This is a genomic window from Rhodoferax bucti, assembly GCF_005876985.1.
Taxonomy (GTDB): Bacteria; Pseudomonadota; Gammaproteobacteria; order Burkholderiales; family Burkholderiaceae_C; genus Allorhodoferax; species Allorhodoferax bucti.
Genome location: NZ_VAHD01000001.1, coordinates 1,291,395 through 1,337,500, shown reverse-complemented (window position 1 = coordinate 1,337,500; position 46,106 = coordinate 1,291,395). Strand labels below are relative to the sequence as shown.

Annotated in this window: 51 protein-coding genes (2 of these 51 cut by a window edge); 17 read left to right on the top strand and 34 right to left on the bottom strand. The window is 56.9% G+C overall.

The window, feature by feature from the left end:
* The 6 genes in view from cheD to FDM28_RS06430 are tightly spaced (at most 47 nt apart) and all read right to left on the bottom strand, a layout consistent with a single transcriptional unit that may run on beyond the window.
* Positions 1 to 507, bottom strand: the 5' portion of a protein-coding gene (gene cheD, locus FDM28_RS06455) for a chemoreceptor glutamine deamidase CheD (protein ID WP_138514135.1). 204 nt of this gene lie to the left of the window's left edge; the window shows 507 of its 711 coding nt (coding positions 1–507); it begins with the start codon at positions 505 to 507; its stop codon lies beyond the left edge, outside the window.
* Positions 508 to 530: 23 nt separating this feature from the next.
* A complete protein-coding gene (locus tag FDM28_RS06450) occupies positions 531 to 1,370 on the bottom strand; it encodes a CheR family methyltransferase (protein WP_240791906.1) in 840 nt (279 codons plus the stop codon).
* A gap of 47 nt (positions 1,371 to 1,417) precedes the next feature.
* Complete coding sequence (locus FDM28_RS06445) at positions 1,418 to 1,912, bottom strand: chemotaxis protein CheW (protein WP_138514133.1); 495 nt, start codon at positions 1,910 to 1,912, stop codon at positions 1,418 to 1,420.
* A gap of 24 nt (positions 1,913 to 1,936) precedes the next feature.
* Entirely contained in the window at positions 1,937 to 4,090 is a 2,154-nt protein-coding gene (locus FDM28_RS06440; RefSeq protein ID WP_138514131.1) for a chemotaxis protein CheW, read from the bottom strand.
* Between the two features lie 43 nt (positions 4,091 to 4,133).
* Positions 4,134 to 4,496, bottom strand: a complete 363-nt coding sequence (locus FDM28_RS06435; protein WP_087495195.1) for a response regulator — start codon at positions 4,494 to 4,496, stop codon at positions 4,134 to 4,136.
* A 39-nt stretch (positions 4,497 to 4,535) separates the two neighbouring features.
* Entirely contained in the window at positions 4,536 to 4,979 is a 444-nt protein-coding gene (locus FDM28_RS06430; RefSeq protein WP_138514129.1) for a hypothetical protein, read from the bottom strand.
* A gap of 167 nt (positions 4,980 to 5,146) precedes the next feature.
* On the opposite strand from FDM28_RS06430, the gene FDM28_RS06425 reads away from it, so the two are divergent.
* Both FDM28_RS06425 and FDM28_RS06420 read left to right on the top strand, forming a co-directional pair.
* Entirely contained in the window at positions 5,147 to 6,274 is a 1,128-nt protein-coding gene (locus tag FDM28_RS06425; protein WP_138514127.1) for a hybrid sensor histidine kinase/response regulator, read from the top strand.
* Positions 6,271 to 6,900 (top strand): response regulator, encoded by a 630-nt coding sequence (locus FDM28_RS06420; RefSeq protein ID WP_138514125.1) that lies wholly within the window; start codon positions 6,271 to 6,273, stop codon positions 6,898 to 6,900. The genes FDM28_RS06425 and FDM28_RS06420 overlap by 4 nt, the downstream gene beginning before the upstream one ends.
* A gap of 9 nt (positions 6,901 to 6,909) precedes the next feature.
* Here the strand turns inward: FDM28_RS06420 and fliR are convergent, their stop codons facing one another.
* From fliR to fliF, 13 genes are all read right to left on the bottom strand, one after another.
* Positions 6,910 to 7,677, bottom strand: a complete 768-nt coding sequence (gene fliR, locus FDM28_RS06415) for a flagellar biosynthetic protein FliR (RefSeq protein WP_138514123.1) — start codon at positions 7,675 to 7,677, stop codon at positions 6,910 to 6,912.
* Between the two features lie 9 nt (positions 7,678 to 7,686).
* Entirely contained in the window at positions 7,687 to 7,956 is a 270-nt protein-coding gene (gene fliQ / locus FDM28_RS06410) for a flagellar biosynthesis protein FliQ (RefSeq protein WP_138514121.1), read from the bottom strand.
* Between the two features lie 10 nt (positions 7,957 to 7,966).
* Positions 7,967 to 8,737 carry a flagellar type III secretion system pore protein FliP gene (gene fliP, locus FDM28_RS06405; protein WP_138514119.1) on the bottom strand — a complete coding sequence of 257 codons (771 nt, stop codon included), beginning with the start codon at positions 8,735 to 8,737 and terminating at the stop codon, positions 7,967 to 7,969.
* A gap of 7 nt (positions 8,738 to 8,744) precedes the next feature.
* The gene (locus tag FDM28_RS06400; RefSeq protein WP_240791925.1) at positions 8,745 to 8,999 is read right to left on the bottom strand and encodes a flagellar biosynthetic protein FliO; all 255 of its coding nucleotides are present in this window, start codon (positions 8,997 to 8,999) and stop codon (positions 8,745 to 8,747) included.
* Positions 9,000 to 9,065: 66 nt separating this feature from the next.
* Complete coding sequence (gene fliN, locus FDM28_RS06395; RefSeq protein WP_138514115.1) at positions 9,066 to 9,506, bottom strand: flagellar motor switch protein FliN; 441 nt, start codon at positions 9,504 to 9,506, stop codon at positions 9,066 to 9,068.
* The gene (fliM, locus tag FDM28_RS06390; protein ID WP_138514113.1) at positions 9,496 to 10,500 is read right to left on the bottom strand and encodes a flagellar motor switch protein FliM; all 1,005 of its coding nucleotides are present in this window, start codon (positions 10,498 to 10,500) and stop codon (positions 9,496 to 9,498) included. Before fliM ends, fliN begins: the two co-directional genes overlap by 11 nt.
* An 18-nt stretch (positions 10,501 to 10,518) precedes the next feature.
* Positions 10,519 to 11,091: a flagellar basal body-associated FliL family protein gene (locus FDM28_RS06385; protein WP_240791905.1), complete on the bottom strand. Its 573-nt coding sequence runs from the start codon at positions 11,089 to 11,091 to the stop codon at positions 10,519 to 10,521.
* A 109-nt stretch (positions 11,092 to 11,200) separates the two neighbouring features.
* Positions 11,201 to 12,406, bottom strand: coding sequence for a flagellar hook-length control protein FliK (locus FDM28_RS06380; protein ID WP_138514109.1), 1,206 nt, complete (start codon positions 12,404 to 12,406; stop codon positions 11,201 to 11,203).
* Positions 12,406 to 12,870, bottom strand: coding sequence for a flagellar export protein FliJ (gene fliJ / locus FDM28_RS06375; RefSeq protein WP_138514107.1), 465 nt, complete (start codon positions 12,868 to 12,870; stop codon positions 12,406 to 12,408). The genes FDM28_RS06380 and fliJ overlap by 1 nt, the downstream gene beginning before the upstream one ends.
* A gap of 24 nt (positions 12,871 to 12,894) precedes the next feature.
* Entirely contained in the window at positions 12,895 to 14,325 is a 1,431-nt protein-coding gene (gene fliI, locus FDM28_RS06370) for a flagellar protein export ATPase FliI (protein WP_138514105.1), read from the bottom strand.
* Positions 14,312 to 15,022 carry a FliH/SctL family protein gene (locus FDM28_RS06365; protein ID WP_138514104.1) on the bottom strand — a complete coding sequence of 237 codons (711 nt, stop codon included), beginning with the start codon at positions 15,020 to 15,022 and terminating at the stop codon, positions 14,312 to 14,314. Before FDM28_RS06365 ends, fliI begins: the two co-directional genes overlap by 14 nt.
* Positions 15,022 to 16,023 carry a flagellar motor switch protein FliG gene (fliG, locus tag FDM28_RS06360; RefSeq protein ID WP_138514102.1) on the bottom strand — a complete coding sequence of 334 codons (1,002 nt, stop codon included), beginning with the start codon at positions 16,021 to 16,023 and terminating at the stop codon, positions 15,022 to 15,024. Before fliG ends, FDM28_RS06365 begins: the two co-directional genes overlap by 1 nt.
* A 21-nt stretch (positions 16,024 to 16,044) precedes the next feature.
* Positions 16,045 to 17,736: a flagellar basal-body MS-ring/collar protein FliF gene (gene fliF, locus FDM28_RS06355; RefSeq protein ID WP_138514100.1), complete on the bottom strand. Its 1,692-nt coding sequence runs from the start codon at positions 17,734 to 17,736 to the stop codon at positions 16,045 to 16,047.
* 174 nt (positions 17,737 to 17,910) lie between these two features.
* Between fliF and fliE the strand changes: the two genes are divergently transcribed.
* The gene (gene fliE, locus FDM28_RS06350; RefSeq protein WP_138514098.1) at positions 17,911 to 18,231 is read left to right on the top strand and encodes a flagellar hook-basal body complex protein FliE; all 321 of its coding nucleotides are present in this window, start codon (positions 17,911 to 17,913) and stop codon (positions 18,229 to 18,231) included.
* A 6-nt stretch (positions 18,232 to 18,237) separates the two neighbouring features.
* On the opposite strand, the gene FDM28_RS06345 is transcribed toward fliE, so the two are convergent.
* The 4 genes from FDM28_RS06345 to FDM28_RS06330 form a co-directional block, all read right to left on the bottom strand.
* Positions 18,238 to 18,534: a flagellar protein FliT gene (locus FDM28_RS06345; protein ID WP_138514096.1), complete on the bottom strand. Its 297-nt coding sequence runs from the start codon at positions 18,532 to 18,534 to the stop codon at positions 18,238 to 18,240.
* Between the two features lie 29 nt (positions 18,535 to 18,563).
* A complete protein-coding gene (gene fliS / locus FDM28_RS06340) occupies positions 18,564 to 18,992 on the bottom strand; it encodes a flagellar export chaperone FliS (RefSeq protein ID WP_138514094.1) in 429 nt (142 codons plus the stop codon).
* A gap of 65 nt (positions 18,993 to 19,057) precedes the next feature.
* Positions 19,058 to 20,494 (bottom strand): flagellar filament capping protein FliD, encoded by a 1,437-nt coding sequence (gene fliD / locus FDM28_RS06335; protein ID WP_138514092.1) that lies wholly within the window; start codon positions 20,492 to 20,494, stop codon positions 19,058 to 19,060.
* Positions 20,495 to 20,667: 173 nt separating this feature from the next.
* On the bottom strand, positions 20,668 to 22,149 hold the full coding sequence (locus tag FDM28_RS06330) for a flagellin N-terminal helical domain-containing protein (protein WP_138514090.1): 1,482 nt from the start codon (positions 22,147 to 22,149) through the stop codon (positions 20,668 to 20,670).
* A gap of 332 nt (positions 22,150 to 22,481) precedes the next feature.
* Here FDM28_RS06330 and FDM28_RS06325 point away from each other — a divergent pair, with 332 nt between their 5' ends.
* On the top strand, positions 22,482 to 23,960 hold the full coding sequence (locus FDM28_RS06325) for a flagellin N-terminal helical domain-containing protein (protein ID WP_138514088.1): 1,479 nt from the start codon (positions 22,482 to 22,484) through the stop codon (positions 23,958 to 23,960).
* A 58-nt stretch (positions 23,961 to 24,018) separates the two neighbouring features.
* Here FDM28_RS06325 and FDM28_RS06320 read toward each other — a convergent pair whose 3' ends face one another.
* The 8 genes from FDM28_RS06320 to FDM28_RS06285 form a co-directional block, all read right to left on the bottom strand.
* Positions 24,019 to 24,675, bottom strand: a complete 657-nt coding sequence (locus tag FDM28_RS06320) for an LbetaH domain-containing protein (RefSeq protein WP_240791904.1) — start codon at positions 24,673 to 24,675, stop codon at positions 24,019 to 24,021.
* Between the two features lie 2 nt (positions 24,676 to 24,677).
* On the bottom strand, positions 24,678 to 25,574 hold the full coding sequence (locus tag FDM28_RS06315) for an NAD-dependent epimerase/dehydratase family protein (RefSeq protein WP_138514086.1): 897 nt from the start codon (positions 25,572 to 25,574) through the stop codon (positions 24,678 to 24,680).
* A gap of 15 nt (positions 25,575 to 25,589) precedes the next feature.
* Entirely contained in the window at positions 25,590 to 26,678 is a 1,089-nt protein-coding gene (locus tag FDM28_RS06310; RefSeq protein ID WP_138514084.1) for an FkbM family methyltransferase, read from the bottom strand.
* A 36-nt stretch (positions 26,679 to 26,714) separates the two neighbouring features.
* The gene (locus FDM28_RS06305; RefSeq protein ID WP_138514081.1) at positions 26,715 to 27,956 is read right to left on the bottom strand and encodes a class I SAM-dependent methyltransferase; all 1,242 of its coding nucleotides are present in this window, start codon (positions 27,954 to 27,956) and stop codon (positions 26,715 to 26,717) included.
* Positions 27,953 to 28,516: a dTDP-4-dehydrorhamnose 3,5-epimerase family protein gene (locus FDM28_RS06300; protein WP_138514079.1), complete on the bottom strand. Its 564-nt coding sequence runs from the start codon at positions 28,514 to 28,516 to the stop codon at positions 27,953 to 27,955. The genes FDM28_RS06305 and FDM28_RS06300 overlap by 4 nt, the downstream gene beginning before the upstream one ends.
* A complete protein-coding gene (gene rfbG / locus FDM28_RS06295) occupies positions 28,513 to 29,586 on the bottom strand; it encodes a CDP-glucose 4,6-dehydratase (protein WP_138514302.1) in 1,074 nt (357 codons plus the stop codon). Before rfbG ends, FDM28_RS06300 begins: the two co-directional genes overlap by 4 nt.
* Positions 29,586 to 30,356, bottom strand: a complete 771-nt coding sequence (gene rfbF / locus FDM28_RS06290) for a glucose-1-phosphate cytidylyltransferase (protein WP_138514077.1) — start codon at positions 30,354 to 30,356, stop codon at positions 29,586 to 29,588. Before rfbF ends, rfbG begins: the two co-directional genes overlap by 1 nt.
* A gap of 122 nt (positions 30,357 to 30,478) precedes the next feature.
* Positions 30,479 to 32,713, bottom strand: coding sequence for a tetratricopeptide repeat protein (locus FDM28_RS06285; RefSeq protein WP_240791922.1), 2,235 nt, complete (start codon positions 32,711 to 32,713; stop codon positions 30,479 to 30,481).
* A 397-nt stretch (positions 32,714 to 33,110) separates the two neighbouring features.
* Between FDM28_RS06285 and flhD the strand changes: the two genes are divergently transcribed.
* The 11 genes from flhD to FDM28_RS06230 all read left to right on the top strand — a co-directional run bounded on the left by flhD (position 33,111) and on the right by FDM28_RS06230 (position 43,376).
* Entirely contained in the window at positions 33,111 to 33,437 is a 327-nt protein-coding gene (gene flhD, locus FDM28_RS06280; RefSeq protein ID WP_138514073.1) for a flagellar transcriptional regulator FlhD, read from the top strand.
* A 51-nt stretch (positions 33,438 to 33,488) separates the two neighbouring features.
* Positions 33,489 to 34,028: a flagellar transcriptional regulator FlhC gene (gene flhC, locus FDM28_RS06275; RefSeq protein ID WP_138514071.1), complete on the top strand. Its 540-nt coding sequence runs from the start codon at positions 33,489 to 33,491 to the stop codon at positions 34,026 to 34,028.
* 165 nt (positions 34,029 to 34,193) lie between these two features.
* A complete protein-coding gene (gene motA / locus FDM28_RS06270) occupies positions 34,194 to 35,051 on the top strand; it encodes a flagellar motor stator protein MotA (protein WP_138514069.1) in 858 nt (285 codons plus the stop codon).
* Positions 35,052 to 35,069: 18 nt separating this feature from the next.
* The gene (gene motB / locus FDM28_RS06265) at positions 35,070 to 36,011 is read left to right on the top strand and encodes a flagellar motor protein MotB (protein ID WP_138514067.1); all 942 of its coding nucleotides are present in this window, start codon (positions 35,070 to 35,072) and stop codon (positions 36,009 to 36,011) included.
* Between the two features lie 59 nt (positions 36,012 to 36,070).
* A complete protein-coding gene (gene cheY, locus FDM28_RS06260; RefSeq protein ID WP_138514064.1) occupies positions 36,071 to 36,460 on the top strand; it encodes a chemotaxis response regulator CheY in 390 nt (129 codons plus the stop codon).
* Positions 36,461 to 36,462: 2 nt separating this feature from the next.
* Positions 36,463 to 37,101, top strand: a complete 639-nt coding sequence (locus FDM28_RS06255; protein WP_138514062.1) for a protein phosphatase CheZ — start codon at positions 36,463 to 36,465, stop codon at positions 37,099 to 37,101.
* Positions 37,102 to 37,195: 94 nt separating this feature from the next.
* A complete protein-coding gene (locus FDM28_RS06250; protein ID WP_138514060.1) occupies positions 37,196 to 38,350 on the top strand; it encodes an EscU/YscU/HrcU family type III secretion system export apparatus switch protein in 1,155 nt (384 codons plus the stop codon).
* Positions 38,347 to 40,428 (top strand): flagellar biosynthesis protein FlhA, encoded by a 2,082-nt coding sequence (flhA, locus tag FDM28_RS06245; RefSeq protein ID WP_138514058.1) that lies wholly within the window; start codon positions 38,347 to 38,349, stop codon positions 40,426 to 40,428. The genes FDM28_RS06250 and flhA overlap by 4 nt, the downstream gene beginning before the upstream one ends.
* Positions 40,425 to 41,876 (top strand): flagellar biosynthesis GTPase FlhF, encoded by a 1,452-nt coding sequence (gene flhF / locus FDM28_RS06240; protein ID WP_138514056.1) that lies wholly within the window; start codon positions 40,425 to 40,427, stop codon positions 41,874 to 41,876. The genes flhA and flhF overlap by 4 nt, the downstream gene beginning before the upstream one ends.
* The gene (locus FDM28_RS06235; protein ID WP_138514054.1) at positions 41,869 to 42,660 is read left to right on the top strand and encodes a hypothetical protein; all 792 of its coding nucleotides are present in this window, start codon (positions 41,869 to 41,871) and stop codon (positions 42,658 to 42,660) included. The genes flhF and FDM28_RS06235 overlap by 8 nt, the downstream gene beginning before the upstream one ends.
* Entirely contained in the window at positions 42,660 to 43,376 is a 717-nt protein-coding gene (locus tag FDM28_RS06230; RefSeq protein ID WP_138514052.1) for an RNA polymerase sigma factor FliA, read from the top strand. The genes FDM28_RS06235 and FDM28_RS06230 overlap by 1 nt, the downstream gene beginning before the upstream one ends.
* Positions 43,377 to 43,478: 102 nt before the next feature.
* On the opposite strand, the gene FDM28_RS06225 is transcribed toward FDM28_RS06230, so the two are convergent.
* The 3 genes from FDM28_RS06225 to flgA form a co-directional block, all read right to left on the bottom strand.
* The gene (locus tag FDM28_RS06225) at positions 43,479 to 43,856 is read right to left on the bottom strand and encodes a hypothetical protein (RefSeq protein ID WP_138514050.1); all 378 of its coding nucleotides are present in this window, start codon (positions 43,854 to 43,856) and stop codon (positions 43,479 to 43,481) included.
* 43 nt (positions 43,857 to 43,899) lie between these two features.
* A complete protein-coding gene (flgM, locus tag FDM28_RS06220) occupies positions 43,900 to 44,232 on the bottom strand; it encodes a flagellar biosynthesis anti-sigma factor FlgM (protein ID WP_138514048.1) in 333 nt (110 codons plus the stop codon).
* Positions 44,233 to 44,326: 94 nt separating this feature from the next.
* A complete protein-coding gene (flgA, locus tag FDM28_RS06215) occupies positions 44,327 to 45,067 on the bottom strand; it encodes a flagellar basal body P-ring formation chaperone FlgA (protein ID WP_138514046.1) in 741 nt (246 codons plus the stop codon).
* Between the two features lie 174 nt (positions 45,068 to 45,241).
* Between flgA and flgB the strand changes: the two genes are divergently transcribed.
* Both flgB and flgC read left to right on the top strand, forming a co-directional pair.
* Positions 45,242 to 45,682, top strand: coding sequence for a flagellar basal body rod protein FlgB (gene flgB / locus FDM28_RS06210; protein ID WP_138514044.1), 441 nt, complete (start codon positions 45,242 to 45,244; stop codon positions 45,680 to 45,682).
* 28 nt (positions 45,683 to 45,710) lie between these two features.
* Positions 45,711 to 46,106: the 5' portion of a flagellar basal body rod protein FlgC gene (flgC, locus tag FDM28_RS06205; protein WP_138514042.1), read on the top strand. 9 nt of this gene lie beyond the right edge of the window; the window shows 396 of its 405 coding nt (coding positions 1–396); its start codon is at positions 45,711 to 45,713; the stop codon falls past the right edge of the window.

Sequence of the window (46,106 nt, the reverse complement as noted above, 5' to 3'; positions counted from 1 at the left end):
GTAGTCAATAACGAATTGCGTATTTCGCTCACCCACGTTCATTGTGGTAAATCCGGCCATCACTTGCGCACCACCAAATATTTTGGCTTGCATAGTTTCACGCCGCGCACCGAGTTTCAACATTTCATTAATCAGCAACTCCATGGCAAACGAGCCATATCGCCCTGAGCCATCACCACCCTCGCCGTCGGGCAGCATGAAATGGTTCATCCCTCCGACTCGTGCCTTCCCGTCCCAAATACAAGCGGCAATGCACGAACCCAAAACCGTCATGATGACAATGTCTTCATTCGATACGAAATATTCGCCCGGCAAAACTTTCACGGCATCGTATTGAAAATGGTGATCTGCATAAAAAAAGGAGGCCTCTCCAGGCTTGCGTGGTTGAGACTTCAATTGATCAACACGCGAAACTCGTCCACTCGCTAGAACTTTAGGAGCAAGACTGCCAGATGCTGCGGCACCTTTAATCAAAGTCGAGTTTTGGGAGAAGGAGTTTATGGCCATTTTCGATCTCGATTAATGCGCCATTACACGCGCTCGTAAACAGTCTTCCCTTTAAGGGCAAACAAATCTCTCGAATCACTGAAATTTTCAGCATGTCCTACAAACAGGAGTCCGCCCGGCTTCATGACTTTGTGAATACGCTCAAGCACTTGACGTTGCGTCGACGCGTCAAAGTAAATCATGACATTACGGCAAAAAACAACGTCAAAGGCTTCTTTAAAGGGCCAATCATTGCGAATCAAGTTAACCATTAAAAAATCGATCTTCGATCTTAATTCGGTTTTAACCCTTGCCATTCCGCCATTCTCACCCTTACCACGCAAGAAGAAACGTTGTAAACGCGCTTGATCTAACCCTTTTAACGACTCCAAACGATAAACACCTTGAGATGCTGTTCGCAAGACTTTGGAATCTATATCACTCGCTGCTATAGAGAAAGCGCCGTTCAAGCCTAACGCTTCTGCAGCAGTGATTGCTATGGAATAAGGCTCTTCGCCCGTTGAGGCCGCGCTACACCATATCTTGCAACCACCAGGCGTTTTACCAGATTTCAAATACTCATTAAGTATGTGAAAGTGATGCGCCTCCCGAAAAAATGAAGTCAGGTTAGTCGTAAGTGCATTAACGAACTCTTGCCATTCAACCCCATCCGCAGCTGACTCGAGCCACTGCAGGTAGTCTTTGAAGCTTTGGTGGCCTGTCTCCCGTAGCCGACGGGAAAGTCGGCTGTAAACCATGGCATGTTTACCGTCATGCAAACTGATGCCGGCACGTTGATAAATCAGCTTTTGAACATGATCAAAGTCTGCATTTGTCCAATGAAACTCTCGACCTTGCATTCCCTCGGCTGAACTTATCGCCATTAGCTTCTTTCAAAGACTTTAAATAGGTCTATCGTGTACCAATCTGCTTAGAGCTGATCGGTAGTTGACACCAACCCCATTTCCGGAGCCGACATCAGTTTTTCAATATCTAAAAGTATCAACATACGCTCTCCAACGGAGCCCAAACCCAACACTGCAGAACTATCTATCACTGACTCAATATCAGGAGCAACCTTCAAACTTTCAGGAGGCAACTCCATGACATCGCTCACAGAGTCGACCACGATACCCACGATCCGATTCCGCAAGTTCAAGACAATGACAACAGTAAAAGAGTTGTACTCTGACTTGGAGCAGTTAAATTTGAGTCGCATATCCACGATAGGAACAATTGTCCCGCGCAAATTCACTACGCCTTTAATGAAGGATGGCGCATTGGCCACTCTAGTCGGGGGCTCATAGCCTCTGATTTCTTGTACCTTCAATATATCAATGCCATATTCCTCCTGATCCAATCGGAAGGTCAGATACTCACGTGCGCCACTCGTAGTGAGTTCATTTAGTTTTTCCATCATTCCCATGAGAGTCTCCTAGGTCTACGCGATTTAGTGGCGAGATCTGCGCACCAATGCACCGGTGTCAAGAATCAAAGCCACTTTTCCATCACCAAGAATCGTGGCACCCGAGACATTCGGCACCTTCCGGTAGTTCGACTCCAAGTTCTTCACGACGACTTGTTGTTGCCCCAGTAGCTCATCTACTAGCAGAGCAACCCTATTGCCATCCGCTTCGACAACAACCATGATGTCGCTGGACTTTTCAAAATCAAATCGAGGAATCTGGAACACTTTCTCCAGCTCAATGACAGGCATATATTCGTCTCGAACCTTGACCAACTGTGACCCTTGCCCCACGGTACTAACCGCGTCTGCTTTCACCTGGAAAGACTCAATGACAGAGGAAAGTGGCAAGATATAAACCTCTTCGCCAACACCCACTGACATGCCATCCATAATGGCCAGAGTAAGAGGCAGCCGAACGGAAACCTTCATTCCGTAGCCTTCAGCAGAGTCGATGTCTACAGTACCGTTCAGTGCAGTGATATTTTTCTTGACCACATCCATACCGACACCACGTCCCGATACGTCAGTAACTACAGCTGCCGTTGAGAAGCCTGGGGCAAAAATAAGCTGCCACACATCCGCATCCGACATCTGATCCGATACATCCAAGCCCCGCTCACGCGCCTTATTGAGGATCTTGGTACGGGACAGCCCCCTACCATCGTCACGAACTTCGATGACGATCGAGCCGCCTTGATGGGATGCAGAGAGGGTGATCGTGCCGGACTCCGACTTTCCAGCAGCAACACGCTCTGAAGGCAGCTCGATGCCGTGATCACAACTATTGCGAACCAAGTGCGTCAAAGGATCGGTGATTTTTTCCACCAGACCCTTGTCCAATTCAGTTGCCTCGCCTTGGGTGACAAATTCAACCTTCTTGCCCAACTTGCCCGCCAAGTCGCGCAACATTCTAGGGAAGCGGCTAAATACGATAGACATCGGGATCATTCGGATCGACATCACAGACTCTTGCAAGTCTCGCGTATTGCGATCCAAATCGGCCAACCCAGTTAACAACTGTTGGTAAACAGCAGGGTCCAACGCTCGACTATTTTGGGCGAGCATTGCTTGGGTAATCACGAGCTCACCCACCAAGTTAATCAGCTGATCAACCTTGCTTATTGCCACGCGGATAGTGGCGGCCTCTGGCTGAGCCGCGCTGGCAGGATTCTGCTTAACAGCCGCTTTAACCATGGGAGCAACCTCATGAGAGGAAGCTGCCGGCGCAGCAATCACATCCGGCTGCTCGGACGGAACACCGGGCGCTCCATCAAAAAACCCGAACCCTGCCTCAGGCACAGGCTTGGAATCAACGGGAGCCGCCACCTGACCAGGAGAACCAGCCGCACCCTCAAAAAAGCCGAAGCCCTCGTCTTTAGCGGGGGAAGCTACAACCCGAGCAGATATCTTGACTCGTTCGCGCGACACATGAAAGGCAAACAAATCGAGCAAATCATCATCTGTTGACGAGGTTTCAGCATGAAAAATCTTCAGTGAGGACTGAGTAGAAACAACTGGAGAAATTGTCCCAAGCCCCGGAATATCTCTAAACAGTTCTTGGATCGCATCCGCTTGTTCAGGCTTCTCCAAGGGCCCAATCACAATTTCAAGCTGCCGCAGGCCCTGAGCAGTAGCGACGGGTTGCGACATCGCAACCGGCTTGGGGGCAGGTGCAACCACCGTGGCAGCGACGGCCTTAGGAACATCCAAGGTCCCACCTGCGGCCAATACACTGATTCGCTTGACCAAATCTGCGGTGGGCATTGCCTCACCCTCATCACCCGCCTGGTGCCTCGCAAGCAGACTACGCGACGCATCAGCCGACTCCAGAAGCACATCCACCATGGATGCATTCGGCTGGAGTTCGTGGCGTCGCAAGCGGTCCAATAAAGACTCCATCTGATGCGTCAATTCCGCTACATCTGCAAACCCAAATGTCGCGGCTCCGCCCTTCACAGAGTGGGCACATCGGAATATCCCGTTCAGCTCTTCGTCGTCCGCAGTCTCCAGATTCAAATTCAGCAGCATCTGCTCCATCTGATCCAAATTCTCCCCCGCTTCCTCGAAGAAAATTTGGTAAAACTGGCTGAGGTCAAAGTCCCCACCTGCGCCACCCTCTTGATGCGTTTCGGCCATACCGAGCTCCTTTTATGTGCGATCCAGCGACGTCCGCCGCAGCTTAGCGAATGACTTTTTTAATGACGTCCAATAACTTGGCTGGGTCGAACGGCTTTACCAGCCAACCCGTTGCACCGGCTGCACGTCCCGCTTGCTTCATCAAGTCGCTGGACTCGGTAGTCAGCATCAAAATAGGGGTGGTCTTGAACTGAGGATGTTCCCTCAGCTTCCGAGTCAGGCCCAAACCATCCAATCGCGGCATATTTTGGTCTGTCAAAACCAAATCGAACGTTTGTGTTTGCGCTTTCTCGTAGGCATCTTGCCCGTCCACAGCTTCGACGACTTGGTATCCCGCACCCGTCAAGGTGAAAGAAACCATTTTTCGCATAGAAGGAGAATCATCAACAGCAAGGATTAAAGGCATGAGTGGCTCCGAAAGAAATCGCTATAAATTTTTTGAAGTTTAGAAAAGCTCAATGGAACCTGCGTCCATTTCGTCTTGCGTAACAGGATTGGGGCGCTCAGGCACCTCTTCTACGAAGGGCACCGCTTCGCCGTCTTCGCTGCCCATAGACTCAGAGGCCAAGCGATATGCACAACCCTGCAATATTTTCGAGGTGTGTACGATCAATTGAGAGGCCATGTCTTGGAACTGGAGCTCCGTCACGGCTGCGCGCAAAGCACTACGGACTAACTCAAGCTCAGCAGAGCTACCAAGGCTTGGGGATGCGAGGTTGGCGCTTGCGGTCGTGAAGCGTTCCATCAAATTTTCCATGGTGTGCGCAAGGAGACCGTCCAAACGGGTTAAGTCATGGACCACAACCAAAAGGGAGTCTTGCACCTCAGCGACCAACATCACGGGCAGCTGTACAGCCGGAGCAGCAGGTGGCGTCAACGATGGTTCCATTGTCATTCTTCCTCGGTGCCAGTCTTGTTAGCTATCCTACGCCGTATCGGTACGCTTTAAATCCCAACCGACGCTAGGTTAGCAGAAATAACGAATTTTTGGGAAAAATCAATTACTTTGACAGAACAAAAATTTAAATTCCGCACTGACAACACATAATTCAACGCATGATAGCCCCGAAATACGAACCGAATCCATGGGAGAACCCCATAAAAGTGCTGCACTTGGAGGATTCGGACGCGGACCATCACCTGCTCAAGCGGGCTATCCGTGACTCTGGCCTGGACTCCACGGTTCTAAGGGCGGAAACGAAAGACGAGTTGCTGGCGCTGCTAGAGCGCCATGCGTTCGACATCGTTCTCATGGACTACCGATTGCTCGGATTTACAGCGCTGGATGCATGGGATGCCATCTCTGAACGCGCAGATCCGCCACCATGCGTCATCGTCTCAGGGGCTATCGGCGAGTCCGCGGCTGTTTCCGCCATCCAAATGGGCATCAGCGACTATCTTCACAAAGATAATTTGCAGGAAATCGGGCGTGTCGTCCTCCGAGCGCTGCGTTTGCATGAAGCCAACCGACAGCGCGAACAAGCCCTTGCCGATTTACTCGTGTCCGAAAGAAAAATAACGGCTCTCGCACACCACTTGCAAACGTCTCTAGAGCAAGAGCGCGCCGAAATTTCAAGAGAAATACACGATGACATAGGAGGCGCCCTAGCAGCCATACGGCTGGATGTTGCATGGCTCGCCAGACATGCGGATTCCGAAGCCCAACGATCGCATGCAACAGCAGCCCAAGAAATGGTCGGGCAGGCGCTCATCGCTACCCAGCGCATCATGCAAAACACCCGCCCGGCCATTTTGGATCAGGGCTTGGGGCCCAGCATCCACTGGCTTGTCTGCGCGCATAGGCGTCGCACCGGGCAAAAAGTAACGCTGGATTGCAGACTTGACCTTATGCCCTTGCCAGACACCGTGCGCTTGACTGCGTACCGTATCGTGCAGGAGTCTCTGACCAACATCAGCAAGTACGCCCCCGCCGCCGAGGTGAAGATAGACATTTCTAACGAAGGCGGTGTTTTGACTGCCGAAATCACCGACAGTGGCCCGGGGTTTGACGTAAAAACTCTTTCCCAAGCGACTGGCTTCGGCCTGAAGGGACTTAGCGAACGAGCGAGAAGCATAGGCGGCTGGTTGGACATCAGCAGCACACCGGATCGGGGCACGTCCATCAACATGACAGCGCCCTTGGCAAACACAGCCACAACCCCACAACATGAGGAACATCCATGATTCATGTCGTACTGTGCGATGACCACGCCATGATTCGGCGGGGCATACGGGATACGTTGACGGATGCAGGCGATATCGTTGTAACAGGCGAGGCGGGCTCCTACAACGAACTACGCGAGTTGCTGCGCACTGTGGCCTGCGAGGTGCTGGTTCTAGACCTCAACCTGCCCGGGCGGAGTGGATTGGAAATCCTAGCGGCTGTCAAAGAAACGCACCCTCATATCAAAACACTCATTGTTTCAATGTTTGCGGAGGACCAATACGCCATTCGCTGCCTTCGCGCCGGGGCCTCGGGCTACTTGAATAAGGCCGGCGACCCAGCAGACCTTGCCAAAGCCGTTGCAAGCATTCACAGCGGGCGTAAGTATGTCACTCCGGCAGTTTCCGAAATGTTGGTAGACCACCTTGCTGCGCCCAGCAATGAAGCGCTTCACGAACGGCTCTCTGAAAGGGAGCTCCAAACGCTGATCAAAATTGCGTCTGGTAGAAAACTCTCGGATATTGCGGAGGAACTCATGCTCAGCCCGAAAACAGTGAGCGTGTACCGGGCTCGCCTATTAGAAAAATTGGCCCTGAGCAACAACGCAGAGCTTACGGTTTACGCCATCCGGAACGAGCTGGTTTAAGCAGCCACGTCATCCGGACGCAAACAGCGTCAAAATTTTTCCCATTAACGCAGTGAATGGTTGATCCAACATCGGCAGGGTGACCGCAATTCCGACAATTCCAACGACCAGCGTAATCGGGAAACCGATTGCAAAAATATTCATTTGAGGCGCAACCCTGGAAATGATCCCGAGCGCCATATTGGTAAAAATCAGGATGCCCACCATGGGGAGGGCGATCCACAAAGCGCTGGCAAACAGCTCGGCGCCCAGCCGCTGCAACTGCATAGCGGCCAACGCGTCCAAGAAATGCGGAGATACGGGAAAAGCCTCGAAGCTTCGGGTCACCGCCATTAGCACCAGCAAATGGCCATTCATGACCACAAACAACAGCGAAGCCATTTGCGAAAAGAACCGGGCTACCGCACTGGACTGCGTATTCATAGAGGGGTCAAAAAATGCGGCAAAGTTCAAGCCCATCTGAAAGCCGACCACCTCGCCCGCTAGTTCTACGGCGGAAAACACCACGCGAACCGCGAAGCCAATGCTTAAGCCAATCAGCACTTGCTGCACCACCACCGCCAGAGCTTGCGGGTCATTGAATGAAATAACGGATGCATCGGGCAAACTGGCTTGCATGGCCAAAGCCACCAGCAGCGAGAGACCTATTTTCGCCCGGGTAGGAAATGCACGCGAAGACAATACGGGAGCCGCCGTGAACACGGCCAAAACGCGCAAAAATGGCCAAATAATCGGTGATAACCATTGCGCGATCTGCGCTTCGTCAAAAGTAATCACTGGCACCCGTTAGACAACCGAGGCAGGAATAGCCTCCAACATGCGGCGGATGTACTCCACCAACATCGTCAACATCCACGGTCCTGCAATCGCAAAAACGGCAATTACTGCCAATAGTTTGGGAACAAACGCCAAAGTGGCTTCGTGAATCTGCGTAACCGCTTGAAAAAGACTCACCAACAAGCCCACTATGAGTGCGGCACCAAGCACGGGCGCAGACACCATCAGCAGCATCAGCAAGGCTTCCTGCCCCATGGTCAATACGGTCTGTGCATTCATGTGGAGTCCCCTAGGTCACAAAGCTGGCGGCCAACGAGCCGATCAGCAGATTCCAGCCATCCGCCAAAACAAACAGCATCAGCTTGAACGGCAAAGCCACCAAAACGGGCGAAAGCATCATCATGCCCAAAGACATCAGTACACTGGCCACCACGATGTCGATCACCAAAAAGGGGATAAAAATCATAAAACCGATCTGAAAAGCAGACTTCAGCTCACTGATCACAAAAGCGGGCACCAACACCCGAATCGGCGCCGTCTCGGCAGTCACATCGGGGGGCAACTTGGCCAGCTTGGCAAACAACGAAAAGTCAGACTGCCTCGTTTGCTTCACCATGAAGCCACGCACCGGTGCTTCTGCTTTGCGCAAGGCCTCATCAAAAGTCATGGTACCCTGAGAGTAGGGCTCGTAAGCATCGGCGTAAACACGGTCAAACGTAGGGCCCATGACAAACAAGGTCAAAAACAAAGACAAGCCGACAATGACCTGATTTGGTGGCGCAGACTGCGTACCCAGTGCCTGCCGCAACAAAGACAACACAATCACAATGCGGGTGAAGCCCGTCATCATGAGCAAAATGGCCGGGATAAAAGACAACGCCGTGAAAAACAGCAGCGTCTGAATCGGTACCGAGTAATTCACGCCACTCGGCCCAGCCCCTACCAACAGGGGCAACTGCCCAGGCGTTTGTGCAAACACACCGCTCACGCACAGCGACAGCGCGATCCCCCACCCCACACGCCCTGCCAAATGGGCCGCTAACTGATACACACGACGCATATACACCCTAAACCCCAGGGACCGTAGAAGGGCCATCGTAGTCATGCACGACAGTCGGAGCCGCAGCAGTATGCAAACAGGTAATGCCGTTACTACCGACCCCCAAAGTGAGCCACACCCGCGCGCTCTCAGGCCCGACTTCAACAGTCACTACTTTTTGATGCGGCCCAACGGCAACAGCCGAAATCACGCGATTCTGCTGACCAGCAACCCTGGCTGCAGAAGGCACGCGGGCTTTAAGCCAACGAATCAAAAAAGGCATGCACGCCAGCGCAAGCAGGAAAAAAATGACAGGAAGAAACTGCTGATACATCGGCTAATGCGCCGCTTAATTTTTACTGACACGTCGCAGTCGCTCTGAGGGCGTCACAACGTCTGTTAACCGGATACCGAACTTGTCGTTCACCACCACCACTTCGCCTTGCGCGATCAAGTAGCCATTCACCAACACATCCATAGGCTCACCGGCCAATGCGTCAAGCTCCACCACCGAGCCCTGCCCCAACTGAAGGATGTGTTTGATAGGAACCTTGGTACGCCCCAGCTCCACCGAGAGCTGAACAGGAATATCCAACACCATGTTGATATCGTTGACGTGTCCGTCCCCACTAGAGCTAAAGGGCTTGGGGCTATCGCCTGCCAACGGCCCGCCGGGGGCGGGGTCTGCGCCACCGTCACTGGCTTTTTGCTCCAGCAAAGCCTCTGCCCAATCTGCCATGCCGTCGTCGGCAGCGCCTTGTAGATCGTCGGGTTTGTCTTCAGATGGCATTACGTTCTCCCAACCAATTTTGGTCGTTACCGCGAAGCGCTTTTTCTATGCGAATCGCGTATTTGGAATTGTGAGTGCCGTACTGGCACTCGAAAATAGGAACACCGTCCACAGTCGCCTGAATACGCGGCTGACGATCCAACTCAATGAAATCGCCTTTCTTCATGCCCAGCAGTTGCTCCACCGTGGCATCGGCCCGCGCCAACTCTGCCACGATGGTGACCTCTGCGGCTTGAATCTCCCGGGTCAGTACATTCACCCAGCGGCGGTCAACTTCTATCGAGTCGCCCTGCGTGGAGGAGTACAACACATCTCGTATAGGCTCAAGCGTTGAATACGGAAAACTAAAGTGAATTGCGCCGGTGATATCCCCGATTTCCAACTGGAACGAGGTAGAAATCACAATTTCGCTTGGAGTCGCAATATTGGCAAACTGGGGCTGCATCTCAGAGCGCTGGTACTCCAGCTCTAAAGGGTAAATGCCCTTCCACGCCTTCTTGTACTCCGAGGTGATCACATCAACCAGCCGGTTAATCACCCGCTGCTCTGTGGCCGAAAAATCACGCCCTTCAATCCGAGTTTGAAATTTACCGATACCGCCATACAAGGTATCAATCACCCCGAACACGAGTGCAGGCTCACACACCACCAGTCCGCTACCGCGCAAGGGGCGAATGGCCACAATATTGAAATTGGTGGGAACTGCCAGCTCGCGCAAAAACGCGCTGTAGCGCTGGACCACCACCGGCCCCACGGAAATCTCCGGGCTACGACGAATAAAGTTAAATAAGCCAACCCGCAAATTGCGGGCAAACCGCTCATTCACGATTTCCATCGTCGGCATGCGCCCACGAACAATCCGCTCCTGGCTGGAGATGTTGTAAGCACGGACTTCGCCGTGCTCAGCCGCTTCCTCTACGGTCTTCTGGCTCTCGCCAGTGACCCCCTCCAGAAGGGCATCAACTTCTTCCTGGGAAAGAAACGATTCGCTCATAGCAAGCCTTCAAGCCCTTCACTGCACAATAAAGCTGGAAAAGAGCACATTGGTCACAGGGTACTCCACGTGCACCGCCTTTTTCTTTTTCTTCTTGGCTGTGGACTCCTCCTCTTCCTCACCACCACCGAAAGGCACAGACGCCGCACGCAAGATGTCTTCGGCCAACTTCTCTTTGCCTTCCGGCTTGAGCAGCTCCTCCGCATTGCGCTGAGAAATCAGCATAAGCACACTACTCCGGATGGTGGGCAAATAGGCCTTGACGGTGTCGGAGGCATGTGCATCCATCACTTCCAGCGTGATCCCGACCTGCGCCACCCGCTCACCACCGGGGTCTGCCAAGTTCACCACCATGGGGTCCAGCGGCAAATAAACCGGTGGTGTTTTGGGGGCCGCGTGGGCGGCGGCTTTTGCCGGTGCAGCCGCTTCTTCCCCCCCGTCTTCAGCAGCAGCGCGCTGCTTGCTGATAAAGAAAAAAGCGCCTCCGCCCCCCAACACCAGAACCAGAACGGCCCCGATGATGATGATCAACATTTTTTTGCTCTTCGCTGGCGGTTTGGCTGCGTCGGCCGCTTCGGGTTTTGCTGACACGTGAGTACCTCAGATGCTTTCAATGACTGGATTATTCACGGCCGCCCCACGGGCAAAGCATGAATAACGGTGATTATTCGATTCTTCTACGCATTTTCGCCAAAAACATTCACACAAACAGATCTATGGAGCGGCTAGAGGCCGCTGCACCGGGTCTGGCAACCACCTTGGCCTCCTGGGGAGCTGCCTCCACTTTTGCAGCCCGCCATCCCGATGACTTATTGCCAGATTGCTGTTGCGACGAGTCTCCTGCATGGGAAGTGCCGACTGACACGCCGGAAAGCAGCACGCCTTGGCGGTCCAGAGAAGCCTTCAATTCCACACTGGCGTTGGCCAATGCATCCCGTGTTTGCGCCTCATTGGAGCGGAACATCACGTGCGCCTCTTTACCCTGCATGGAAATACTGACCTCCACCGGATTCGTCCCAAACCCATCCAAGGTCAACTCCGCCTTGTGCATGTCGCCGCCGGTCCAATAGCTCACCTGCTCGGCAAACTGGCCATCCACCGGTGCAGCATCGGCACTGGCAACTACACCATCCACACCCATTGCGCCACCTGTGCCCGTGGGCACACCCGCGACCACATCACTGACGGGCAATTTGTGTGTGGTTTGCGCATCTTGGAGCTTCTCCCGCTGGCCACCGAGGGCCAAGGTACTCACTTCCGGCGCGCGGAACACAGTCGCCGCCACCTCCCGCACCGCTTTGACCACAGACTCCGGCAAAGCGAACTTGCCTTCCGCACTCTGCCCGCTAGAAGCCTGCTTGGAATCGCCAGCCCCCGCATCAGTGACGTTAGCGGCATTGGCAGCATGAGCGGCAGCATCCAGTGCCGCCTTGCCAGATTTCACAACGGACGAACCGGCTTTAGTTGCCCCAGCGTCTACGCCCAGCGCGGCATCTGCACGCAACTCTCCGGCACGGGAAGACGTTAACCGTGTGGCACCAACGGCAGGAGCTGCGCTGGGCTCGGGCTGAGACGCTCCAGCCAGCGCAGGCGCTAGCTGCAACTGCGCCAGCAATGCCGATGGATCGGGGGCCAATTGCGTGGCCTGCTGTCCATCCGCAGCCACACCAGTGAGCGTATCGCCCCCAAGCCCGGCCAACAATCCGACAGCAGCGTCACCGTCTTCTGCACTACCGGCGCCCACCGGAGAAACGGTTTGTGCATCCATCAAGCCCAAAATGGACAAAAAGCTTTGCCCACCTTTGTCTGCGGCGTGGGAGGCACTGCCTGATTTGCTTGCCCCATCCGTACCAGCGTTGCTAGATGCCTTGGTAGGAGGTGCTTTAGGTGCGAGTTCAATAGCCATCATGCGTCCCTATGTGTTTGTTGGGCCCGGGTACGGGCAAACAATTGCGCGGCCATTTCGTCCATGGCAGCTTGCTCGCGCTTGCGGGCGCGGTGCTCCGCCTCCAAACGGCGATTTTTCAACACTGCATTCAGCCCGGAGAGTCGGCTTTCCGCCGCCAGTAATTGCTGTTTGGCAGCATCCACCTGGCGTTGAAGGTTGGCAATCACGCCATGCTGCATGTCCATCGCTTGCTGCAGACGCCCGCTGAACTGGTAGTGGTGTTTCATCAATTCCACCGACAGGCCCGATGCACCACGCGACATCCAGCGGCCGTCCGTCTCGCCGGCGTAAGACCGAAGTTGCTCCATTTGCATATCCGCCGACTGCACGCTCTGCTGGCACTGCATCAATTGGCGGCTGCATGCATCACGCTTGCGTTCTGCGAGCGAAATGGCAAGCAACAGACCTGAAGAATCAGCCATGCAACACCTGCAAACCAAAGCTCATCATGGCAAGGCCTCCACCGAGGTACTCAGCGCCAACTCCGCCAGAGCCTGCTCCATGGGCGCAGCCTCAAACATGTCTTGCTGCAAAAACTGATGCATGCCGGGTTGCAGTGCGATGGCTTCGTCCAACACGGGGTCGGAACCCGGTGCATAGGCACCAATCTGCACCAGATCGCGCCCTTTTTGATACTTGGAATACAAACTGCGGAAGCGGCGAGCCTTTTCGAAATGCCCGCGATCCACCACGTTGTGCATGACACGGGATGCCGACTGCTCCACATCAATCGCCGGATAGTGGCCGGACTCGGCCAGTGCGCGGGACAACACAATGTGTCCGTCCAAAATCGCGCGGGCAGCATCCGCAATCGGGTCTTGTTGGTCATCGCCCTCCGACAGCACGGTGTAAAACGCGGTGATGGAGCCCACCCCGTTCAAACCATTACCGCTGCGCTCCACCAACTGCGGCAACTTCGCAAAACACGACGGTGGATAGCCCTTGGTGGCCGGTGGCTCACCAATAGCCAAGGCGATTTCGCGCTGCGCCATGGCGTAACGGGTGAGGGAATCCATCAACAACAAAACATGTTTGCCTTCGTCGCGGAAATGCTCTGCAATCGCCGTGGCGTAAGACGCACCTTGCATACGCAACAAAGGAGGCGCATCAGCAGGTGCAGCGACCACCACCGAGCGGGCACGCCCATCCTCGCCCAGGATGTCCTCAATGAATTCCTTCACTTCACGGCCTCGCTCGCCGATGAGGCCGACCACAATCACATCCGCTTGGGTGTAGCGGGCCATCATGCCCAGCAACACACTCTTGCCGACACCGGAGCCAGCAAACAAACCCAAACGCTGGCCACGCCCCACTGTCAGCAGGGCATTGATGCTGCGCACCCCAGTATCCAGTGCCTCGCGCACCGGCGCACGATCCATGGCGTTGATGGGCTTGCGGTCCAGCACGCGGGCGGAGACGTTGTGCAATGGACCCATCCGATCCATGGGAAACCCTTGGGAGTCCACCACCCGGCCCAGCAAACCGTCACCCAGCGGCAGACGCAGCATGCCGGAAGAGGAGGCATCCACAGAAACTGCTTTTTCACCCAAGCGGGGTACGGGCACAAATGCAGCTGCCGCAGCCACGCCTGCGCCGCTGGACAGCCCATGCACATCACCCGCCGGCATCAAAAAGGCGCGATCGCCCGAAAAACCTACCACCTCGGCTAGCACCGGCTCGCGCGCCTTCATGGTGATGACGCATTGGGAACCCACGGGCACCCGGATGCCACTGGCCTCCAGCACCAAACCTGTTAATTTGGTCAAAGTGCCACGCACTTCCAGAGACGACTCCTCCGACACCGCGCCCCGCGCATGTGCAAAGTAGTCTGTCCACTTTTGGGTGGTCGACACAGGGTTGTCTTCAGGCGATGGCATCCGACTCATCCCACTGTGCGTCCAGCCCTAGGGCTGCAACGGTCTTTTTCCAACGCTGCTCCAACGTGCCATCGACCACGGTGCCGGCAGCTTCCACCAGGCAGCCACCGCGGCTGATCGCGCTGTCTGCCAACAGGGTCAGCGACAGATTGGAGAACTCCTGGCGCAACACCTCGGACAGCACTTCCATATCCAACGGGTTCATGCGCACCAGCGCAGCTTTACTGTCGATAGCCAGCACACTCAAGGCCTCACGCACCACGGGCTGCAACGCATTCGGATTGCTGGACATTTCATGCCGCAGCACTTGGCGAGCGATTTCGCAGGCCAGCTCCAAAACCCCCCGGGCCATGACTTGCTCCGACTCCGCCAACTGGGCTTGTGCCGATGCAAACAAGCCCGCAAAACTCTGGGCTGCGGTTGCACCTTCGTTGGCAATGTAGTCATTCAGCTGCCGTTGCCCCTCCAAGGTGGCTTGGGCATGGCCTTGGGCGTAACCCTCGGCGTAGCCTTGCGCATGCCCTTCAGAAAAAGAAGACTGGCGAACCACTGCCTCTTTGGCCTGCTCTTCCGCCAGTGCTTGAGCGGCCAATTTGGCAGCGAACTTGGAAGACGCTTTGTCCACATCTCCGAAGCTCCAATCGGTGACGGTGCCCAGCTCTTCCCCCGGGATAAAACGTGCTTGGTTTCTTGTCATCACACCATGGCGTCGTCGCCACCTCCACCGCCAATCACAATCTGGCCCTCGTCTGCCAAACGGCGTACGACTTTGAGAATTTCCTTCTGCTGCGCCTCCACCTCAGACAAGCGCATGGGTCCGCGGGACTCCAAGTCTTCCTTGAGGGTAGCTGCCGCACGGGACGACATGTTGGCCAAAATTTTGTCTTTGAGCTCAGGCTGAGCCCCTTTGAGCGCCACGATCAGCACATCGGAAGACACCTCTTTCAGCACCATCTGAATGGCCTTGTCGTCCAACTTGAGCACATCGTCAAACACAAACATCTTGTCCATGATCTTCTGGGCCAAATCGGCATCGTGGCTGCGAATGGACTCGATCACGGTGCCCTCGATGGCGGTACCCATCAGGTTGATCATTTCGGCCGCTGTCTTCACGCCACCCAAAGAGGACTTGCGAATCTTGTCGCCGCCCGCCAGCACCTTGAACAACACTTCATTCAAGTCTTTGAGCGCAGTGGGCTGAATGCCTTCCATGGTGGCCACACGCAGCATGACTTCATTGCGCTGGCGCTCAGTCAGGTTTTTGAGCACATCGGCCGCCTGGTCGTAGTCCAGGTGCACCAGAATCGCCGCCACGATTTGCGGGTGCTCGTTGCGCAGCAGCTCGGCCACCGAGAGCGGATCCATCCACTTCAGACTCTCAATGCCGGATACGTCACCGCCCTGCAAAATGCGGTCGATGAGGAGCGCTGCCTTATCGTCGCCCAAGGCCAGCTTGAGCACCGAGCGCACGTAGTCGCCCGAGTTGGACACCAGCAAGCTCTGGGAAGCCGCTACGCCAGTGAATTTTTCCACCACCTCGTCCACCTTTTCGCGGGAGAGCTGGGTGGTTTTGGCGATTGCCTCGCCGAGGCGCTGCACCTCTTTGGGTGACAGGTGCTTGAACACCTCGGATGCCTCGGCTTCGCCGAGAGACATCATGAGGATCGCTGCGTCTTGGAGTCCGTCGTCATTTGCCATGGGGGTATTTTGCTCCGGGTGTTACGCCGGTGCCTCTCCATTCATCCACGCTTTGACAATATTGGCCACAGCCGCCGGGTTATCCCGGGTCAGCTTACGGGCATCTTCCAAGCGAAGCTCACCAGGAGAAGCTGCGTGAGGCTCATTCGAGGCGCTCGGACCTGTGAGCTGCGGACGCTCGGGCTGGTCGTTCTCAATGGCGTCGAGCTGGGCCAGATCGCCGGCTTCCGCCATGTCTGCTGCTACGGGTGCGGGTTGATTCATCGCCTTCATGGCAGGGCGGATCACACCAAGCAACACCAAAGCAGCCAGGCCCAAGGTACCCAGTGGCCACGCCAAGCTGCGTGCCAACTCCTGCACCTCCGGCTGACGCCACACAGGAATATCGTTCACCTCCACTTTTTCAGGAGCAAAAGGCGCATTCATCAAATTCACAGAATCACCACGATCCTGGTTGAATCCCACGGTTTCACGCACCAACGCTGTCATTTTTTCCAGCTGAGCCTCTGTCAAAGGCACGCTGGTCGTCACGCCCTTGGCGTCAGTGGTGGTTTGGTTGTTGAGTACCACGGCCGCGTTGATCCGCTTGATCACGCCCACCGCGCCTTTGGTGACACGCACCGTCTTGTCCACCTCGTAATTGATGATGGACTCCTTCTTGGAGGAGCTGTTGTTGGCTTGAGAGCCGGTTTGGCCATTGGCCGCCACGGTCTGCGGCTGGCCGTTAATAGGCGCAGCAGGCTGGGCAGGTGGCTGGTTGGTGGTAGCTCCCGGCACGCCGGAGGGGGCTGCGGGCTGCGCGCCGTTGGTGCTTTCTACCAGCTGCTGGCTGCGCACCGCGCTGCTGTCAGGCGCCTGGTTGGGCTTGTGAGACTCCGTCGTACTCTCGGTTTGAGAGAAGTCCAGCTCCGCTGTAACCTGCGCCTTGACGTTTTGCTTGCCCACCAGCGGCTCCAGCATGTCCAGAATGCGGCGGCTGTACAACTGCTCGATCTGCTGCACATATTGAAGCTGCTCAGCGTCCACGCCGACTGCAGCATCAGGATTGGCGGACAGCAGCTTGCCAGTGTCGTCCAGCACGCTCACCGCATTGGGGTTCATTTCCGGCACGCTGGAGGCCACCAAGTGCACGATACCAGCCAACTGGTTTTTGTCGAGCGCGCGGCCGGGGTGCAAACTCAGCAAGACGGATGCAGACGGTTTTTGCTGCTCGCGAAAAAAACCGTTCTGATTCGGCAAGGCCAAATGCACGCGAGCGCTGGACACCGAGGCCAGCGCCTGAATAGAGCGAGTCAACTCCCCCTCCAGACCCCGCTGGAATGTCAGGCGCTCCTGGAATTGGGTCATGCCAAAGCGATTTGCCTCCATCATCTCAAAACCATTGACCGAGCCCTTGGGCAACCCTTGAGATGCGAGCTTGAGGCGCACGTCGTGCACACGGTCGGCAGGCACCATGATGGCGCCGCCGCCTTCGGTGTACTTATAGGGAACATTCATAGTGGTGAGCTGGGCAATGACTGCGCCACCGTCTTTGTCTGCGAGATTGGAGTACAGCACCCGCCACTCGGCTTGGCGCCCCATCACCAGGCCGACCACCGCAATCGCGACAAACAAGGCCACTCCCAACGCCAAACGGATGCGCTGGCCTTGGTCCAGAGCGTGTAGGCGTTGCCCGAGGGTGGGGTTAACAGGAATCGTGGCAACTGCGGGCATGTCTTGGTTTCCAGGGCTTGAGCGGTTGGTTCTCCGCGTTAGTGGAGCCGATTATTTGCCCCACCCTCCAAAACATTAGGGTAATAAGCCCGCCATTTACCCGCCAATTCAAAAATTTATCGATGCGATTGCAGGAATAGGATTCGCGGCAACCCAACCTACAGGGAACCCGATATGGACCTCAAGCTCACCCCCGTCTCCATGCCCAGCAGCATCCGCCCCTCAACTGGCATCAAGCCCGGCGGAGCTACAGGCGCAGCCGCTGCAGGCGGCGCAGGCTTTTCCGGCGCCCTGAAAGATGCCCTTGGCTCTGTCAGCGCGGCACAAAACGAGTCGACCCGGCTACAAAAAGAAGTACAAATGGAAAATCCTAAGGTCAGTCTGGAGGAAACCATGGTGGCGATCCAGAAAGCCCAAATCGGCTTTCAGGCCACGCTGCACGTACGCAATCGCATGGTACAAGCCTACACAGACATCATGAATATGCAGGTGTGACTCGCGTTAATGCAAGTATTGCTGAGAACCTTCGAAGCGCTGCTCGCAGTGCGCAAGCCAAGGCTCAGCCAAATAACGTATTTGCGCGTCGTTGTTCAAGATGCGTTGCATGATGCGCGTCTTCTCAACACGCGCTGCAGCATCTAATTCTTCGCTTTTGGCGTGTTGTCGCAGTTGCTCTATCAAAACGGCACATGCACCTTCAAATCGCACAACACCATCCCAGTCCTCCGCCTTTGCAGCTTCTAGCATTTTGGCGCTGCTTTCTTCGATGGCTTTGTAAAAATCAATTAGTAAACTCATGCTAATTCACCTTGCAAGTCAACCATGAATTACATATTCACCGAAATAGAAGGCTGAAACGAGCCAAGTTGGCGCATTTCATTCCACCCTTTTGCAATTGGCTGAATTAAATCTACAACCTCTGCCATAAGCGAATCGTCATTACGTACATTTGCCAGGGTGAGTTGTCGTACACAGTATGCGTACAAATCACTCAAATTCGCGGCTAACTCTCCACCATCTACGCGATCAAGTGCTGTACTCAACCCCTCTTCCAGAATGCGTATGGCTTTAGCAATCGCATTTACCTTAGTTAAAACATCTCCGCGAGCCATTGCACCGCGCGCTATTGCAATAGAGTTCAAGACCCCTTCAAACAGCAACGCCGCTAGTTTGTGTTGATCAATCACGTTCATGCTGGTCTCAACACTGATTCGTTTGTAAGCATTGGCTGTGCGGTCACTGTATGAACTGAACATGATGCGGGCCCTTTTTGTGTATTACTTGAGTTATCGGCCGTTACACAAAAAACTGAACAGAAATACTAGCCCGTCGTCTTATTCCAAGCAGTCACTTGCTGCGCAACGTAAGCATTGATACCGTTCAGTTTCGTCAACTGCGTATCCAGAGCGTTGTAGCGGGCTGTGATTCGCTTCTCATAGGCATCAACTTTGGCATTCAGGGTCGTTTGATCTTTAGCATTCTGTTTAAGACTCAGCTGCAACGACGCATCTTTCGATCCAAAAAATCCAGTCACCGAGAGCAAGTTTGTAGTCACCGTTTTAATTTTTACAGCAATTCCATCGGCTGAGCCCCCGCCAGTACTCCGAAACAAGTTCTTTAAGTTTTCTGGGGCGTCTGCTATCGCTTTTCCCAGCTTAGTACTATCTACAACCAAATCCCCACCTCGCTGCTGAGTTATGCCGACATCTGCAAGACGCGTAAATGCACCACCACTAGAGGTCGTAGCTTGTATGACATTCCTCAGAGTGTTCTGCAACGTGATTGCTGTTGAATCCCCTTGCAGTAATCCACCCGCACTGGTTGCAGGGTCGTACTTCGTTGCCTCTTGCAGTAACTGATTGATCGCGTTGTAAGCTTTGACAAAGCTATCAATGTTGCTCTGAATAGTGCTGTTGTCTTTCGTCACATTGATTTCAACAGCAGCAGTTGTTACTTGTTCTGCCTTGAATGTCACACCAGAAACAGTCGTTGCAAACGTGTTGGTAGAAGAAGAAACTGGAATGCCATTTACCGTTGCTTTTGCATTGGCTGCCGCCTGGGTCACAGTTGCACCTGCGACCAAACGAGAAAGCCCCGATGCATCGGTATTTGCAACACTTGCAATGTCTGTGTCACCCGCCTCCATTACCCCCAAGCGGAAGCCGAAATCTTCGCCTGTGGACTTGGAGCGCAACAACAAACGGTCACCAGTTGCATCAGTCAAAACTGATGCTGTGACTCCCGCACTAGATCCATTTATTTTGCTGGCTATGTCTGCCATGGTGTCACTCGCACTGACCGCAATATCCACCGGAGCAGTGCCGCTTGTAGCTGTAAACGTGGCGGGCGACGTTGCCCATTTGCCAACCTCAAGGCGTAGAGTGCCTGCACCAACGGCTGTAGCACTTGGCAATATTGAGGCAGATGCTGTTGCTTGCGCTTTGGCCAAAGCTTGTACCTCAACACTGAATGTTGTGGGTAATGTTCCGCCCAGCGCAGAAGCTGATACGTACTTGCTATCAGAAGACACTGCTGTGACAGCATTCCACCCAGTGACACTTGTCAACTTGCTCGTTGCATCAGACAACGTTGAAACGAGTGACTTAATTTGCCCAAAAGCAGAAATTTTTGTACTGACCGTCGCTGCCTGTAGCTTCAGCGTATCCAAAGGCTTTTTTTCGAGCGCTACCAACTGAGAGATGATGCTTTTCACATCAAGCCCGTTGGTACCTACGCCAGGTGAGGAAATCGTGGCCATGGACTGCTCCTAAATTTAGTCTTGCGTATTATGAAAACCAATTGCGTTTTTGTCTCCCAGATAAGTACAAGCAATTAGGCCCATTTGTGCCTCTGAATACAAACGGGGGGCAACGCTGTTGCCCCCCGTTTGATTCATCTGGTGTACGCTTTCAACAAAAGCGCTTCACTCAATCAGCGCAGCAAGGCAAGCACACCTTGGGGCAGTTGGTTCGCTTGCGCAACCATCGCAGTACCTGCTTGTTGCAAGATTTGTGCACGCGACAGGTTCGCAGTTTCAGAAGCGAAATCAGCATCCAAGATCCGCGAGCGCGAGGAAGACAAGTTCTCAGAAGTCACTTGCAGGTTCGAAATAGAGGATTCAAAACGAGACTGCAACGCACCCAGCTTTGCTCGCTCTCCGTTAATAAAAGAAAGTGCAGAGTCCACTGTTTTCAGCGCATTGGTGGACTTATCAAATGTAGTCACATCCAAGTCAGCAACCTTTTGCAAGGCGGAGCCACCCGTCGTTAAGGCGTTACTGGCAGAGGTTACTGCAAAAGACTTGTCGGAATCCAACGTAATGTATCCACTTGCGGTCGTGAAATTCGCATTGGTATCCGCTGCCAAGCTTACCCCACCACCCACTGCAGCTCCAGCAGCATTCAGTTTAGTCACTGTTGTTGCACCCGCATTTTGAACGGCGGTATCTCCCACTACAACATCATTACCTGAGGTATTTGTCAAAATTACACGATCACCGGCGCTATTGAGAGAGGCCGTGATACCAGTCTTGGCCGCTTTATCGTTAATCGCAGATACTGCTGCAGACAAGCGATCTGCACCCGATGTAGCAGTTAGGGTGAACGAAACGGTCTCTGCGGTTGTATTGTCGCCTTGCAACGATAAGGTGTAAGAGCCTGCGGTCGCCGCAATATCTAACTCCACTTGGGTACGTGCCGTCGCGGTTACACCTGAGTTGGCCTTCACGGCATTGATTTGGTCCGCAATCGTCTTGGCAGAAGAGCTGCTCGCCACGTTCAGGGTAGCTGTACCCAAAGAACCGCTAATGGACACCGCACCGGAAGTAACGCCATTGGCTGGTACAGAAGTAGCTGCTGCAGCTGCTGACACACCAGCTCCGGCCGACGCTAAATTCTGATTGTTGCCATACACACTGGTACGCAAGTTGGCAGTAGCCGCAGTAATAGTCTGGTTCGCATTGGCGCCCACTTGGAATTGTTGGGTGCCAAACGTGCCATCCAACAACTTGGAGCCGTTAAATTCTGTGGTCTGCGAAATACGATCAAGTTCAGAAACAAGTTGCGAAACCTCTTGCTGTAGCGCTTGACGATCACCAGCGCTGTTAGACGCGTTAGCCGACTGCACAGAGAGCTCCCGCACACGCTGCAGGATGTCGCCAGAAGCCTTGAGCGCACCTTCAGCGGTTTGCGCTAAAGAGATACCGTCGTTAGCGTTACGCACAGCCTGGTTCAAACCCTTGATCTGGCTGGTAAAGCGCTCAGAGATTGCGAGGCCGGCAGCATCGTCTTTAGCGCTGTTAATGCGCAAGCCAGAAGACAGACGCTGAATAGACGTATTAAGCGAACTCTGGCTTGCTCCCAGATTGCGCTGTGCGGTCAACGAAGCTACGTTGGTATTGATGGTGGATGCCATGACAAATCTCCTGAAAAGAACTGACTGAATATGGCGTTTCCGCCAACTGCAGACCAGAACCCCTGGCTACAGCTTTCACTTACCAACTTGTAGTTAGCCAGTGAATGGCGGGAGCTAGCTCATCACTTTGCATCCCGTTGGAGTTCATTTCGGGTGTTTTCCGTAAAACTTTAGCCGGGAAACAAAAAAATGCGGGGATTTATGGCGCTTTATCCCGGCAACACGAAATCTCACCTTCACCACAATCCCACCATCGTTCCTAAAAAGACCGCCGGTGAGGCAACGATTAGCCCGGCAGAAATGTTTTCCTTCAGCTCTGCAGGAGTCACGCAATGGCATCTACTATCAACACCAACGTTTCATCGTTGACCGCACAGCGCAATCTGGGAGCAAGCCAGAGTTCGCTTAATACGTCTATTCAGCGCCTGTCTTCTGGCTTGCGCATTAACAGCGCTAAAGACGATGCTGCCGGCCTCGCAATCTCTGAGCGCTTTACCAGCCAGATCCGAGGCTTAAACCAAGCCGCACGCAACGCAAACGATGGCATCTCGTTAGCGCAGGTTACGGAAGGTGCACTGAAATCTGCTGGTGATATCTTGCAGCGCGTGCGGGAACTATCTGTGCAGTCGGCCAACGCGTCTAACAGCGCCGGCGATCGTCAAGCGCTACAGCAAGAAGTCGGTCAACTGGTTGCTGAACTTGATCGTATTTCGCAGACCACAGAATTTAACGGCTCCAAGTTGTTGGATGGCACGTTTGGCACCCAACAATTCCAAGTGGGCGCCAATGCGAACCAGACTATTACTGCGGCTACTGCCAACTTGCGTACCAGTGTGTATGGCAACAATCAGAATTTAGCGTCGGCCGGAGCTGGTGTGTCAGCAGCTGCAGCAGCTACTTCTGTACCAGCCAATGGCGTTACTTCCGGTGCGGTGTCCATTAGCGGTTCTTTGGGTACAGCTACCCTGAACGTGGCGAGCAGCTCTTCTGCCAAGACGATTGCGGACCAAATCAATGCCGTGAAGGCCAACTCAGGTGTAACCGCGACAGCACGTACCCAGGTAGAGTTAAATATTGCGGCGACCGCAGGCTCTTACACCTTGTCGCTGCAAGGCGACAATACAACCGCAGAGACCGTTTCGTTCACCCTAACTGCTACATCGGGTGCAGATCGCTTGTCTGCAGCGGTTGCCGCAATCAATGACAAATCAGCAAAAACAGGGATTACCGCCACGCTAGAGGCTGACAAGATCATACTAACTAACGCGACAGGCAATGACATAGTGGTCGGCGACACTGCTATTCAAAATGCTGGCGCAACAACAGTCACCAAACTAGATGCTGCTGGAGCTGCAGTGGGTGGTGGGGTAAGCTTGACAGCGGATACCAATGCGAATTTCACGACCGCAAGTGGATACATTACGTTGGATTCCGACAAGTCTTTTGCAGTAACCTCTGCCAGTAATGCTATGACAAGTGGCGGCTCCTCATTACAGAAGGTAGCTGACCTTGATGTAACCACTTTTAATAAAGCCACGAATTCACTAAAAACTGTCGATTCAGCGCTTTCCTTTATTAACGGAGAGAGAGCAAAACTGGGTGCTTTGCAGTCTCGCTTTGAATCTAGTATTGCGAGCCTGAACATCACATCGGAAAACTTATCTGCTTCCCGTTCGCGAATTCAAGATGCAGACTTCGCGGCAGAAACCGCCAATCTGTCACGCGCACAGATACTGCAACAAGCAGGCACTGCCATGGTGGCTCAAGCTAATCAGTTGCCACAGGGCGTACTCAGTTTACTCAAGGGCTGACAATCGAACTTGCAAAAAAACCCATAACCGCTGTAGAACGGTTATGGGTTTTACACATCTAAAGTCGAAAAATATCTTGCAATCCTGGGCGCCGAGTTTTCTTAAATACCACCTGACCACTTGAACCTGGGTAAACGGTGCAATTCCCAGGCGTATCTGTGTTTATGAGGTGAGTACCGACAGACAATACCGAGCCACTGCCCACTTGGCAAGTGCCGATGATGGCGGTGCCTGCATACATCACTACCCCCTCGCCCAGTACGGGGGCCGCGCCATGGTTTTTGCCCACGGTGGAGTTCTGATACACCACTAGATAGTTGCCGTAAGTGGCCTTGGCAAAGACGATGCCCACCGAGTGGCCAATGAACATCACCTCCGGCATCTCGATCTCGTAGAACAAATCAATCCCGTTAAGCGCCTTGTTCAGGCCAAACAGCTTGGTGCACAGCGTGCGGTTACCTGTCGCCTTCCAAATCGTATTGGCCAGGTAATAGAGAAACAACGTGTACTGGGTGGAATGCAAATGGTCAAACTCATTGGGCGTCCACCACCGCACTTCGTTAATACAGCGGCCCAGCCGCGCCAGGGCGGCATCCATATGGGCCGCCAGCACCACCGGGGCATCGGAACCAAGCCCATCGGGGTAGAACGTGGCCAATTGCCGGGCCACGTAGGTGGAGAGTTCGTTGCGCGACAAATGCAGTGGCTTGAGCATGTTCAGACTCCTTGGCCAGTGGCCCACAGTGAATCCAGCGCCGCCAGCAGCCCTCGGGGCTGCCATTGCAGCTCCGTGCACATGCGCTCGGTGCTGATACGCGGCGTGGGGGCTGGCCGGGTATCCAGCAAGGGCTGCACAGCACAACCCCAGCGCTGCTTCAGGTAATCAAACAGCTCGGCATTGGACACATTGACCCCATAGGCCACGTTGTACACCGGTGCCCGCCCTTGCACGGCAATGCGGATCAAGGCATCGACCACGTCGTCCAGGTGTACGTAGTCGCGGGTGAAATGGGGTGATGACTGCACGGCGATCTGCCTAGCCCCGGAGGCACGGGCCTGCAGCACTTGCTTCAGCAAGGTGGACAGAAAGCCATCGGCATCCTGCGGGCCTTCGTACACGCACGCCAGCCGCGCAACGCGGGCCCGCCCCTGCCCCGCCACATGGCACAGGGATTCCCCCAGCCCCTTGGAGAGGTCATACAGATGGCGGGGGTTAGCGGGGTCCATGGGCAGCACGGCATCCTCGCATGCTTCGCCCTCGTCCCCTAGATCACCCAAACCGTCGTACAGCCGGGTGGACGACAAATAGACCAGCGACTGCAGCCTGCCCTGTGCCAGCCCGTACTGCAGCACCTGCGCCAGGTGGCTGACATGGGCCTGCACGGTGTCGAAGGGGCGGGCCAGGTAGTCGGCCGTGAGCCCCGCGCAATACATCACATGGCCCAACACATGGCCGGGCGGCAGCTGCCAGGGCCACGTCTCATGGCGGGCCGGTGCCCAGACCTGCGCGCCACGCGCCCGTAAGGTGGCGCACAGCCGCTGCCCCACAAAACCTGCCGCCCCCACTACGGTGAAGTACTGGCCTTGCACATCAAGGTCATCCGCACGCGACATCAAAAGCACGCCCCTTCAGAACCCGCCCACGGGGTGGTGCAGGTGCGGGTCCTTGTGCGGCAGCAGCTTGGGGCTGACGCCTTCCACGATGCGGAAGGCACTGCCCTGCACACGCGCGGCGTTGGGCACGGCCAGCATGTTGAAGCCATGGGGCGGGCCGTCCAAGTACACCGAATCCAGTGGCACCAGCTCCACGGGCTGGCCGGGCATTTCGCGGTGGGAGTTGATGTCGCGCACCGCATACACGGTGTAGCCCAAGTCCAGCAGCAAGCGGCACAGGGGCGTGGCATGCAGGCCTTGGCTCCAGTCCACATACGTGCGGTGCAGCTCGAACACCACATGGGGCTTGTCACGCGCCAGCACTTGCTTCGCGCCTTGCAGCGCCGCCAGCTCGGCCCCTTCAATATCCAGCTGGATCAGGCCGATGCGGCGGCCCTGTTGCTGGGCGTAGTCGTCCATGGCCACGGTGTCAAAGCCGCTGCCGTCCTGCACGCTGACCATGTTGGCAAACGAGTCGAACCCGTCGAGCCGCATGCGCTCGCCGCTGCGGCTCCACAGTCCTGCCACGTTCACCACCACGTTGCTCAGGTGGTTCAGGTCGATATTGCGCTGCAGCATAGCCGCCTGCTGGGGATTGGGCTCAAAGCAGTGCACCTTCAGGTCGCGCCCGGCGAGCTGGCGGGCCACCAGCACGGCCTGGTCGCCAAAGTACGCACCGCCCACCAGCACGTCGCCTTGCAGGTCGAGCCCCAGCTCCAGCAGCAGCTTGGTGGTTTGTGGCTCCCACACATGGCTGGGGTGCTCTGATTCAGACAGCAGAAAGTCGCGGGCAATCTTAGTGCGGTACAGAAACTGAAAGCGCGTGCCGTCGGCCAGCACCTTGTCGTACTGGTCGGTGTCCAGGTGCAGGGCGTCGATGATGGGGCCCACCACCTCGTCGCGCACCGAGCCCGCGCAGGTAATGTGCCCCTCACACTCGCGCAACAGCGCAATCATGCGCGCACGCATCGCCGGGTCGCGCCCCAAGGTTTGCATGGCGAGCTGCAGGCGCTTGCCGTCCAGGTCACGCGGGTCATTGCTGGTCACGGCAGGGGTGAAAGTCATGGCACAGGGCTCCTCAAATTCAAGCGATAGGGCAATTCAAAACACTTCTAGCCGTGGCACAGCCACAGCGAACTGGCCGCCCCAGCTGCGCACATCGCCCAGCTGGCTGGCGACTTCATCACGCAGGTTCCAGGGCAGGATCAGCACCCGGTCTGGACGATGCTGGCGCAGGTAGGCTTCATCGACGATGGGGATGCGGCTGCCCGGCAGGTACTGGCCTTGCTTGGCGGGGTTTTTGTCCACCACGTAGGGCAGCAGGTCGGGCCGCACGCCTGCAAAGTTGAGCAGGGTGTTGCCCTTGGCGGCAGCGCCGTAGGCCCCCACGGTGAGGCCATCGGCCTGGCACTGCAATAAAAACGATAGCAGCTCGCGCTTTATCCGCAAGGCCTGGGGCTGAAAATCGCTGTAAAAACGTTCGCCCAGCAGGCCTGCAGCCGCTTCGGTGGCCAGCAGTTGCGCCACGCGGGCGGCACCTTCGGGTGTGGCCTGGGGATGGGCAGTGGCGTCGGCCCGGGCGGCAAACACCCGCAAGCTACCGCCGTGGGTAGGCAGCTCTTGCACATCCACCACCACCAGCCCATTGGCCGCAAAGATGCGCTGTACTGCGGTGAGCGAGAGGTAGGAATAGTGCTCGTGGTAGGCCGTGTCGAACTGACAACCCTGCACCATGCGCAGCAGGTGCGGAAACTCGAACGTCGCCACGCCGTGGAGCTTGAGCAGGCGGGTGAAGCCGCCCACAAAGTCGTTGATGTCCGGCACATGGGCCAGCACGTTGTTGGCGGCGATCAGGTCGGCCTGGCGGCCAGCACCGGCCAACTCGTCGGCCAGGGCCACGCCAAAGAAGCGCTCGATCACCGTGAGCCCCAGCGCCCGCGCGGCCTTGGCGGTGCTGGCCGTGGGCTCGATGCCGTAGCACGGGATGCCCGCCTGCTGCACGTACTGCAGCAGGTAGCCATCGTTCGATGCCACCTCCACCACGCAACTGCTCGCGCCTAAATCCAAGCGCTGTTGCATGGCCTGCACATAGGCTTTGGCATGGGCGAGCCAAGAGGTAGAAAACGAGCTGAAGTAGGCGTAGTCGTGCGTGAATAGCGCTTCGCGCCCGGCGTGGTCTTCAGTCTGCACCAGCCAGCAGTGCGTGCACACCAGCACGCGCAGGGGGAACCAGACCTCGGGCGCACGCAGGGCAGCCTCACTCAGGTAGGCGTTGGAAGGGGGCGCGCTGCCCAGATCTAAAAACGGCAGGTGCAGCGGCTGGCCGCAGTGTCGGCACTTCACAGGCGCACTCCTTCAAACAATTCTGTCAGCAGCGTGTGGCTGCGGTCGCGCTCAGACATCTCGCCCACCGGCAACGGCCAAGGCAGTGCCAAGTGCGGGTCCAGCGGATTCAGTCCGGCCTCTGCGCCGGGCGCGTAGGCGGCGGAGTGCAAATACAGCAACTCGGCATCGTCGCTCAAAGCCTGAAACCCGTGCGCAAAGCCGGGCGGGATGAGCAACGCACAGGCGTTGCCCTGCGACAGGCGCTCGGCGTGCCACTGCAAAAAGGTGGGCGAGCCTGCGCGCAAGTCCAACGCCACGTCCCACACCTCGCCGTGCAGGCAGCTCACCAGCTTCATCTCGGCATGGGGCGGGCGCTGGTAATGCAGGCCGCGCACGCTGCCGCGCTGGCGGGTGATGCTGTGGTTGATCTGAGCGATGGGCTGGGTCCAACCCACGGCGGCTAACTCGTCGGCGCAGAACATGCGCTCGAACAGGCCGCGGGCGTCTTGCAAGGGCTGGCGCTGCACGAGCACCAAACCGTGCAGAGGCAAGGGGGTGCATAAGAAATGCGAACTCACGCGGTAGCCTCCCACGCGTCCAGGTCGGCCAGACACAGAGCGCGGGCATCGGCCCCGCCGTGCTGGGCGCGGTACCAGGCCATGGTGCGGGCCACGGCGGTGTCCAGACCCCAGCGGGGGGCCACGCCAAGTGCTTGGCGGGCATGGGCGGTTTCCAGCGCCAGCCAGCCCGCCTCATGCGGGTTTTTACTATGATTTTCATAGCTGGTTGCGCTCGATGGATAAGCGCCAGAGGCCATTTTGACCACATGTCCCACGGTGGCTGCCTCGTGCGGCAGTGGGCCAAAGTTGTAGGCCCCGGCGCGGGTGGGGTTGGCCCACAGGCGCTCGGCCAGGCACAGGTAGGCGGCCAGCGGCTCGATCACATGCTGCCAGGGGCGCGTGGCCTCAGGGTGGCGAATGTGCAGGGGCTGCCCGGCGCTCCAGGCGCGCACGGCGTCGGGCAGCAGGCGGTCGGTCGCCCAGTCCCCCCCGCCAATCACATTGCCCGCCCGCGCCGTGGCCACGGCCACACCCTGCGCAGCCAAAAAGGCATCGCGGTAGCTGGCGATGACGATCTCGGCCGCCGCCTTGCTGGCGCTGTAGGGGTCGTGGCCGCCCAGCGGGTCGTCTTCACGGTAGGGGTAGGCCCATTCGCGGTTGCGGTAGACCTTGTCGGTGGTCACCACCACCACGGCGCGCACATCGGTTTGCCCTCGCAGCGCATCGAGCACATGGGCCGTGCCCATCACGTTGGTGGAGTAGGTAGCCAAAGGGTCGGCGTAGCCCGCGCGCACCAGCGCCTGTGCGGCCAGGTGCAGCACGATCTGCGGGCGCGCCGCCTGCACGTGGGCGGCCACGGCCTGGGCATCGCGCACATCGCACTCATGGCTCGCATACACGTCGTCGGCCACACGGGCCAGGGTGAACAGGTTGGGCTCGGTGGCGGGCGCCAGGGCCAGGCCCGTCACCTCGGCACCCAGACGGGCCAGCCACAGGGCCAGCCAGCTGCCTTTGAAGCCGGTGTGCCCGGTCAGCAGCACACGCTTGCCGCGCCAAAAGTCAAGGGTGGGCTGCACACGGTTCGACATCACCAAGTCTTCCAAGGGGCCTGGCCGCTTTGCCACAGGTCTTCGAGCAGGTTCTTCTCGCGCAGCGTGTCCATGGGCTGCCAAAAACCGGTGTGCTCAAACGCGCGCAGCTCGCCGCTTTGGGCCAAGTGGGTCATGGGCTCCAGCTCCCAGCTGGTGGTATCGTCTTCAACCAGGTCAATCACCGCAGGCTGCAGCACAAAAAATCCGCCGTTGATCCAGCCGCCGTCACCCCGAGGCTTTTCTTCAAAACCTTCTACTGCATCGCCATTACGAACAAGTGCACCGTACCGGCCGGGAGGCTGTACTGCCGTGACGGTGGCCTGGCGGCCATGAGCACGGTGAAAGGCAAATTGCGCGGTCATGTCGAGGTCTGCCACGCCATCACCATAGGTAAAGCAGAACGGCTGGCCGGGCTCCAAGTACTCCCGCACCCGCCGCAGGCGCCCGCCAGTCAGGGTGCCTTCGCCCGTGTCCACCAGTGTCACGCGCCAGGGCTCGGCATGGCGGTGGTGTACTTCCATGCGGTTGTTGGCCATGTCGAAGGTCACATCCGACATGTGCAGGAAGTAATTGGCGAAATATTCCTTAATCACATAGCCCTTGTAACCCAGGCAGATAATGAAGTCGTTGACGCCGTGCGCAGCATACATTTTCATGATGTGCCACAGAATAGGCCGCCCCCCGATCTCGATCATCGGTTTGGGTTTGAGGTGCGACTCTTCGGAGATGCGGGTTCCGAGCCCGCCAGCGAGCAGTACGGCTTTCATGGCGTCAAGCATAGTGAGTCAAGTCCGACGGGCAAAGCTGGTGTCGGGGGGGAAAGACGGTGCATCTTGAACCATTATCTATCACCAAATGAGTCCTGAGCCCTAGGGCCCCACATTAAGCATTACTGAGAAGTTGCGCACCAACGGGCAAACATCTGGTCATAGGCGTCCTCCACATCGCGGGCGAAGCCGGGTTCGTCCATCAGGGCCGAGGTCTGCATCTGTAGCCGCAGCCGACGGCGGACATCCGCGAGCCGAGGGAGATCGGAGGCCAGAGCCACCAGCTTGTCCACGTACTCAGCCTCAGAATGCGCGATCCATTCCGGCCGCCCCACTGCGGCCAGTACCGAAGCGCCTAGTGTTCCCATGCTGGGCGTACCCGCTAGGGATACGAATGGCAGCCCCATGTAGAGCGATTCCATCAGCGTGGTGCCTGAGTTCTGAGGGAAACAATCCAGTGCAATGTCAATACGGCGCAGGACGTTCCACGGCGGGCTATCAAAGCCCATAACCACACGCTCCCGCGCAATGCCCAGGGCCTCAAATCGCTGCCACCATTGCTCTTGCTCGTTCGCCTGGCTGAAATTGCCGCTGTTTAGCTCCAGACGCGAATGGGGCACCCGCTTGAGCAGCTCAGCCCAGGCACGGATGACCCGCTCATTCAGTCGCACGGCGCGGGTCAACGAACCAAAGGTAACGCACCCTTGAGCCAGTGCAGGCAATTCGCTGACCTCTCCTGCGTCGGGATTTGCCCGGTACACCAATGCAGTGTGCGGCAAACGCCAAGGCGTTTCCGAAAAGAGACGCTCGTAGCCGGGTGGAACGGTAACGGCATCGGTGAGGTAGTAATCAATCGCTGTCAATCCGGTGGTGTAACCCGAATCCAGCCAGTGCAACGATACCGGCGCCGGCTTGCGCGCAAACGCACCCAGCCGATGCCCCTTGGTCTGTCCAGCAATGTCCACCAGAATATCAATGCCGTCCGCACGGATGCGGTCGGCCAACTCATCGTCGCTCATCTGGCGGGTATCTATCCAATGCTCGAACAAGGTTCGATAGTGATCGGTGACGTCATCCTCGAGCTCGTAAAGACCGGAGTAGGCAAACAACTCCACCCGATCATGCGAGTGGTGCTCCAACAAGGGCATCAGAAAGGGCCGACAGGCATGCGTGCGAAAGACCGGTGCCACGTAGCCCACCCGCAAGCGCCGCCCCGGCTCCCGTACGTTCGTGTGCGAGCGCCAGTGGCCCCGGTAGGGCTTTCCAAAATGCTCATTGAATCGTTGATATGCCGCGTAGCGCACCAGCGGGTCCATGTCCGGAATGCAGTTGGACACGAACAGCAAACAGCTGTGCGCGGCCTGGTCCTTGGGATCCACCTCCAGAGCATGTCGCAACACCTCCATGGCTTCGGGCAAGCGCCCCTGGTCTTTGAGCAGCATGCCCAAGCTCACATGCGCCTGTGCCTGGGTCGGCTCTAGCTCTATAGAGCGCCGCGCGCGCGCTTCGGCCTCTGTGAATCGGTTCATTTCGCCCAGCAGGATCGCCAAGTTCAGCAACGCCCGAGACTCCTCCCCCCCTGCATCCATGCAACTGAGGTAAGCCTTCTCAGCATCTTGCAGACGGGCCTGGGCACGCATCACGATGGCCAGATTGAACCAACCCTGCTTGAACTTGGGCGCATGGCGCACTGCGCAGCGCAGCAACACCTCGGCCTGCACCATGTCGCCCTTCACTGACCGCGCCAGGCCATAGTTGCTGAGCATGTCCACATCACCAGGATGGAGTGCCAGCGCTCGCCGCATTGGCTCAATCGCTTCGTCGGAGCGATCGAGCCGCATCAAGGCTGCACTGAGAGACTTCCATCCCATGGCGCATTGCGGATACTGCCGGGTCATCTTGCGCCCCAAGGTCAAGACTTCTTCAAATCGCTGCTCATCAAAAAGGCGCGTAATCTCCCGAATCTGGCTCTGGGGCGGCAGGCGGCCCTGCACAGGCTTGGACTGCCAAGCCGCATGCACAGCAGTGTTCACCAGGCGCTCCACCATCTCCCCAACGGCTGCCGGTGCGAGCCCTGCACGGCGCGCGTCCTCCAAAATATTTGCCGCCAGTTCGTTCTCTCTGGCCTGCATCAGCGCATCCACCAAACTCACCCAGTACTGTCGGTTTTTGGGGTTGGCCTGTAAGGCGGCCTGAAAAAACGGCACTGCAGCCAAGAACTGCCCGCACTCCACGGCAATTGCACCTAAATTGTGATTCGCATCTGCATGGTTTGGCACGAGGCTCAAGACCGCACGGTACAACTCTTCTGCCTGAGGTAAATTTTTTTCTCTGTGAAAACTCAGAGCAAGAGCCATGGTCTTTTGGGACAGCGCATACACCGGCGACTCCGGATCAACCAAAGGCACTTCCAACGTATCACCAGACTGAGTCGCTTGCATTTAACAGTTACCCTATTTCCAAACACATGCGAGCGACCAGAACATTAGGTGCGCTCACTGTTAGTCCGCTGATAGTGACATCGCAATACGAACGTTAAACCCCAAAAAAACACTTAATGACATGCTCTATTTTCAATAAATAAGAGTTTGTAGGAATTTCCCTTACAACAACGTCAGCAATAAGCCGACACCAACCTTAGTCATCTTCCGATTCAAGTTCTGGACGCTGAGTTTCAGAATCCATTCCATGGTTTGCAAGCAAGAAATAGCCGGCAAACACCCCGCAAATTGCTTTACCGGAATGGAGAGTCACATGACCAACGAACAAATCCTCGCCGAAATCCGCGAAGCCAACATGACGTACCTCATGCTGGCCCAAAACCTGATTCGCCAAAACAAGGCCGAGGCCCTGTTTCGCCTAGGCATGTCGGAAGAGTCTGCCGACATCATCGCGGCGCTGTCTCCCGCGCAAGTCATGCGAATTGCATCCACCAACATGCTGCTGTGCCGCTTCCGGGTGGACGACGACATTGTGTGGAACCTGCTGACCAATCACTCGGTCACCAAAGTGGACAACGACGCTACCACCAAGCTGCACGCCAGCATCCTGATGGCCGGCCGCTTCGCCGAAGCCGTTTAAGCCCTCACCCGTACCTTCCCGCCTCACCCGATTTCGCCCAGGAGCAGCACCATGGCCACCCAAAAAAGTGTTTTGAACGATTCCAAGCAAGTGGAACGCGCAGTGTCTTTGATTCAGTTGGGCGCACGCCTGCAGGTGCTGGAGAGTGAAACCGAGTTGTCTTACGAGCGCCTGTTGCGCCTCTATAAAGAAGTGGCCGGCCGCTCCCCCAGCAAGGGCCAGTTGCCCTTCTCGACCGAGTGGTTCCTGACCTGGCAGCCCAACATCCACGCCTCGCTGTTCCAGAACACCTACGAATACCTCACCAAAGTGAGCGCGATGGAAGACATCGACGCCATCATGGCCGCCTACCGCCTGTACACAGAGCAAATTGAAGCCTGTGGCGTGGAGCCCCTGCTGTCTATCACCCGCGCTTGGCGCTTGGTGAAGTTCATCGACAACAACATGCTCTCCATGACCAAGTGCTCCAAATGCGGCGGCCACTTTGTGTCTGAAGCCTACGAAAACTCCCGCCACTTCGAGTGCGGCCTGTGCAGCCCACCCGCCCGCGCCGGCAAGGGCGCATCCGGCGGTGGCATCCTGCTGCACTAATTGCTACAAATTCAATAGCTACTTGCGCACACTCCATATGCGCCAGAGGCCTATTTGGCAATAAATTCAAGCCACCTTCATTTGTGGACGATATGATAGGTCTGGGCCGAAAAGGCCCTGCTGTTCAACCCTTGAAGCCTTGGGCTTCCCTGTCACAATGAAGCTATGTTTGTAATCATCGGTTGGCTTGTTTGTCTGGGCTGTGTGTTCGGCGTGTTCATTATTCACGGCGGCAACATCATGGTCATCGTGCACGCACTTCCTTGGGAAATGCTGACCATCGGGGGCGCCACCGTCGGTGCGTTTCTCGCCAACAACCAGATGAAAGTGGTCAAAAAGACCATGGCAGGCTTGGGTGCCTGCTTCAAAGGCAGCAAATACACCAAGGCCCGCTATATGGAGCTGCTGGCGCTGTTGTTCGACATTTTGCAAAAAGCCCGCAAAGAGGGCCTGATGGCGATTGAAAAAGACGTCGAAGAGCCCGAGCAGTCCGAAATCTTCAAAAAATACGCCACCGTGGGTAGCGACCACCATGTGGTGGAATTTATTACCGATTACTTGCGCATGATGGTGTCGGGCAACCTGAATGCGCACGAAATCGAATCGCTCATGGACAGCGAGATCGAAACCCATCACCACGAAGAACATGCGGCCGTTGCTGCGATCCAGCGAATCGCCGGTGGTCTGCCGGCTTTCGGTATCGTTGCGGCCGTGCTGGGGGTGGTGAACACCATGGGCTCGGTGGGCCAACCGCCTGCCGTGCTGGGCGGAATGATCGGCTCCGCGCTGGTGGGAACCTTCTTGGGTATTTTGCTGGCTTACGCCTTTGCAGAGCCCTTGGCAGGCTTGCTGGAACAAAAGGTCGAAGAAGGTAGCAAAGAGTTTCAGTGCATCAAAACCACGTTGTTAGCCAGCATGCAAGGCTACAACCCGTCCACGGCCATTGAGTTCGGCCGCAAAGTGCTGTACTCCACCGAGCGCCCCACCTTCTCCGAGCTGGAGGCGCATGTCAAAAAGAAATAAAGGCGGGAGCGCCTGAGCATGGCCGGAGACGCCAAGAAACTCCAGCCGATCATCATCAAGCGGGTCAAAAAGGGCGGCCACGCTGCGCACGGTGGCGCCTGGAAGATTGCCTACGCCGACTTCGTCACGGCCATGATGGCTTTCTTTTTGCTCATGTGGCTGCTGGGTAGCACCACGGAAGGCGACAAAAAAGGCATTTCCGATTACTTTCAGTCCCCGCTCAAGGTTGCCATGCAAGGGGGAGCCGGGGCCGGCGCCAGCAACAGCCTGATTAACGGCGGCGGCAACGACCTGACCCAATCCGCAGGCCAATCCAAACGCGGCGAAGGGGCAGACGCCAAAGCCAAGAAAACCGCAGGCGATCAGCGCAAGATAGAACGCGCCAAAAAAGATGCCCAAACACTGGCCGCTCTGGCCGCGAAGATTGCCAGCACGCTGTCCAACAATCCCAAGATGGCGGAGTTCAACTCCCAGATCAAATTGGAAATCACCCCGGACGGCCTGCAAATCCAGATTGTGGACGATCAAAAACGCCCCATGTTTGACATCGGCAGCGCGTCGGTCAAACCCTACATGCGCGACATCCTGAGGGAAATCGGGGTCACCCTGTCCGATGTAGACAACAAAATCAGCGTAGACGGCCACACCGACCAAACCCCCTATGGCAACGCCGCGCGGGGTTACAGCAACTGGGAACTCTCGGCAGACCGCGCCAATGCGACACGGCGGGAGCTGATTGCCGCCGGCATGCCGGAGGCCAAGCTGGCCCGGGTGGTGGGCATGGCGTCCAGTTTGCTTGCAGAGCCCCAAAATCCCTTGAGCGCGGCAAACCGCCGCATTAGTATTCTGGTCATGACGAAAGATGCCGAGGAACGGCTGTTGGGCGGCAACGTGATTCCACTGGAGACGGAGGAAGAAATCAGCCCTCCGGCCGCCGGAAATACGAAAGTCAGTCCGTGAAATCTCTAAAATTCAGTCATACTTATTAAAATTGAAAATCGTCCGGCCAAAGGTTACCTATGTCTAAAGAATTGCGCTTTCTCATCGTTGACGACTTCTCCACCATGCGACGGATTGTGCGGAACCTCTTGAAAGAAAGCGGTTATGCCGATGCAGATGAAGCGGAAGACGGTGTTGCGGCCCTGCAAAAGCTGCGCAACAGCTCTTTCGACTTTGTGGTGAGCGACATCAACATGCCGAATATGAACGGATTCCAGTTGCTTGCTGAAATCAAGAAAGACGACAAGCTCAAGCACATTCCGGTACTGATGGTGACCGCCGAAGCCCGCAAGGAAGACATTGTGCTGGCTGCGCAGCAAGGCGCATCCGGCTACATCGTTAAGCCTTTCACCAAGGCCACTCTGGAAGACAAGGTCAACCACATCCTTACCAAGTTAGGATTGAAGTAAACATGTCCGCCGACACCACGCCCTCCACCCCCACACTCAGCACCGTAGAGGTGCACCAACAGCTGGGGGCACTGACCCGCCAGCTGCACGACTCCTTGAATGGATTGGGTTTGGCCGAAAAGGTGAAGGACTGGGCGGGTGAGTTGCCGGACGCCAAGAGCCGCCTGTCGTACATCGCACGCCTGACAGGCCAAGCAGCCGAAAAAGTGCTCAATCAGGTCGACCAAGCCAAAGAGCAACACGATTTCATTGCTGCCGAAACCCGCCGCATTGGCCAGTTGATCGTGAAAGACCCAGTGGCAGCCGTTGCCAAAGGCCACGTGATGAACTTCATCAACGACGTGGAACAAGCCAGCAAAAAAGTGGATGGCCACCTGACCGAAATCATGATGGCCCAGGATTTTCACGACCTGACCGGCCAAGTGATTGCCAAAGTGGTCAATCTGGCGGCCACCATTGAAGAGCAATTGGTGCTCCTGCTGATTCAAACGGCTCCGCCGGAAGCAGCCCTCAAGGCCGCCACCCCTCCTGCAGAGTACGTGCCCGCGCTGGCCGGTCCCGTCGTGGAGGGTCAGAGCAACCAGGAAGTGGTGACCGATCAGTCCCAAGTGGACGACTTGCTGGCCAGCCTGGGCTTTTAAACCTTCTTGATCAGAGAGGGAAACACCCCTCTTTTCACCCTTTAGTTTCAAAGGGTGCTCGCGACAATGGTGAGAACGAAAGAGTCTCACCATCATGGATCAAGGCAGCCAAGACCGTAACCTACCGGCTTCCGAACGGAAGCTGCAGAAAGCGCGCGACGACGGTCAAGTCAGTCGCTCGCAGGACTTGTCTCACCTTGCCGTGTTGGGCGCAGGCGCGGTAGCAGTACTGTCCCTCTCGCCCATTTTGTTTGAGCAACTCAAGCTCAGCATGGTGCAGCAGCTCAGCTTCGATGCGGACACCGTGCGCCGCACCGGCACCATGGTCCAGCGCCTGGGCGATGCCAGCACCATAGGCACAGCCGGGTGCGTCGCCTTTGCCGCCATTGTGATGACCGCCGCTATTCTGGGCGCGGTGGCCTCTGGTGGTTGGGTCAACAGCCTCAAGCCCCTGATGCCGGATTTCTCCCGGCTCAACCCGCTCTCCGGCTTTGCCAACCTCTTCTCCAAGAAGAAGCTGCTCGACACCGCCAAGATGACGTTGATGACGGGCATCTTGTTTGCCATCGCCGTAGGTTTTCTCAAGTCGGGTATGCAAGACATGGCCGCCATGCTGCTGCAACCCTCTCCTGCAGCCATTACCCACCTGACCCAGTGGATGACGGGCGGCCTGGGGTTGATGCTTTTGGTGATTTTCATGGCCGCCATGGTCGATGTCCCCTTGCAGGTCTTTCTCCACAAAGACCAGATGAAGATGTCGCACCAAGAGGTGAAAGAAGAAGGCAAAGAGTCCAACGGCAACCCGCAGCTCAAGGGGAAGATCCGCCAGAAACAGCGTGAACTCTCCCAAAAAAGCAGCGTGGGCGCGGTACCCAAGGCTGATTTTGTGGTGATGAACCCTACCCACTTTGCCGTGGCCATCCGCTACGACGAAGCCAGCATGGGTGCCCCGCGCGTCATCTCCAAAGGCACCGATTTGCTGGCCATGAAGATTCGTGATGTGGCCAAGCAGCACTCCATTCCAGTGCTCCAGTCCCCCATGCTGGCACGTGCGCTGTATGCCAATGCCGAGCTGGACCAGGACATTCCCGCCACTTTGTACACCGCAGTCGCCCAAGTGCTGGCCTATGTGTATCGCTTGCGTGCCGCCATGCGGGGCGAAGGCAGCATGCCTTCCGAAGTACCGCAACCATTTGTTCCTCCGGAACTCGACCCCCTGTCCAAGACTGTGAAGGCTAGCACCGTATGAACGCGCAAATGAAATCCTTCCAGCAGTGGTACGCCAACAATGCTGGGCTGATGCAAGGGGCCGCTGCGCCCATGTTGGTCGTCGCCATCTTGTCCATGATGGTGTTGCCACTGCCGCCGCTGTTGCTCGACATGTTCTTCACCATCAACATCGCCGTAGCGCTGATGGTGATGATGGTGGCGGCTTACATGATCCGCCCGCTGGACTTTGCGGCCTTCCCGTCTGTCTTGCTGCTGACCACTCTCATGCGCTTGTCGCTGAACGTGGCCTCCACCCGCGTGGTGCTGCTGGAAGGCCACACCGGCCCCGGTGCAGCGGGTGCGGTGATTGAGGCCTTCGGTCATTTCTTGATCGGTGGCAACTTCGCGGTCGGTTTGATCGTGTTCGCGATTCTGGTGGTCATCAACTTTGTGGTGGTGACCAAAGGCTCGGAGCGTATTGCCGAAGTGTCTGCCCGATTTACCCTGGACGCCATGCCCGGCAAGCAAATGGCCGTCGATGCCGACTTGAACGCTGGCCTGATCGACGAAAAAGAAGCCAAACGCCGCCGCGCCGAAATTGGTGAAGAAGCTGAGTTCTTCGGCTCCATGGACGGTGCCTCCAAGTTCGTGCGCGGCGATGCGGTAGCCGGCATTCTGATTTTGCTGATCAACATCTTCGGTGGTTTTGCCATCGGTATCCTGCAGCACGACCTGAGTGCCTCGCAAGCCGCCAACTCCTACATATTGTTGGCTGTTGGTGATGCGCTGGTTGCACAGATTCCAGGCCTGTTGATTTCCGTGGCAGCCGCCATGGTGGTGTCCCGCGTAGGCAAAGACAAAGACATCGGCAAGCAAATCGTGGGGCAGATGTTTATCTCCCCCAAAGTGTTGGGCATTACGGCCGTCATCATGCTGATCCTTGGCCTGATCCCCAACATGCCGCACTTTGTGTTCTTGAGCATCGGCAGCGTCTTGGGCTATGGTGCCTGGGTGCTGGCCCATAAGCCAGAACCTGTAGAAGCAGAAACCGCTGTGGCAGCACCCACAGGTGACGGAGACGCCACTTGGGACGACCTCCAACCCGTGGATCAGCTGGGCCTGGAGCTGGGCTACCGCTTGATCGCCCTCGTGGACAAGACCCGCCAAGGCGACTTGCTGAACCGTATCAAAGGTGTGCGCCGCAAGTTTGCACAAGAAGTGGGTTTCCTGCCGCCCTCGGTACATGTGCGTGACAACCTGGAGCTCAAGCCCAGCGCCTACCGCATTACCTTGCGCGGGGTGATTGTGGGTGAAGGCGAGGCATTCCCCGGCCAATACCTGGCCATCAACCCTGGCGGTATCAGCACCCCGCTCATCGGCACCGCTACCACCGACCCTGCGTTTGGCTTGCCCGCACACTGGATCGACGAACGCCAGAAGGAAGCCGCGCAAATGGCCGGATTTACCGTGGTTGATTCCGAGACCGTCATGGCGACCCATTTGTCACACTTGATGCAAGTCCAGGCCTCCAAGCTCCTGAGCCGGACAGAAACACAACAACTCGTGGAACACGTGGCAAAACTGGCACCCAAACTGATTGAAGAGGTCGTCCCCAAGATGGTCTCGCTTGCAGTCTTCCAAAAAGTACTGCAGTTGCTGCTGGATGAGTCGGTGCATATCCGGGATATCCGCACCATCATCGAGTCGATTGCAGAGCACGCCACCAGCACCACCGATCCGGTGGAGCTGGCCAAGCGGGTACGCATTGCTTTGTCTCCGGCCATCGTGCAACAGATTTACGGCCCCACCCGGGAACTCAATGTGATTGCCATCGACCCCGGTCTGGAGCGTCTGCTGGTGCAGGCTTTAGGCAGCGCATCGGGCTCGGCGCTCGACCCCGGCGTGGCAGACATGCTGAGCCGCACCGCCGCTGAAACCGCCATGAAACAGGAAGAAATTGGCGTGCCCGCCTGCCTGCTGGTGCCCGACCAAATCCGTGGCGCGATTTCCCGCTTGGTACGCCGCGTGGCACCCCGCCTGCAAGTGCTGGCGCACAGTGAAATTCCAGAAACCCACACCATTCGCATTGGTCCGATCTTGAGAGGCGCAACACCATGAACATCCAACGCTTTACCGCCGCCACCTCCCGCGAAGCCCTGGCCAAAGCACGCTTGGCCTTTGGCGAGGGAACCCTCATTTTGTCGAACCGCCCCACCGAACACGGCGTGGAAGTGGTTGCCACCGCAGAGGACAGCCTGGCCGCGTTGAGCGGCGGGTCCCCCAGCCCGGTAGCAGCCAAGCCTGCCAGCATGGCGCCACGGCAAAACCCGCCCAGCTACCGCGAAGTCGCCAGCCAGGTGGAAGAGGATGCCGAGCAGCTGGCCATGAGCACCCTGTCATTCCAGGACTACGTGCGTGAGCGCATGCTGCGCCGTCGCCATGAATCGAACCAAGCTCCGGCCCCAGCACCCGCAGAAATGCCGGTGGCTACACCCGCGCCCGGAGAGCGCCCCCCACGGCCGACCTTGACGCAGCGTATTGCGGTCGACATGGAAGCACAACCGAAGCGCCCTGCGCCCGCACGCAAGCCCGCACCGGCGCCCCAGGCTCCCGCCGTCAACAAGGTGGTGATGGACGAATTGCAAGCCATGAAAGAGCTGATTGAAGACCGCTTCAACACGCTCACGTGGTTGGGCCAGGCCAAGCAAAACCCGATCCAATCCAACATGATGTTGAAGATGATCCGCTCGGGTTACTCTCCCACCCTGTCGCGCGCCATTCTGGAGCGCCTGCCGGAAGACATGGATGCCACGGAAGCCGTGCGCTGGGTCATGGAAGTGCTGGAGCGCAATTTGCACACCGACGCCGATATGCCCGCCATCCATGAAGAGGGCGGCATCTTTGCCCTAATCGGTGCCACTGGCGTGGGCAAAACCACCACCGCCGCCAAGCTTGCCGGGCAATGTGCCCGCATGCATGGCCCCGGCAGTGTCGGCCTGATTACCCTGGACACCTACCGCATTGGTGCACATGAACAATTGCGTGCCTACGGAAAAATGCTGGGCGTCGTGGCCCACTTGGCGCATGACAAAGCGGCACTGCAAGATCTGCTCGGTTTGCTGTCCAACAAAAAAATGGTGTTGATCGACACCACCGGCATCGCGCCCCGGGACCCGCGCAAGCGAGACCTGCTGGAGCTGCTGGATCTGCCCGAAGTCAAGCGCTTGCTGGTGCTGAACGCTGGCGGCCACGGAGACACCCTGGACGAAGCGGTAGGCTGCTTCAAGAGCACCGGCACCCAGCAGGCCATCCTCTCGAAAATCGATGAAGCGGTGAAGCTAGGCCCCGCCATTGACGCGAGTATCCGCCACCAGTTGCTGCTGCGCGGCACCACCACCGGGCAGCGGGTGCCCGAAGACTGGGAGCCCGCCATTGCCGCCAAACTGGTGCGTGCCTCCATGCGCAGCACCGGCGCCTCTGCCTACGACCCCAAGACCAGTGACCTGGGCTTCTTCTTCAGCCAGCCGGCCAACTCCACAACCCACAAGGGGCGCATGGATGCTTGAGCGGCCCAACAACCAGGCTGCGGGGTTGATGGACTTTGCCGCCCCCCAAACGCCCAAGCTACTGGCTATGGTGAGCCACGGCGATGAGCATGCTGAACTGCCCTTGTTGCTTCGCATTTGCGCGGCATTGGTCGGGTTTGGTTACACGGTGACGGTGCTCGATGGCTCGGTGCTGGAAACACACGACAACCCTGGCTTGGAGCAATTGCTGAACTTCACGTACTCCACCAGTAACCACTCCGATCTACCTAACTGGAGCATTCTGCCGGCAGGCTTGGGATTACAAACATTGTCCGCAGCGCACCGGCACGGCGGGCCCAGCATTGCGGAATGCGGCTGGTTTTTCCCGCACGAAAGCATCGTGATCGTGTATGCCAATGCCAATAACCTGACCCCCCTGTTGCACGGCAGCAGCGTCCGGCCTCTGCTCGCCATGTCGGGGGCCAAGGCGTCGTTATTGACGAGTTATTTGGCGCTGAAGCGGCTGTTGCTGAAAGCGAAAGTTGAGCCTACTATTGTCAATATGGTGGACGCCTCGCAGCACAAAAAAGCCGACATGACCTTGCCGACCAGTCTGAGTGACTGTGCCAAGTATTTCCTGAATTACGACGTCAACCCGCTGCATATCCTGGCGCCGAGTGGCGATGAACGCCCGTCCGCCAGCATCGAGCGCCTATCATTGGGTCTCTTGGAAAACGCGATGCCACTGGAGTCGGGTTGGGCCTATGCCCCCCATCACTCCCGGCAATCGTTCAGCACCGCATCGTCCGCAGGGAGACATTGATGTACACCGCCAAAGGGCAACTCGATCGCTCCGCACTGATTAAGCAATATCAGCCCTTGGTGCGGCGCTTGGCCCACCACATGATGGCCAAGCTGCCGGCAAGCGTTGAGGTGGATGATTTGATTCAAGTGGGCCTGATCGGCCTGTCAGATGCCTTGTCGCGCTACGAGGCATCGCAAGGCGTGCAGTTTGAAACCTTTGCCACCCAGCGCATTCGCGGCGCCATGCTCGACGAACTGCGCGAAAACGACTGGATGTCCCGTGGCTCTCGCAAGAGCCAAAAGGAAATCGAAACGGCCCTGCGCCGCCTGGAACACCGGTTAGGCCGAAGCCCCGCAGAGTCAGAAATTGCCGCAGAGCTGGGTATGTCATTGCCTGACTACCAGGCCCTGCTGGGCAAAGTGCGTGGTACGCAACTGGTGTATCTGGAAGACATGGCGCGCCGCGGCGAGGATGACGATACCTACTTGGACCGCCACGTAGCCGATACCGAAGCGGACCCACTCAATATGCTGCGCGACCAGCGCTTACGTGAGTCTTTGGTGCAAGCCATCAAGGGGCTACCCGAGCGTGAGCAGTACATCATGAGCATGTACTACGAGCAGGACATGAACCTCAAGGAAATTGCTGCTGTGCTGGACGTGACCGAGTCTCGCGTCTGCCAACTGCATAGCCAGTCGATTGCACGCTTGCGCGCCAAAATGCGCTCCCACTAGAACTGATCTAGGTCAAGCTCACAATAGCTAGACCACTTTCTGCACGTCAGCAATAACAAAGGGCCTCGAGGGCCCTTTGTTATTAAGTTTGGCAGTTAGCGCTCAAGCGGACATCGATGGCAAACGACCGGAAGTCCGAGGGCCTGCACCATAGGAGCCACCACCGGCATAAGTAGGATCTTCTGCAGCGGGCACCACCAATCGGAGGGTTTGCTCAATGAGTGTCATACGGCGAAGCAAGTTAGCGCGCACTACCTGCATACCTTCGGCCAGGGCTCGCACACGCTGCTCTACCACGTGGCTCGCTAGGCCTTGACGCAGCCATTGTTGCCAAACTGTGTTGAGATTGACGGAGAGTTCGTGAACTTGTGCAGAGATAGCTGGCAACGCGTCGGCGTCACCGGCAGCCACGGCGATGGCCAGTTGGTTGAATTGCGCTTCCAGCGCGTCGAAAAACGAATCAGGAGAGGTGTTGCTCATGGCGAGGCCTTTACATCAAAGCTGATGCGCAGGCCCGTGGCCGTTACCGCGTGGTGCGGTCCAGCATTTCCTGCGCGTTGGAGAGAAGTTTGTCCGCAATCGCTTCGGCGTTCACTGTGTAGGTGCCGTCCTGAATGGCTGCCCGCACGGATGCCACCTTGGCGGTATCGACATCCGCCGCATCGTTGCGCTCCGGTTTTTCCAGCGCTCGCGCCGCGGTGGACACCGTCACCGCTACACCGGCAGACCGGGTGCTTTGGTTGGCGTTGGTGCTCGCGTTGGCCGCCGCATTGCTGTTCTGTGCCGCTTTTTGGGCTGCACCGGACACCGTAGACGTTACGGAAGTGGGTAAATCTGAGGGTTGACCAATTTTCATCGCGTTCTCCAAAACTGCGATAAGCGCAGCCTCGTACGGATGTTATCGGCCCCTGCCTAGCGGACTTAAGGTTTTTTTGCACAAAAATCTGCCGTTACAGGTCGATTTTTACTGTACGCACATCCAGCACCGTGCCTGTAGCGACGCGCCCGTTATCCATACGCACCCGCGCCTGCTGGCCGATAACGCCTGCCGACAAGGCTTGTGCCTCGCTGGAAATTTGAAATCCTGGGCCTTGGGCCACGATTTTGACCGGCGCACCGGCTTGAAACACCTGGGCAGGTCGCACCATGTTTTGCCGCAGCGCCTGACCGGTGCTCAACACCCGGCTGGCTGTTTGCCCTAACCAAGCGGCGCGGTCGGTCAACACGGGGCTGGCGTCTTCTGCCCAATCCACTTCACCCAGAGTGATGTCGGACTCCGTCAAATTAACACCCGAAGCAACTTGGGTCTTCACCACCCAAGCATCCCCAAAAGCTTTTACGGTCAGAGGCAGCGTGACATTCCAACGGCTCATGCCATCGACACAGCGCATACCCACACGAGTACGCCCCCACAAACGGGTGCCCGGCGGCACGTAGGCTTCCACGTTAGCGCAAGCAGCCAGCTTGACCCGGCTATCCAGTGCGCCCACAACCGCTTCCATGCGCAACTGCCTGCCCTCTAACTTCTGGGCTTTCCATATTGCGTCTGTCACCCAACGCTGGGCCATGGCCTGCAATTCGGTCGCCCCCTGTTCTTGTGCCATGACCGGCAAAACTGCAACGCCCGCATACAAAGCAAGCACAGCACCCCAACGACGAGGCGGCACAGTAAACAGGGAAAGTGTAGGCATGGAAGGCTCCTTAGCAGGCTTCAACTATAGGAATGCCCACCCCGGCGGAACCCCACAAATACGAGGTTTTCGGCACCTTATTCCAAAGCTAAAAAATTAAAGAAATTTCCATAATTGCCCCACGTCGCCAGCCAAGCCCTCCGTTTAGCGCGACAGACATTCGTCGAGGTGCCCATGTTTTCCAATCTAACCAACGCTTTGGACTTCCAATCGAAGGGATTGGTGCTGCGCGCTGAACGGCAGCGGGTCATTGCCAGCAACATTGCCAACGCAGACACGCCCGGCTACTCCGGCCGCGACTTCGATTTCAAAAAAGCCATGGCGGAAGCCACCTCCGGCCCAGCCATGAAACTCGCATCCCCCTCCAACGAGGCCCCGTCGGACGGAACCAGCCACAGCCGCCACATTCCACTGAGCCCGATTGAGGGCTCCAGCATCGGCGACAGCAGCAAGCTGGGCTACACCGTGCAAACCCAACCGGCCATGGACGGCAACAGCGTGGACCTGGACCGGGAGCGCGCCAACTTTGTCGACAACTCGGTGCGTTACGAAGCGACTCTCCGCTTTATTAACGGCTCTTCCCGCACCATCCTGAGTGCTATTCAAGGGCAATAAGCCCGACTAGCAGGAACGGAGCTACCCCATGTCCATGTTTTCCATCTTCAACGTGAGCGGCAGCGCCGTCAGCGCCCAGTCGCAGCGTCTGAACGTCGTCGCCAGCAATTTGGCGAATGCCGACGCAGTGGCCGGCCCGGACGGGCAGGGCTACAAGAGCCGCCAAGTGGTGTTTGAAACGGTGCCCATGGGCGCCGAGGCGTCATCCGGCGTCAAAGTGAGCTCCATCAAAGAGAGCAACGAGCCACTGCGCAAGGTACACAACCCCATGCACCCTTCTGCAGACGCGGAAGGGTATGTCACCCAATCGAACGTGAATCCGGTGGAAGAAATGGTGAACATGATCTCCGCCTCGCGTTCGTACCAAAACAACGTCGAAGTCATGAACACCGCCAAAAGCCTGCTGCTCAAAACGCTGCAGATG

Coding starts and splice junctions, on each gene's coding strand:
- FDM28_RS06450 (WP_240791906.1), bottom strand. CDS start 1,370: ATGGCGATAAGTTCAGCCGAGGGAATGCAAGGTCGAGAGTTTCATTGG.
- FDM28_RS06445 (WP_138514133.1), bottom strand. CDS start 1,912: ATGGGAATGATGGAAAAACTAAATGAACTCACTACGAGTGGCGCACGT.
- FDM28_RS06440 (WP_138514131.1), bottom strand. CDS start 4,090: ATGGCCGAAACGCATCAAGAGGGTGGCGCAGGTGGGGACTTTGACCTC.
- FDM28_RS06435 (WP_087495195.1), bottom strand. CDS start 4,496: ATGCCTTTAATCCTTGCTGTTGATGATTCTCCTTCTATGCGAAAAATG.
- FDM28_RS06430 (WP_138514129.1), bottom strand. CDS start 4,979: ATGGAACCATCGTTGACGCCACCTGCTGCTCCGGCTGTACAGCTGCCC.
- FDM28_RS06425 (WP_138514127.1), top strand. CDS start 5,147: ATGATAGCCCCGAAATACGAACCGAATCCATGGGAGAACCCCATAAAA.
- FDM28_RS06420 (WP_138514125.1), top strand. CDS start 6,271: ATGATTCATGTCGTACTGTGCGATGACCACGCCATGATTCGGCGGGGC.
- fliQ (WP_138514121.1), bottom strand. CDS start 7,956: ATGAATGCACAGACCGTATTGACCATGGGGCAGGAAGCCTTGCTGATG.
- fliP (WP_138514119.1), bottom strand. CDS start 8,737: ATGCGTCGTGTGTATCAGTTAGCGGCCCATTTGGCAGGGCGTGTGGGG.
- FDM28_RS06400 (WP_240791925.1), bottom strand. CDS start 8,999: ATGCCTTTTTTGATTCGTTGGCTTAAAGCCCGCGTGCCTTCTGCAGCC.
- fliN (WP_138514115.1), bottom strand. CDS start 9,506: ATGCCATCTGAAGACAAACCCGACGATCTACAAGGCGCTGCCGACGAC.
- fliM (WP_138514113.1), bottom strand. CDS start 10,500: ATGAGCGAATCGTTTCTTTCCCAGGAAGAAGTTGATGCCCTTCTGGAG.
- FDM28_RS06380 (WP_138514109.1), bottom strand. CDS start 12,406: ATGGCTATTGAACTCGCACCTAAAGCACCTCCTACCAAGGCATCTAGC.
- fliJ (WP_138514107.1), bottom strand. CDS start 12,870: ATGGCTGATTCTTCAGGTCTGTTGCTTGCCATTTCGCTCGCAGAACGC.
- fliI (WP_138514105.1), bottom strand. CDS start 14,325: ATGCCATCGCCTGAAGACAACCCTGTGTCGACCACCCAAAAGTGGACA.
- FDM28_RS06365 (WP_138514104.1), bottom strand. CDS start 15,022: ATGACAAGAAACCAAGCACGTTTTATCCCGGGGGAAGAGCTGGGCACC.
- fliG (WP_138514102.1), bottom strand. CDS start 16,023: ATGGCAAATGACGACGGACTCCAAGACGCAGCGATCCTCATGATGTCT.
- fliF (WP_138514100.1), bottom strand. CDS start 17,736: ATGCCCGCAGTTGCCACGATTCCTGTTAACCCCACCCTCGGGCAACGC.
- fliE (WP_138514098.1), top strand. CDS start 17,911: ATGGACCTCAAGCTCACCCCCGTCTCCATGCCCAGCAGCATCCGCCCC.
- FDM28_RS06345 (WP_138514096.1), bottom strand. CDS start 18,534: ATGAGTTTACTAATTGATTTTTACAAAGCCATCGAAGAAAGCAGCGCC.
- fliS (WP_138514094.1), bottom strand. CDS start 18,992: ATGTTCAGTTCATACAGTGACCGCACAGCCAATGCTTACAAACGAATC.
- fliD (WP_138514092.1), bottom strand. CDS start 20,494: ATGGCCACGATTTCCTCACCTGGCGTAGGTACCAACGGGCTTGATGTG.
- FDM28_RS06330 (WP_138514090.1), bottom strand. CDS start 22,149: ATGGCATCCACCATCAATACCAACGTAGCTTCGTTGACCGCACAGCGC.
- FDM28_RS06325 (WP_138514088.1), top strand. CDS start 22,482: ATGGCATCTACTATCAACACCAACGTTTCATCGTTGACCGCACAGCGC.
- FDM28_RS06320 (WP_240791904.1), bottom strand. CDS start 24,675: ATGCTCAAGCCACTGCATTTGTCGCGCAACGAACTCTCCACCTACGTG.
- FDM28_RS06315 (WP_138514086.1), bottom strand. CDS start 25,574: ATGTCGCGTGCGGATGACCTTGATGTGCAAGGCCAGTACTTCACCGTA.
- FDM28_RS06310 (WP_138514084.1), bottom strand. CDS start 26,678: ATGACTTTCACCCCTGCCGTGACCAGCAATGACCCGCGTGACCTGGAC.
- rfbG (WP_138514302.1), bottom strand. CDS start 29,586: ATGTCGAACCGTGTGCAGCCCACCCTTGACTTTTGGCGCGGCAAGCGT.
- rfbF (WP_138514077.1), bottom strand. CDS start 30,356: ATGAAAGCCGTACTGCTCGCTGGCGGGCTCGGAACCCGCATCTCCGAA.
- FDM28_RS06285 (WP_240791922.1), bottom strand. CDS start 32,713: ATGGCTCTTGCTCTGAGTTTTCACAGAGAAAAAAATTTACCTCAGGCA.
- flhD (WP_138514073.1), top strand. CDS start 33,111: ATGACCAACGAACAAATCCTCGCCGAAATCCGCGAAGCCAACATGACG.
- flhC (WP_138514071.1), top strand. CDS start 33,489: ATGGCCACCCAAAAAAGTGTTTTGAACGATTCCAAGCAAGTGGAACGC.
- motA (WP_138514069.1), top strand. CDS start 34,194: ATGTTTGTAATCATCGGTTGGCTTGTTTGTCTGGGCTGTGTGTTCGGC.
- motB (WP_138514067.1), top strand. CDS start 35,070: ATGGCCGGAGACGCCAAGAAACTCCAGCCGATCATCATCAAGCGGGTC.
- cheY (WP_138514064.1), top strand. CDS start 36,071: ATGTCTAAAGAATTGCGCTTTCTCATCGTTGACGACTTCTCCACCATG.
- FDM28_RS06255 (WP_138514062.1), top strand. CDS start 36,463: ATGTCCGCCGACACCACGCCCTCCACCCCCACACTCAGCACCGTAGAG.
- FDM28_RS06250 (WP_138514060.1), top strand. CDS start 37,196: ATGGATCAAGGCAGCCAAGACCGTAACCTACCGGCTTCCGAACGGAAG.
- flhA (WP_138514058.1), top strand. CDS start 38,347: ATGAACGCGCAAATGAAATCCTTCCAGCAGTGGTACGCCAACAATGCT.
- flhF (WP_138514056.1), top strand. CDS start 40,425: ATGAACATCCAACGCTTTACCGCCGCCACCTCCCGCGAAGCCCTGGCC.
- FDM28_RS06235 (WP_138514054.1), top strand. CDS start 41,869: ATGCTTGAGCGGCCCAACAACCAGGCTGCGGGGTTGATGGACTTTGCC.
- FDM28_RS06230 (WP_138514052.1), top strand. CDS start 42,660: ATGTACACCGCCAAAGGGCAACTCGATCGCTCCGCACTGATTAAGCAA.
- FDM28_RS06225 (WP_138514050.1), bottom strand. CDS start 43,856: ATGAGCAACACCTCTCCTGATTCGTTTTTCGACGCGCTGGAAGCGCAA.
- flgM (WP_138514048.1), bottom strand. CDS start 44,232: ATGAAAATTGGTCAACCCTCAGATTTACCCACTTCCGTAACGTCTACG.
- flgA (WP_138514046.1), bottom strand. CDS start 45,067: ATGCCTACACTTTCCCTGTTTACTGTGCCGCCTCGTCGTTGGGGTGCT.
- flgB (WP_138514044.1), top strand. CDS start 45,242: ATGTTTTCCAATCTAACCAACGCTTTGGACTTCCAATCGAAGGGATTG.